This window comes from Micromonospora sp. NPDC049139 (genome assembly GCF_055586845.1).
Map to the genome: position 1 here is coordinate 166,101 of NZ_JBVJHK010000001.1, position 57,671 is coordinate 223,771.

Annotated in this window: 46 protein-coding genes (2 of these 46 cut by a window edge); 20 read left to right on the forward strand and 26 right to left on the reverse strand. The window is 75.7% G+C overall.

Annotation, left to right across the window (positions count from 1 at the left end; genetic code table 11):
- Positions 1-259, forward strand: partial view of a hypothetical protein gene (locus ACZ6Q9_RS00855; RefSeq protein WP_393263881.1) — the 3' portion only. 161 nt of this gene lie to the left of the window's left edge; only the last 259 of its 420 coding nucleotides appear in the window; the start codon falls outside the window, past its left edge; its stop codon occupies positions 257-259.
- 38 nt (positions 260-297) lie between these two features.
- Here the strand turns inward: ACZ6Q9_RS00855 and ACZ6Q9_RS00860 are convergent, their stop codons facing one another.
- From ACZ6Q9_RS00860 to ACZ6Q9_RS00885, 6 genes are all read right to left on the reverse strand, one after another.
- Positions 298-1,602 carry an MFS transporter gene (locus ACZ6Q9_RS00860; RefSeq protein ID WP_393263883.1) on the reverse strand — a complete coding sequence of 435 codons (1,305 nt, stop codon included), beginning with the start codon at positions 1,600-1,602 and terminating at the stop codon, positions 298-300.
- Complete coding sequence (locus ACZ6Q9_RS00865) at positions 1,599-2,261, reverse strand: GntR family transcriptional regulator (protein WP_393263885.1); 663 nt, start codon at positions 2,259-2,261, stop codon at positions 1,599-1,601. The genes ACZ6Q9_RS00860 and ACZ6Q9_RS00865 overlap by 4 nt, the downstream gene beginning before the upstream one ends.
- A gap of 157 nt (positions 2,262-2,418) precedes the next feature.
- On the reverse strand, positions 2,419-3,525 hold the full coding sequence (locus tag ACZ6Q9_RS00870; protein ID WP_396826973.1) for a CapA family protein: 1,107 nt from the start codon (positions 3,523-3,525) through the stop codon (positions 2,419-2,421).
- A gap of 153 nt (positions 3,526-3,678) precedes the next feature.
- A complete protein-coding gene (locus ACZ6Q9_RS00875) occupies positions 3,679-4,671 on the reverse strand; it encodes an alpha/beta fold hydrolase (protein WP_396826971.1) in 993 nt (330 codons plus the stop codon).
- A complete protein-coding gene (locus tag ACZ6Q9_RS00880; RefSeq protein ID WP_396826970.1) occupies positions 4,668-5,594 on the reverse strand; it encodes an SDR family NAD(P)-dependent oxidoreductase in 927 nt (308 codons plus the stop codon). The genes ACZ6Q9_RS00875 and ACZ6Q9_RS00880 overlap by 4 nt, the downstream gene beginning before the upstream one ends.
- Positions 5,587-7,071 carry a flavin-containing monooxygenase gene (locus tag ACZ6Q9_RS00885; RefSeq protein WP_393263893.1) on the reverse strand — a complete coding sequence of 495 codons (1,485 nt, stop codon included), beginning with the start codon at positions 7,069-7,071 and terminating at the stop codon, positions 5,587-5,589. The genes ACZ6Q9_RS00880 and ACZ6Q9_RS00885 overlap by 8 nt, the downstream gene beginning before the upstream one ends.
- A gap of 114 nt (positions 7,072-7,185) precedes the next feature.
- Between ACZ6Q9_RS00885 and ACZ6Q9_RS00890 the strand changes: the two genes are divergently transcribed.
- Both ACZ6Q9_RS00890 and ACZ6Q9_RS00895 read left to right on the forward strand, forming a co-directional pair.
- Positions 7,186-7,848 carry a TetR/AcrR family transcriptional regulator gene (locus ACZ6Q9_RS00890; protein ID WP_393263895.1) on the forward strand — a complete coding sequence of 221 codons (663 nt, stop codon included), beginning with the start codon at positions 7,186-7,188 and terminating at the stop codon, positions 7,846-7,848.
- A 129-nt stretch (positions 7,849-7,977) separates the two neighbouring features.
- Positions 7,978-8,616 carry a flavin reductase family protein gene (locus tag ACZ6Q9_RS00895; RefSeq protein WP_393263897.1) on the forward strand — a complete coding sequence of 213 codons (639 nt, stop codon included), beginning with the start codon at positions 7,978-7,980 and terminating at the stop codon, positions 8,614-8,616.
- Between the two features lie 12 nt (positions 8,617-8,628).
- Here the strand turns inward: ACZ6Q9_RS00895 and ACZ6Q9_RS00900 are convergent, their stop codons facing one another.
- A complete protein-coding gene (locus ACZ6Q9_RS00900; RefSeq protein ID WP_393454367.1) occupies positions 8,629-9,090 on the reverse strand; it encodes a hypothetical protein in 462 nt (153 codons plus the stop codon).
- Positions 9,090-9,569 carry a hypothetical protein gene (locus ACZ6Q9_RS00905; protein ID WP_396826968.1) on the reverse strand — a complete coding sequence of 160 codons (480 nt, stop codon included), beginning with the start codon at positions 9,567-9,569 and terminating at the stop codon, positions 9,090-9,092. The genes ACZ6Q9_RS00900 and ACZ6Q9_RS00905 overlap by 1 nt, the downstream gene beginning before the upstream one ends.
- 44 nt (positions 9,570-9,613) lie before the next feature.
- On the opposite strand from ACZ6Q9_RS00905, the gene ACZ6Q9_RS00910 reads away from it, so the two are divergent.
- From ACZ6Q9_RS00910 to ACZ6Q9_RS00960, 11 genes are all read left to right on the forward strand, one after another.
- Positions 9,614-10,621 carry a helix-turn-helix transcriptional regulator gene (locus ACZ6Q9_RS00910; protein ID WP_396826966.1) on the forward strand — a complete coding sequence of 336 codons (1,008 nt, stop codon included), beginning with the start codon at positions 9,614-9,616 and terminating at the stop codon, positions 10,619-10,621.
- 185 nt (positions 10,622-10,806) lie between these two features.
- On the forward strand, positions 10,807-11,091 hold the full coding sequence (locus ACZ6Q9_RS00915) for a hypothetical protein (RefSeq protein ID WP_396826965.1): 285 nt from the start codon (positions 10,807-10,809) through the stop codon (positions 11,089-11,091).
- Position 11,092: 1 nt separating this feature from the next.
- Positions 11,093-12,832 carry a M14 family zinc carboxypeptidase gene (locus tag ACZ6Q9_RS00920; RefSeq protein ID WP_396826963.1) on the forward strand — a complete coding sequence of 580 codons (1,740 nt, stop codon included), beginning with the start codon at positions 11,093-11,095 and terminating at the stop codon, positions 12,830-12,832.
- On the forward strand, positions 12,832-16,149 hold the full coding sequence (locus ACZ6Q9_RS00925) for a DUF6603 domain-containing protein (protein ID WP_396826961.1): 3,318 nt from the start codon (positions 12,832-12,834) through the stop codon (positions 16,147-16,149). Before ACZ6Q9_RS00920 ends, ACZ6Q9_RS00925 begins: the two co-directional genes overlap by 1 nt.
- Before the next feature lie 13 nt (positions 16,150-16,162).
- Positions 16,163-18,799, forward strand: a complete 2,637-nt coding sequence (locus ACZ6Q9_RS00930; protein WP_396826959.1) for a hypothetical protein — start codon at positions 16,163-16,165, stop codon at positions 18,797-18,799.
- Positions 18,799-22,653, forward strand: a complete 3,855-nt coding sequence (locus tag ACZ6Q9_RS00935; RefSeq protein WP_396826957.1) for a hypothetical protein — start codon at positions 18,799-18,801, stop codon at positions 22,651-22,653. Before ACZ6Q9_RS00930 ends, ACZ6Q9_RS00935 begins: the two co-directional genes overlap by 1 nt.
- A 7-nt stretch (positions 22,654-22,660) precedes the next feature.
- Entirely contained in the window at positions 22,661-24,187 is a 1,527-nt protein-coding gene (locus ACZ6Q9_RS00940) for a hypothetical protein (RefSeq protein WP_396826955.1), read from the forward strand.
- A 92-nt stretch (positions 24,188-24,279) separates the two neighbouring features.
- Complete coding sequence (locus ACZ6Q9_RS00945) at positions 24,280-24,888, forward strand: ATP-binding cassette domain-containing protein (RefSeq protein ID WP_393454349.1); 609 nt, start codon at positions 24,280-24,282, stop codon at positions 24,886-24,888.
- Positions 24,885-26,165 (forward strand): extracellular solute-binding protein, encoded by a 1,281-nt coding sequence (locus ACZ6Q9_RS00950; protein ID WP_396826953.1) that lies wholly within the window; start codon positions 24,885-24,887, stop codon positions 26,163-26,165. The genes ACZ6Q9_RS00945 and ACZ6Q9_RS00950 overlap by 4 nt, the downstream gene beginning before the upstream one ends.
- Positions 26,162-27,925 (forward strand): ABC transporter permease, encoded by a 1,764-nt coding sequence (locus ACZ6Q9_RS00955; RefSeq protein ID WP_396826951.1) that lies wholly within the window; start codon positions 26,162-26,164, stop codon positions 27,923-27,925. Before ACZ6Q9_RS00950 ends, ACZ6Q9_RS00955 begins: the two co-directional genes overlap by 4 nt.
- Complete coding sequence (locus ACZ6Q9_RS00960; RefSeq protein WP_393454343.1) at positions 27,922-30,309, forward strand: tetratricopeptide repeat protein; 2,388 nt, start codon at positions 27,922-27,924, stop codon at positions 30,307-30,309. Before ACZ6Q9_RS00955 ends, ACZ6Q9_RS00960 begins: the two co-directional genes overlap by 4 nt.
- Positions 30,310-30,355: 46 nt before the next feature.
- Here the strand turns inward: ACZ6Q9_RS00960 and ACZ6Q9_RS00965 are convergent, their stop codons facing one another.
- The gene (locus tag ACZ6Q9_RS00965; protein WP_396826949.1) at positions 30,356-31,390 is read right to left on the reverse strand and encodes an extracellular catalytic domain type 2 short-chain-length polyhydroxyalkanoate depolymerase; all 1,035 of its coding nucleotides are present in this window, start codon (positions 31,388-31,390) and stop codon (positions 30,356-30,358) included.
- Between the two features lie 256 nt (positions 31,391-31,646).
- Positions 31,647-31,970 carry a hypothetical protein gene (locus tag ACZ6Q9_RS00970; protein WP_393263924.1) on the reverse strand — a complete coding sequence of 108 codons (324 nt, stop codon included), beginning with the start codon at positions 31,968-31,970 and terminating at the stop codon, positions 31,647-31,649.
- 211 nt (positions 31,971-32,181) lie between these two features.
- Between ACZ6Q9_RS00970 and ACZ6Q9_RS00975 the strand changes: the two genes are divergently transcribed.
- Both ACZ6Q9_RS00975 and ACZ6Q9_RS00980 read left to right on the forward strand, forming a co-directional pair.
- Positions 32,182-32,997, forward strand: coding sequence for a G5 domain-containing protein (locus ACZ6Q9_RS00975; RefSeq protein ID WP_393454337.1), 816 nt, complete (start codon positions 32,182-32,184; stop codon positions 32,995-32,997).
- 124 nt (positions 32,998-33,121) lie between these two features.
- Positions 33,122-33,271: a hypothetical protein gene (locus ACZ6Q9_RS00980; protein ID WP_393454334.1), complete on the forward strand. Its 150-nt coding sequence runs from the start codon at positions 33,122-33,124 to the stop codon at positions 33,269-33,271.
- A gap of 101 nt (positions 33,272-33,372) precedes the next feature.
- Here ACZ6Q9_RS00980 and ACZ6Q9_RS00985 read toward each other — a convergent pair whose 3' ends face one another.
- Positions 33,373-34,602 (reverse strand): low temperature requirement protein A, encoded by a 1,230-nt coding sequence (locus ACZ6Q9_RS00985; RefSeq protein WP_393454331.1) that lies wholly within the window; start codon positions 34,600-34,602, stop codon positions 33,373-33,375.
- 275 nt (positions 34,603-34,877) lie between these two features.
- Positions 34,878-36,362, reverse strand: coding sequence for a MocR-like pyridoxine biosynthesis transcription factor PdxR (pdxR, locus tag ACZ6Q9_RS00990; RefSeq protein ID WP_393454328.1), 1,485 nt, complete (start codon positions 36,360-36,362; stop codon positions 34,878-34,880).
- Between the two features lie 64 nt (positions 36,363-36,426).
- Here pdxR and ACZ6Q9_RS00995 point away from each other — a divergent pair, with 64 nt between their 5' ends.
- Entirely contained in the window at positions 36,427-37,038 is a 612-nt protein-coding gene (locus tag ACZ6Q9_RS00995) for a LysE family translocator (protein WP_396826945.1), read from the forward strand.
- Positions 37,039-37,068: 30 nt separating this feature from the next.
- On the opposite strand, the gene ygiD is transcribed toward ACZ6Q9_RS00995, so the two are convergent.
- The 6 genes from ygiD to ACZ6Q9_RS01025 all read right to left on the reverse strand — a co-directional run bounded on the left by ygiD (position 37,069) and on the right by ACZ6Q9_RS01025 (position 43,448).
- Entirely contained in the window at positions 37,069-37,938 is an 870-nt protein-coding gene (ygiD, locus tag ACZ6Q9_RS01000) for a 4,5-DOPA-extradiol-dioxygenase (RefSeq protein ID WP_396826943.1), read from the reverse strand.
- 144 nt (positions 37,939-38,082) lie between these two features.
- On the reverse strand, positions 38,083-38,301 hold the full coding sequence (locus ACZ6Q9_RS01005; protein WP_350708282.1) for a hypothetical protein: 219 nt from the start codon (positions 38,299-38,301) through the stop codon (positions 38,083-38,085).
- A gap of 122 nt (positions 38,302-38,423) precedes the next feature.
- The gene (locus ACZ6Q9_RS01010; protein WP_357461432.1) at positions 38,424-39,026 is read right to left on the reverse strand and encodes an MBL fold metallo-hydrolase; all 603 of its coding nucleotides are present in this window, start codon (positions 39,024-39,026) and stop codon (positions 38,424-38,426) included.
- A gap of 31 nt (positions 39,027-39,057) precedes the next feature.
- Positions 39,058-39,435: a hypothetical protein gene (locus ACZ6Q9_RS01015; protein ID WP_393454318.1), complete on the reverse strand. Its 378-nt coding sequence runs from the start codon at positions 39,433-39,435 to the stop codon at positions 39,058-39,060.
- Positions 39,436-39,466: 31 nt separating this feature from the next.
- On the reverse strand, positions 39,467-41,002 hold the full coding sequence (locus tag ACZ6Q9_RS01020) for a multicopper oxidase family protein (RefSeq protein WP_396826940.1): 1,536 nt from the start codon (positions 41,000-41,002) through the stop codon (positions 39,467-39,469).
- Positions 41,003-41,207: 205 nt separating this feature from the next.
- The gene (locus ACZ6Q9_RS01025; RefSeq protein WP_393454312.1) at positions 41,208-43,448 is read right to left on the reverse strand and encodes a hypothetical protein; all 2,241 of its coding nucleotides are present in this window, start codon (positions 43,446-43,448) and stop codon (positions 41,208-41,210) included.
- A gap of 207 nt (positions 43,449-43,655) precedes the next feature.
- Between ACZ6Q9_RS01025 and ACZ6Q9_RS01030 the strand changes: the two genes are divergently transcribed.
- Positions 43,656-45,578: an NHL repeat-containing protein gene (locus tag ACZ6Q9_RS01030; protein ID WP_393263944.1), complete on the forward strand. Its 1,923-nt coding sequence runs from the start codon at positions 43,656-43,658 to the stop codon at positions 45,576-45,578.
- Between the two features lie 67 nt (positions 45,579-45,645).
- Here ACZ6Q9_RS01030 and ACZ6Q9_RS01035 read toward each other — a convergent pair whose 3' ends face one another.
- A complete protein-coding gene (locus ACZ6Q9_RS01035) occupies positions 45,646-47,682 on the reverse strand; it encodes a hypothetical protein (RefSeq protein ID WP_396826938.1) in 2,037 nt (678 codons plus the stop codon).
- 371 nt (positions 47,683-48,053) lie between these two features.
- On the opposite strand from ACZ6Q9_RS01035, the gene ACZ6Q9_RS01040 reads away from it, so the two are divergent.
- Entirely contained in the window at positions 48,054-49,625 is a 1,572-nt protein-coding gene (locus ACZ6Q9_RS01040; protein WP_396826936.1) for an LLM class flavin-dependent oxidoreductase, read from the forward strand.
- Positions 49,626-49,707: 82 nt separating this feature from the next.
- On the forward strand, positions 49,708-50,136 hold the full coding sequence (locus ACZ6Q9_RS01045; RefSeq protein ID WP_396826934.1) for an archease: 429 nt from the start codon (positions 49,708-49,710) through the stop codon (positions 50,134-50,136).
- 9 nt (positions 50,137-50,145) lie between these two features.
- On the opposite strand, the gene ACZ6Q9_RS01050 is transcribed toward ACZ6Q9_RS01045, so the two are convergent.
- From ACZ6Q9_RS01050 to ACZ6Q9_RS01080, 7 genes are all read right to left on the reverse strand, one after another.
- Positions 50,146-51,564, reverse strand: a complete 1,419-nt coding sequence (locus ACZ6Q9_RS01050; RefSeq protein ID WP_396826932.1) for an RtcB family protein — start codon at positions 51,562-51,564, stop codon at positions 50,146-50,148.
- A gap of 28 nt (positions 51,565-51,592) precedes the next feature.
- Complete coding sequence (locus tag ACZ6Q9_RS01055; protein ID WP_396827121.1) at positions 51,593-52,219, reverse strand: GNAT family N-acetyltransferase; 627 nt, start codon at positions 52,217-52,219, stop codon at positions 51,593-51,595.
- 100 nt (positions 52,220-52,319) lie between these two features.
- Positions 52,320-53,189, reverse strand: coding sequence for a carbohydrate ABC transporter permease (locus ACZ6Q9_RS01060; RefSeq protein WP_396827119.1), 870 nt, complete (start codon positions 53,187-53,189; stop codon positions 52,320-52,322).
- 38 nt (positions 53,190-53,227) lie between these two features.
- Positions 53,228-54,265, reverse strand: coding sequence for an ABC transporter ATP-binding protein (locus tag ACZ6Q9_RS01065; RefSeq protein WP_396826930.1), 1,038 nt, complete (start codon positions 54,263-54,265; stop codon positions 53,228-53,230).
- Positions 54,262-55,584, reverse strand: a complete 1,323-nt coding sequence (locus ACZ6Q9_RS01070; protein ID WP_396826928.1) for an ABC transporter substrate-binding protein — start codon at positions 55,582-55,584, stop codon at positions 54,262-54,264. The genes ACZ6Q9_RS01065 and ACZ6Q9_RS01070 overlap by 4 nt, the downstream gene beginning before the upstream one ends.
- Positions 55,585-55,610: 26 nt before the next feature.
- Positions 55,611-56,465 carry a carbohydrate ABC transporter permease gene (locus ACZ6Q9_RS01075; RefSeq protein WP_393263960.1) on the reverse strand — a complete coding sequence of 285 codons (855 nt, stop codon included), beginning with the start codon at positions 56,463-56,465 and terminating at the stop codon, positions 55,611-55,613.
- A 26-nt stretch (positions 56,466-56,491) separates the two neighbouring features.
- Positions 56,492-57,671, reverse strand: partial view of an exo-alpha-sialidase gene (locus ACZ6Q9_RS01080; RefSeq protein ID WP_396826927.1) — the final stretch only. 1,613 nt of this gene lie beyond the right edge of the window; only the last 1,180 of its 2,793 coding nucleotides appear in the window; its start codon lies beyond the right edge, outside the window — the gene reads right to left on this strand; its stop codon occupies positions 56,492-56,494.

Consider the following 57,671-nt stretch of genomic DNA (forward strand, 5'->3'; position numbering starts at 1 on the left):
CCGGCTGCTCTCCCGGGCCGAGGTCGCCCTGGGCGCGGCGCTGCTCGCGCCGTTCGTCCCGTCGGCGCTCGCGGGGCTGGGGCTGGCCGCGTTCGGCGCGGGTCTGGTGCAGCTCTACCTCAGGACGCCGGGGATGCGCGAGCCCGGCAGCCTGAAGCCCACCCAGCAGGGCATCGGCCTGGCCAAGGACGTCTGGCTGCTCGGGGCCGGCCTGACCCTGGTGCTCGACGACCTGACCCTCCGCCGCCGGCTCCGCTGACCGTGAGGCGGGCCGGGCCGGGCCCGCCCGCGCCGGGCTCAGGGCGCGGCCGGGGTACGCGCCCGCGCGGCGGCCTCCCGACGGGCGGCGTTGCGGTAGCGCAGGACCTGCACCGCGCCGAGCGCCCAGAGGGCGTACTGCACGGCGAAGGCCCAGCGGAAGGCGGCCAGGTCCGGGGCGGCCCGACCGGCCGGCGTGGCCAGGTCGAGCACCACGCCGACGGCCAGCACCAGCACGATGGAGGCGAGGAAGCCCCCGACGTTGACCACGCCGCTGGCGCTGCCGATCCGGTTGACCGGGTTGGCGGTGCGCGCGTAGTCGAAGCCGATCATGGAGCCGGGACCGTTGACCGCCAGCACCAGCACCAGCGTGACCAGCAGCCAGCCCGGCGCGCGTCCCGGCCAGGCCAGCACGACGGCCCAGACCGCGGCGGTGGCGCCGGTGATCACGAAGACCAGCACCGACCGGTGGAACGGGTGGCGGGCGCACAGGTGCGCGATCACCGGCCCGGTCAGGAACATGGCGACGGTCATCAGGGTGAGCAGCGACGCGGCGGCCGTCGGGCTGAGCCCCTGCCCCTGCACCAGGAACGGGTATCCCCAGAGCAGGGCGAACACGGAGCCGGAGAACTGGGTGACGAAGTGCGTCCAGAGGCCCAGCCGGGTGCCCGGCTCGGCCCAGGCGGCCCGCAGCTTCCGGCGCACGGCGGCGAGGTCGGGTGCCGGGCCGGGGGCGGTCTCCCCGTGCGGGGTGTCCCGGACGGCAACCACGATCATCAGGAGCACCGTCGCCCCCACCGCCGCGACGGCGAGGAAGGCGGGAGTCCAGCCGGCCCGGTGCAGCAGCGCCACCAGCGGTACGGCGCCGAGGATCGCCCCGAGCTGCCCGAGCGTCCCGGTGAGCTGGGTCATCATCGGGTTACGTCGCCCCGGGAACCAGAACGCCACGATCCGCAGCACGCTGATGAAGGTCATCGCGTCGCCGAGCCCGACCAGGACGCGGGCGGCCACGGCGAGGCGCACGTCGGTGGCGAGGGCGAAGCAGACCTGGCCGGCGACCATCAGCGCGCCGCCGGCGATGAGCAGCCGCCGGGAGCCGAACCGGTCGAGCAGCACGCCGACCGGTACCTGCATCAGCGCGTACACGGCGAGCTGGGCGACGGAGAAGGTGGCCAGCACCGAGGAGTTGATCTCGAAGCGGTGTGCCGCGTCGACCCCGGTGACGCCCAGCGAGCTGCGGTGGAACACCGCGGCCACGTACGCGCTCACCGCCACGCCCCAGACCAGCGCGGCGGCACGGCGCGGCGCGACCGGCGCGGGCGCCGGGGTGGTCAGGACGGTCACGGCAGCGCCCGCAGCACGTCCGCGGCCTTGTCGATGTGCGCGGCGACGGCGGCGAGCCAGGGCCCGGGGTCGTCGGAGTCGAGCGCGGCGAGCTGGGCGGCGTGCTCGGCCAGTGCCGTCTCGGCCCAGCCGGGCGAGAGCCGGAAGCTGGCCTCCCCCATCCGCAGCTGCCGGTCGCGCAGGCGCTGGTACAGCTCGGCGAGGATCTCGTTGCCGGCCGCGTCGACGACGATGGCGTGGAAGGCGCGGTCGGCCTCCATCAGCGCGGTCACGTCGCCGGCGGCGTGCGCGGCGCGCATCTCGGCCAGCCGGGCGGCGAGCCCCTCCCGCAGCGCCGCCCGGCGGGGCCAGATCCGCTCGGCGGCGTGCAGCTCGACCAGTCGCCGCGCCTCGATCACGTCGGTGATCTCCCGGGCCGAGACCGGGCGGATCAGCGCGCCCCGCTTCGGGTAGAGCTTGACCAGCCCCTCGGCCTCCAGGCGCAGCAGCGCCTCCCGGACCGGAGTGCGGGACACGCCGGCGGCCTCGGCGATCTCCCCCTCGCTGACCAGCGAACCGCCCGGGTGGATCTGCTCCAGGATCGCCCGCTTGAGGTGGCGGTAGGCGCGTTCGGCGGCCGACGGCGCGGCGACCCGACGGGACGGGGAGGGATGCGTCATGTATCTATGATGCGCCCCTGGCGTCGACGCGACCGATCGCCCCGTCCTCGGGGTGGCGCACGCCACGGTCGGCGCGGGCCACGGCCAGGACGGCGACCGTCGACGCGGGGAGACCGCCAGGCCGGGCGGTCGGCGCGGGTCCCCGTCGGGTGGGTCGTCAGCGCGGCTGGAGGGCCAGCAGCCCGTCGGGCTCCACGTCGAACCCGGAGGCGAACGGCGGGCCGAAGCCGCCCAGCAGGTCCGCGAGCCAGCGGGCGTCCCCGGGCGCGGCCCGCTCCAACCGCATCCGGCGCATCCGCACCGGGGCCGCCCGCAGCCGCCGCAGCGCCCCGGTCGCCGCGTCGAGGGTGGGCAGCCAGAGCAGCCGCAGCTCCGGCCGGTACGCCTCCTGCCCGCCGATCCCCTCGTAGTCGTCGACCAGGTCGCCGCAGCCGTAGAGGACCAGCCGGTCGCGGTACACCTCGACCGGGCGCGGGTGGTGCGACGAGTGGCCGTGCACCACGTCCACCCCCGCGTCGACCAGCCGGTGGGCGAAGTCGACGTGCTCGGGCGGCACGTCGTACCCCCAGTTGGAGCCCCAGTGCACGGAGACCAGCACCCGGTCCCCCGGCCCCGCCACGGCGGCGATCCGGCCGGCCAGCGCGGCGGCCGACGCGGCGGAGACCTCGGGCAGGTACGCCACCCCGGGCGCGTCGGCGGTGGCCGCCCAGGGCGGGGGCACGCCGCTGGACGGGGCGGCCACCGACCAGACCAGCAGGCGGCGGCCCGCGGCGAGCGGCACCCGGGCGGGCGCCCAGGCCGACGCCTCGTCCCGGCCGGCGCCGGCGGTGGCGATGCCCGTGCCGGCCAGCGCGTCGAGGGTGTCGGTGAGGCCGACCGCGCCGAAGTCGAGGATGTGGTTGTTGGCCAGCGCGCAGACGTCGAGCCGGGCCGCGGTCAGGCAGGGCAGGTTCGCCGGGTGCATCCGGTAGTGGATCGTCTTGGCCGGGGCGTGTGCGCCCCGGCCCGTCACCGCCGTCTCCAGGTTGACCACCCGCACGTCCGGCCGCAGCGCGTCGAGCAGGTCGAGCGCCTCGCCCCACGGCCAGGCCGGCGGCGCCGGGCGCGGGACCGGGCCGGCGGCGGCCTCGGCCAGGCCGACGTAGTCGCGGGCGTCCCGGACGGCGGGTTCGCGCAGCTCGGGCGGGCCCGGTGCGGGCAGGATCGCGTCCACGCCTCGGCCGGTCATCACGTCGCCGCCGAGGAGGAGGGTCACGTCGGACATCCCACCCGCTTTCCCCGCCGGGCCCTCCGCTCACCCCGCCGGCCCGGCGCGCTCGACGAACCCACCTCGCGGCCGAGCGCGGGGACGCCCGGTCGGGGGTCGGCCTCGGCCCGGGAGCGCACCGATGCCGGACGGGACGGGACCGGTTGGACGTCAGCCTGCCTCCGCGACCACCGGTCGATCCACGGCGGGCGGGGCGACGCCCCCGGGCGGCGCGCCGCCGCCGGACGGAGCAGCGTCGGGCGGAGCAGCGTCGTCGGGCGGGACGGCGCCGGCGGGCGCCGGGGCGGCGTCCGTTCCCGCCGTGGACCAGAAGTCGACGAGCAGGCGGTGGAACTCCTCGGCGCACTCGATCTGCGGCATGTGCCCGCAGTTCCGGAACAGGTGGGTGCGGGCTCCGGGCAGCCGCGCCCGGGCGGCGTCGAGGTGCGACGCCGGGAGGATCAGGTCCCGGTCGCCCCAGACGACGAAGGTGGGGATGTCCAGCCGCTCCACCTCCGACAGCAGTTCCTCCCGCCACTGCGCGCTCACGCCCCGGAACGTGCCGAGGTGGTGGGCGGTCTCCAGCATCACCCGGGCCGCGTACGGCAGGCGGGCGACCTCCAGGGCGTACGCGACGCGTTCGGCGGTGGCGAAGGCCGGGTCGTGGAACAGGGACAGCTCGGCGCGGCGGGCGGCCCACCGACTGGGCCGCAGCAGCAGCCGGCCCAGCGGGCGCAGCGCGAGCAGGCGCAGCGCGATGGTCACCTCCCGACCGAAGCCGGCGCTGTTCACCAGCGTCAGGCTGGCCACCCTGGCCGGCTCGGACGCCGCGAGGCGCATGGCGATCGCACCGCCCAGGGAGTTGCCGACCACGTGCGCGGGCCGGTCGACGCCGACGGCGTCGAGGTAGCGGCCGACGAACCCGGCGAGCGCCGGCAGGGTGCAGGGCTGGGCCATCGGCAGCGAGCCGCCGCAGCCGGGCAGGTCGACGCTGTGCACCCGGAACCGGTCGGCGAGCAGCTCGTGCAGCTCGGTGAAGTCGCGCAGGGTGCGGCCGATGCCGTGCAGCAGCACCACCGGGGGCCCGTCGCCGTCGACGCGGTGGCACACCCGCCGGCCGTCGACGGTGACGTGCCGGGGCCGGCGCGCGGCCGGGGCGGTCACGCCGGCTCCCCGGCCGGGTCGGCCGCGGGGGCCGACTCGGGTCGCCGTGGCGCCGGGACGGACGGCGTGGTCGTGGCGCGGCGTGCGGGACCGGCCGCCACCCGGTCGAGCCCGAACGCCAGGACCCGGTGGTACGACGCCGGCGCCACCCGGGCCAGCAGGTCGGGCAGCTTCGCCGACCAGCCGATCAGCACCCGGCCCCGGCGGCGTTCCACCCCGCGCAGGACCACCTCGGCGGCCTTGGCGGGGTCGATGGTGAGCAGCCGCTCGAACTGCCGGCGGCCCGTCTCGAACTCCTCGGCGGAGACGCCGCTGCCCACCCGGGCGTTCTGCGCGATCCGGGTGCGGATGCCGCCCGGGTGCACGGAGGTCACCCCGATCCCGTCGTCGGCCAGCTCGTGGCGCAGCGCCTCGGTGAAGCCGCGGACGGCGAACTTGCTGGCCGAGTAGGCGGCCTGCCCGGCCGGGGCGATGACCCCGAAGATGCTGGAGACGTTGACCAGGTGCGCGCCGGGCTCCGCCCGCAGCGTGGGCAGCAGGGCGTGGGTCAGCTGCACCACGGCCCGGAAGTTGACGTCGACGACCCAGCCGAACTCGTCGAGGGTCACCTGGTCGAACCGGCCGCCCAGCGCCACCCCGGCGTTGTTGACCAGCAGCCGGATCGCCGGATGCCGCTGCCGGACCTCCTCGGCCACCCGCGCCGTCGCGGCGGCGTCCGCCAGGTCGACCAGGTAGGTGGTGACCTGCCGGTCGGGGTGCGCGGCGCGGACGGCCGCGGCCACGGCGTCGAGCCGCCCGGCGTCGCGGTCGAGCAGCACCAGGTCGCTGCCCCGGCGGGCCAGCCCGTGGGCGAGGGCCTCGCCGATCCCGCTGGCGGCGCCCGTGACGACTGCCGTGCCGCCCGTGAAGACGAACCTACGCACGGACGGTCCTCCTTTCCGGTGTGCCGGCGGGGGAGAACCGCACGCCGGAGTCGGTGAGTCGGCCGTGCCGCATCAGCAGCACGTCCCGGGGGTAGTTCTGGTACAGCCGCCACGGCGCCCGGTCGCCCTGCTTCGGCAGGGCGTCGACGCTGCGCAGCACGTACCCGGCCGTCAGGTCGATTATGGGCCGCAACTCGCCGTCGGGGGGCGGCAGCGGGGTGACGACCTGCTGGCCGGTGCGGTCCAGGTGCCGCAGCAGCCGGCAGACGTAGGCGGCCACCAGGTCGGCCTTGAGCGTCCACGAGGCGTTGGTGTAGCCGATGGTCATCGCGAAGTTCGGCACCCCGGAGAGCATCATGCCCTTGTAGGCGACGGTGCCGGCCAGGTCGACCTCGGCGCCGTCCACGGTCAGGGTCATGCCGCCGAGGGCGAGCAGGTTGAGCCCGGTGGCGGTGACCACGACGTCGGCCGCCAACTCCTCGCCGGAGGAGAGCCGGACGCCCCGCTCGGTGAAGGTGTCGACGGTGTCGGTGACCACCGACGCCCGGCCCCTCTTCACCGCGGTGAACAGGTCGCCGTCGGGCACCACGCACAGCCGCTGGTCCCACGGGTCGTAGCGGGGCGAGAAGTGCCGGTCGACGTCGAAGCCGGCCGGCAGCCGGCCCCGCGCGGCCCGCAGCAGCAGCTTCCTCACCAGGGCGGGGGCGCGCCGGCTGAGCTGGAAGTTGGCGGTGGCGAGCAGGACGTTCTTCCAGCGCACCACCGGATACGCGGCCTTCGCCGGCAGCCAGCGCCGCAGGGCGTCGGCGACGACGTCGCGCGAGGGCAGCGCCATGACGTACGTGGGTGAGCGCTGGAGCATGGTCACGTGGGCGGCGCGCTCGGCCAGCGCGGGCACCAGGGTCACCGCCGTGGCGCCGCTGCCGATCACCACCACCCGCTTGCCGGCGTGGTCGAGGTCCTCGGGCCAGTGCTGCGGGTGCACGATCCGCCCCGCGTACCGCTCGGTGCCGGGGAACCGCGGGGTGTAGCCGGCGTCGTAGCGGTAGTAGCCCGCGCAGGTGAACAGGAACGAGCAGGTCAGCTCGACCGTCTCGGCGGTGTCGTCGCGGTGGGCGTGCACCGTCCAGCGGGCCCGCCCGCTGTCCCACTCGGCGCGCACGACGCGGTGCCGGAAGCGGATGTGGTCGGTGACGCCGTACTCCTGGGCGGTCCGGCGGACGTAGTCGCGGATGGCGTCGCCGTCGGCGATCGCCTTCGGGTCCGTCCACGGCTTGAACGAGTAGCCGAGGGTGAACATGTCGGAGTCGGAGCGGACGCCGGGGTAGCGGAACAGGTCCCAGGTGCCGCCGATCGCGTCGCGGGCCTCCAGCACCGCGTACGTCTTCTCCGGACAGTGGCGGCGCAGGTGGCAGGCGGCGCCGACGCCGGACAGGCCGGCACCGACGACGAGCACGTCGACGTGGTCGGTGGCCATCTCGGTCTCCCGTCCGCGGAGGTGACACCGGACACTAGTCACGGCCGTCGACGCCAGTCAACACCCTGTCGAGTCCCGTCGACACCGTGTCGATCCGGTGTAGAGTCAGCGACCATGACGCCCGCCCGTACGGCAGCCGGGAGCGCCACCGCGCGCGGACGCCGCGGGGCGCGGTCGGCGGGGGACGAACGCGAGTCGGCCATCCTGGCCACCGCCGAGCGGCTGCTGCGGCAGCGGGCCGTCGCCGACGTCTCCGTCGACGACCTGGCGCGGGGCGCGGGCATCTCCCGGCCCACCTTCTACTTCTACTTCCCCTCCAAGGACGCGGTGCTGCTGACGCTGCTGGACCGGGTCACCGAGGAGGCCGACGCCGCGGCCGGCGACGTGCTGGAGCGGCTGGCCGAGGATCCGCGGGCGCGCTGGCGGGAGCTGATCGACCGGTTCCACGAGACGTTCGGCGCCCACCGGGCGGTGGTGCTGGCCTGCGCCCAGGTGCGCGGCACCAACGCCGAGGTGCGCCGGCAGTGGGCGAGCGTGCTGGAACGCTGGGTGCAGGCGATCGAGACCGCGATCGAGGCCGAGCGCCGCCGCGGCGCGGCCCCCGACGGCGTGCCGGCCCGCGACCTGGCCATCGCGCTCAACTCGATGAACGAGCGCGTCTGGTACGCCACGTTCGCCGGCGACGGCCCGGCCGTGGCCGAGCGGGACGTGGTCGACGTGCTGCTCGACGTCTGGCTGGCCGCGATCTACCGCGGCACCGCTCCCCCGCCGACCTGACCCCGCCGCGCGGCTTCTGCGCAGGTGGTCGAGCGCTACGTCCGATTGCCGCCAGCATCGGCTGGGATGGCGGGCGCAGAGTCGTGGGCGGGGCCGCCGTGGCCCCGAACGACGGTGGAAGGCGGACGTGTGCACGTGGTTCCCGGCCTGAAGGTGCTCTACTTCGGAACCCCCGTGGTCCTGGTCAGCTCGCGCAACCCGGACGGCACGGCGAATCTCGCGCCGATGTCGTCGGCGTGGTGGCTGGGGCAGCACGCCATGCTCGGGCTCGGCGACAGTGGCCGGACCACCGCCAACCTGCTGCGCGAACGCGAGTGCGTGCTCAACCTGCCGTCCTCGGCGATGGTCGACGCGGTCGACCGGATCGCGCTCACCACGGGCCGGCCGGACGTGCCAGCGCACAAGCTGCGCCAGGGCTACCGGTACGAGCCGGACAAGTTCACCCTGGCCGGGCTGACCGCACAGCCCTCGGAGCTGGTCCGGGCACCCCGGGTCGCGGAGTGCCCGGTCCAGTTGGAGTGCCGGGTGATCGCGGCCCACCCCTTCGCCGGGGCCGACGTGCAAGCCACCGCCTTCCAGGTCGAGGTGCTGCGCGCGTACGTGGAGGAGGAGCTGGTCATCCCCGGGACGAGCCACGTGGACCCGCTGCGCTGGGACCCGCTGATCATGAAGTTCTGCGAGTTCTTCGGCGGCGGGCAGAACGTGCACCCGTCCCGGCTCGCGGAGGGCTGGGAGATGCCTCACCGGCTCGGCGTCGCCGCCGGCTGAGCCTCCGCGCGGTCAGCCGGCCGGCCTCCGGGTGAAGTCCATCGTCCAGTTGGTCTCCCAGGTGCGCCCGCCGTCGGTGGAGAACGCCTGCTCCCAGCGGCAGGAGGTCGCGGTGACGCCCGACCAGACGAACCGGCACCGGATCGGCCGACCCTCGTCGACGTCGTCGGCGAGGAACGTGCCGACGCCGTCGGTGAACCGGCCCACCACCGGCGGCAGCTCCAGCACCCCGTGCCGGCTGTTCATCCAGTAGATCGACCAGGTGCCGGCGGCCGGGTCGAGGATCCGCACGGTGGCGCCGGAGAAGCCCCGGGTGGGGAAGGTGATCTCGTCGAAGCTGCCGGCGCCGCCGAAGAAGCTCCGGGCCACGGAGACGCCGGGAAACTCGTCCCAGTCGTCGCTGCCGACGTGCCGCTCGCGCAGGCGCCGGTTGGCCACGTCCCAGGTGCCGACGAGGAAGTCGAAATCGCCCATCAGCGGCCCACCGGCCCCTCGGCGCGGGTGTCGGCGAGCCAGCCGGCGAGGTCCGGGCGCTCCGGCGCCAGCACGTGCCGGGCCCAGGCGGCCCGCTCGTGTTCCAGCACGCCCAGCTCCCAGACGCAGCCCGCCCACGGGCGGGTCAGGTCGACGAAGCGGGTCGGGTCGTCGTCCGGGCAGTCCAGGGCGGGCTGGCCGGCCGCCGCGATGCGCACCTCGACCACGTTGTCCCAGACCCAGCTGTACGCCAGCAGGTAGGCCCCCGTGTCGGCGCCCCGGTGCAGCACCACCCAGCCCGCCGACGGGGTGTCGTCGCCGTCGCGGGCCGGCAGCAGGCGGGGCAGCACCGCGTACGCGGCCCGCTCCACCTCCGGCTCGATCCGCCGTTCCGGCTGGTCGACGTGGTAGCGCTTGAGTTGACGGCCGGCGACCGTGAGAGGTCCCGGCACCCGCAGTTCCTTGTCGCGAAATGCCATGCCGGGACGGTACGAACACTTCACTGACAGCTAGTGTCAGCGGAGTGCGGGCCAGTCGACTCCTCTCCCTGCTGATGCTGCTCCAGGCCCACGGGCGGATGACCGCGGCGCAGCTCGCCGCGCGGCTGGAGGTGTCCACCCGCACCGTCTACCGGGACGTCGAGTCGCTGCACGCGGCCGGCATCCCGCTCTACGGCGAGGCGGGGCACGCCGGCGGCTACCAGCTCGTCGAGGGCTGGCGTACGCGGCTGACCGGGCTGACCGCGCAGGAGGCGGAGCGGCTCTTCCTCGCCGGCCTGCCCGGGCCCGCCGCGGAGCTGGGTTACGGGGCGGCGGTGGCCGCGCTCCAGCTCAAGCTGCACGCCGCGCTCCCGCCCGAGCTGGCCGACCGGGCCGCGCGGATCCAGGAACGGTTCCACCTGGACACCCCCAACTGGTACGCCGACGGCGACGCCTCGCCGCACCTGCCCGAGGTGGCCGAGGCGGTCTGGCGGCAGCGGCGGATCGCGGTGCGATACCGCAGCTGGGCCGGGGAGGTCGACCGGGTGCTGGAGCCCTACGGGCTGGTCCTCAAGGGCGGCCGGTGGTACGCGGTCGCCGCCCGACGCGGCCGGGACGAGCCGGCGGCCTACCGGGTCAACCAGGTCCTGTCGCTGACCACGCTGGACGAGGGGTTCGCCCGGCCGGCCGGGTTCGACCTGCCCGCCTGGTGGCGGGCGCACGTGGTGCGGTTCCGGGCCCACCTGCACCGCGACGACGCCACGGTCCGGCTCTCCCCTCGGGGCCGGGAGCGGCTCCGGGAGATCGGGAGCGAGCTGGTGGTGGCGTCCGTCGGCGCCACCGCCGGGCCGCCCGACGAGGCCGGCTGGGTGACGGCCGTCATCCCGATCGAGTCGCTCACCCACGCGCACGGCGACCTGCTGCGGCTCGGCGCGGACGTGGAGGTGCTGGCTCCGGCCGCGCTGCGCGAGCGGCTCGCCGCCACCGCCGCCGACCTCGCCGCCCTCTACGCCCCGCGCCCCGCTCCCGAGGTGTCGTCGCCACTCTCCTGACCTCCCGACCGCGTGCGGGGCGGCCCGACAACGGCGCGGCGGGGGCCCGACGGGTCCGCCGCGACGACAATCCGACACCCTGCGGCAATCCTTCGACCACTCGGCGTATTGCCTGCCGGTCGGTGGAGTCGTTGAGTGGGCAGGGGAAGGCTTCGACCGCCGCGTCAGCAGGCCGGGAGGCGATCGTGGGGCTCATCCAGATCGAGGGCACGGCAGAGGTGCTGCGCGGGCTGCGCGGCATGGCGGGGCTCGACCTGATCGACCCGAGCGCCGCGTCATTGGGCGCGGACCGCTACCGCATCTCGGCGTACGCCTCAGAGGAGCTGATCCCCGAGCTGGAGGCGCGCGGCGCCCAGGTGCGGGTGATGATGTCGACCGGCCAGTTCGACGCCTTCCACGCCGAGGTCGCGCAGCACCTCGCCCCACCACCGGAGGCGTCGGCCCCGCCGGAGAGCACCGGGGAGCGCTGAGGTGCCCCCGCCGTACCCGGACATCACCGCGCCGCTGCGGGCGCAGGAGATCGAGGACGCGCTCGCCGACCTCGCCGCCAGCTTTCCCGCGCTGTGCACCCGGACGGTCTTCCCGACGAAGACGGCCAGGGATCGGACGCACAGCTACGTCAAAATCGCCAACGGCAGCGGCCCGAACCGGCCGGCGGCCCTGGTCGTCGGCGGGGTGCACGCCCGCGAGTGGGCGCCGCCCGACGCGCTGGTCACCCTCGCCCGCAACCTGCTGGTGTCGTTCACGTCGGGCACCGACATCGTCTTCCCGGCGATGACCGTCACCCCGCTGGTCGGCGCCCCGGTCCGCTACCGCGCCTGGCGGATCCCGGCGGCCGACGTCAACGACATCGTCACGAAGCTCGACCTCTACATCCTGCCGCTGCTCAACCCCGACGGGCGGGAGCACGACCTGACCCACCTCAGCGAGCCGGGCTGGCGCAAGAACCGCAGCCCGCAGGCGGGCGGTGAAATCGGCGTCGACCTGAACCGCAACTTCGACATCATCTGGCGTTTCGAGGACTACTACGACGTGGCGCTCTACCGCGCCCGGTACGGCTCCGACCCGGCCTCCACGTCGCCGGCCGACGACACCTACCGCGGCCCGTCGGCGCATTCCGAGGTGGAGACCCGCCACCTGGAGTCCCTGCTGGACACCCTGCCGATCCACTACTACGCGGACGTGCACATGTTCGGCCGCAACATCCTCTACTCCTGGGGGCTGGAGGAGGACGGCGACGACCCGGCGATGCACTGGCGGGCGCCCGCCTTCGCCGGGACCCGGGACGGACTGATCGCCGGGGACCCGGCGCTGCCACCGGGCCGGACCGACTACAAGGAATACCTCCCCGACGTCCCGCCGCACCGGATCCGCTCGCGGGCGCGGATGATCGCCACGGCGATGCACGACGAGATCCTCCGCTCGGCCGGGGTCGATCCCGCCGCGCCCGCCTCGACGACCCAGCGTGCCCACTCCGAGTACACGGTCGGGCAGAGCGCGTTCCTCTACCTCCCCGTCGGCGGCGGGCCGAACTCCGGGTGCAGCGACGACTACGCGTGCAGCCGGCAGTTCGCGCTGTCGAACCGGCAGCCGATCTTCGCGTACACCCTGGAGTCGGGGCACGCCGAGGAGCAGGGCTTCCACTGCAACTACGCCGACCCGCCCGGCCACTTCCGCAAGATCAACCGGGAGATCCACGCGGCGGTGACGGCACTGCTCAAGGTGGCCGCCGCATCCCCGCTGCCCGCCGCCGGCGGGGGTGGCGGCGGGCCGTGCCTGATCGCCACGGCCACGCTGGGCCGGCCCGATCATCCGGACGTGCGCTACCTGCGGCACCTGCGCGACGAGCGGCTGCGGGCCACGCCGCGCGGCGCGCGGGCCGCCGACGCGCTGGACCGGGTCTACTACAGCTTCAGCCCGGCCGTGGCCCGGCTGCTGCGGCGGCACCGCCGGGCGCGCACGGCCGTGCGGGTCGGGCTGATCCGACCGCTCGTCGCCGCCCTGCGCCTGTTCCTCGGGCCGGAGCGGGCGCCGGTCCCGCGCCGGACCGCATCCGCCGCCAGCCCACCGCCGGGGCGGACCACGTCCGTGGACGGCGCACCGCCGGGGCGGACCACGTCCGTGGACGGCGCACCGCCGGGGCGGACCACGCCCGTAGGCCGGCCGCCGGGCGGGCGGCACGGCGGCACCGGTCCGGGGGGTGGGCGCTGATGGCCGGGACCGCCGAGCGGCTCGCCGTCGAACTGGCCCGGCTGCTCGACCCGGTCACCGAGCGGCTGGCCGCCGGGCAACTGGTCGACCTCTTCGCCGAGCTGGGCCTGCCGCTGCCCGGCCCGGTCGCGGGCGCGCCCGCGGTGGCCGCCGCCGCCGGCACCGCCGGCACCGCCCTCGCCGCCCTCCCGCCGGCGGTCACCGCGCTGGTCGACGCGATCGCCGACGACGACAGCACCGCGATCGCCGCCGCCCTGGGCGACCTGCTGCCGCTGATCGTCGAGGCCGTCGACGCCGTCCGGGCCCTGGCCGGCGCGGTGCGGTCCGCGTACGCCGGGGGCGGTGCGGTCAGCGCGCCGCTGGCCGCGATCCTCGCCGACCTGCCGCAACGCCTGGTCGACTGGACCGCCGCCAGCTACCTGCTGGACCGTCGGCCGGCGCTCGGCCGCGCCCTCGCCCTGTTCGGGCTCGTCGACAACGTCGCCGTGCCCGCCGACGGGGACCGGCCCGCCTACCTGCGGCGCGGGCTCCGGCTGGACCGGCTCGGGGTGCTGCTCGACGACCCGGCCGCCGCGCTACGCCAGGTGTACGGCTGGGGCGAGCCCACCCTGGACGCCGCGCTGCTGCTCGCCCGGCTACGCGACTGGCTGACCGCCGTCGGCGTGCCGGCGGTGGTGCTCGACGGGCCCGGCGGCCGGCCCGAGCTGGCCGCGTTCCTGTTCCGGCTGCACGCCGTGGCGGGACTGCCCCCGGGCACGCCCACCCCGCTGGAGCTGACCCTCGACGTGTTCGACTTCGGCGGGCTGGACATCCCCCTGCCGATCGGCGACACCTGGGCGGTACGCCTGCGTGGCCAGGGCAGTCTCGACCTCGGCGCCGCCCTGCGCGTCGAACCGCCCGCCACGCTGCGCCCGCAGGCCCCCGCGCCCGGGGTCGCCGGGGAGCTGACCGTGTCGGTGGAGCGGCTGCCCGCCGGGCCTGGGCCGATGGTGCTCTTCGGCGAGGCCGACGGCACCCGGCTCACGGCCACCGCCGTCCGGGCCGCCGTCGGCGCCGCGTTCACCGCCGACGGGGGCGGGGTGAGCGCCCGGCTGATCGTCGACGCCGAGGTCGCCGCGGGCCGCCTGGTGATCGCCTTCGGCGGCGCCGACGGCTTCCTGTCCAGCGTGCTGCCGGCCACCCTGGAGGTCGACTTCGACCTCGGGCTGCACTGGGACCCGGTGGACGGGCTGACCCTGCGCGGCGGCGCCGGCCTGGTGCTCGCCGTACCGCTGGCGGTGAGCCTGGGCCCGCTGCGCCTGGACCGGCTCGACCTGGCCCTGCGCCCCGGCGCGGCCGGCATCACCCTGGAGGTCCGCCTCACCGGCGGCATCGACCTCGGGCCGTTCGCGGCGAGCGTGGCCGGCATCGGCGTCGGCGCCGACCTGGCCGTCCGCGACGGCAACCTCGGCCCGGTCGACCTGACCTTCCGCTTCCTCCCGCCCACCGGGCTCGGCATGGTCGTGGACGCCGGGCCGGTCACCGGCGGCGGCTTCATCGGCTTCGACGAGCCGGCCGGCCGTTACTCGGGCGTCCTCGCGCTCAAGCTCGGCGTGGTCGGGGTGGAGGCGGTCGGCCTGCTCGACACCCGGCTGCCCGGCGGCGCGCCCGGCTACGCGCTGCTGATCCTGCTGCGGGCCAGCTTCCCGCCGATCCAGCTCGGCTTCGGCTTCGCGCTCTCCTCCGTCGGCGGGCTGCTCGCGCTGAACCGGCAGACCGACGTGGACGCGCTGCGTGCCCGGATGGCCTCCGGCACCGTCGGGCGGATCCTGGCCCCGGAGGACCCGGTCCGCAACGCCCCGGTGCTCCTGGCCGACCTGGCCGCGGTCTTCCCGCCCACGCCCGGCGTGATCGTGGTCGGGCCGACGCTGCAACTGTCCTGGGCGGAGCTGGTCCGCTTCGACGTCGGCGTGTTCATCGAGCTGCCCGGCCCGCGCAAGATCGTGATCCTCGGCTCGGCGCGCGCGGGCATCGAGAACCCGTCCGGCGGCCGGCCCTACCTCCAGATCCGGCTGGACATCCTGGGCGTGGTCGACTTCGCGCAGCAACTGGTCGCCTTCGACGCGGTCCTGATCGACAGCCACCTGCTGGAGATCCTCGAACTGACCGGCGGCGCGGCGTTCCGGCTCAGCTACGGCGCCGAGCCGTACGTGGTGCTGACCGTCGGCGGCTTCCACCCGGCGTACAACCCGGCGCCCCTGGTCTTCCCCGCCAGCCTGACCCGGATCGCCATGACCCGCGGGGAGCCCGACGACCTGCTCTACTTCCGCTTCGAGGGCTACTTCGCGGTCACCACGAACACGCTGCAGTTCGGCGCGGCCGTCGAGGTCATCGTCAACCTGGGGCCGTTCAACATCCGGGGCTTCCTCGGCTTCGACGCGCTGATCCGGTTCCAGCCGTTCCACTTCGACTTCGCCATCCACGCCTCGGTGCGGGTGCGCTGGCGCAGCCGCACGCTGGCCGGGCTGGACCTCACGGGCAGCATCTCCGGCCCCGGCCCGGTGGTCTTCCACGGCAGGGTCACCCTGGAGATCCTGTTCTTCGAGATCACCTTCGAGGAGACCATCACCCTCGGCTCGTCCACGCCACCGGCCGTCACGCCGGTCGCCTCGGCCGTGGCCGAGCTCGCCGGGGAACTCGCCGACCCGGCCAACCTGCGCAGCACCGGCGCGACCGACGCCGCCGTGGTCGTCGAGCCGGCCCGCACCGCCGCGCTGCCCGTGGTCTCGCCGCTGGGCCAGGCCGTCTGGACCCAGGAACGCGCCCCGCTGGACCTGCTGCTGCAACGCTTCGAGGGCGCGCCGCTGACCCGGCCGGAGACGGTCACCGCCACCGGCCCGCAGGTCACCGGTACCGAGGTCGACTGGTTCGCGCCGGGTGGCTTCGCCGACCTCTCCGACGCCGACGCGCTGAACCGGCGCGCCTTCGAACGGCTCACCGCCGGCGTCCGCCTGGGCGGCGAGGGCGCCGACGCCGGGCCGTCCACGCTGCTCACCGTCACCGTCAAGCAGATCCGGCTGCCGGCGCCGCCGGTGCTGCTCACCGCCACCGCGCTGCCCCGGTGGCTGCTCGCCGCGGCGGCCGGCCGCACCGGTCGGCCCGAACGCGACCCGGTCACCCCGGCGGTGGGCGTGCGGGACGAGACCTGGGCCGTGCACGGCGCCGGGGGCGCGGTGACCACCGGGCTGTCCCAGGCGCAGGCGCACCAGCTGGCCACCGTGGGCGGCGTCGGGGCCGCCGTCGCGGCGACCGACCCCGTGCCGGCGATGAGCTTCTAGAGGGGCGGCGAGGATGGCCGACGAACAGCTCACCTTCCACGGATGGTCACGGGAGCGGATCGCCGCGCTGGCCACCGGCGTGCAGGACGGGCGGCCCCGGGTCGAGACGGCCGTCACCCTCACCGGCACCGACGCCGCCGGCGCGACCACCACGGCCGCCACCGGCACCGTACGCTTCCTGCTCGCCGGCCCGGCCGACGTGGTCCGCCTCGCCCCCGGGGCGATAACCCGCCGCTACCCGACGCCCGGCGCCGTCGACCACGAGTCGGACCGCTGCCCGCACGTGGAGTTCGCCGACGCCACCCTGCCGTGGCGGTACACCCCGGCGCCCCGCCCGGCCGCCGGCACCGGCGCGCAGCACCCCTGGCTGGTGCTGGTCGTCGGGCTGGACGGCGACGAGCTGACCCTTGCCGGGGACCAGGTGACGCTCAGCCCGGCCGTGCAGGCGCTGCACCCGCTGGGCACCGGCGCGACGGCGTACCGGTGGGCGCACCTGCAGGTGGACACCGCCGGGAGGCGGATCGCCCGGCTGCTCTCCGGGCGGCCCCTCGCCCCGGGCACCGACTACGTCGCGGCGCTGGTGCCGGCGTACGACCCGGCGGGGCAGCCGCGGTGGACGGGCACCGGTCCGGCCACCGTGCCCTGCTACGACACCTGGCGGTTCCGCACCGCCACCCCGGCGGGCAGCTTCGAGGACCTGGCCGCCGCGCTGCGCCCCGGCGCCGCCGAGCCGGAGACCGGCCGGGCACCGCTGGACTACCCTCGGGTGCCCACCGCCGGCGACCTGGCGGTACGCGGCGCGCTCGCTCCGCTCGGCGGCACCGACGCGACGCTGCCCGGCGAGGTCCACGACGACCTGGACGCGCTGCGCACCCCGGCGCGGGACGACCGGGGCCGGCCGATCGTCGGGCTGCCCCGCTACGGCGAGGCGTGGCGGGCCGGTGCCCCGGAGGAGACCACCTGGGGCGGCAGCCTGAACACCGACCCCCGGGACCGGGGGGTGGCCGGGCTCGGGCTGGAGCTGGGCATCCGCCTCCAGGAGGAACTGGCCGCCGAGGCCCGCGCCCACCAGGGCGCGCTCGCCGAGGCACGGCAGCGGATCCGGGACCTGGTGCTCGGCCTGCACGCCGCGGGCGGGCTGTGGCGGCGGCGGACGCCCGCCGACGCGTACGAGCGGCTCTGGCTGCTCGGGCCGGCGCTGGGCCGCGTGGTCACCCCGGACGGGACGGTGGCCGCGCTCGCCACCGCCGCGGACCGGCCGCTGCCGGCGGGGCTGTTCTCCGGCGCGGCCCGGCGGATCCTGCGCGCCGGGCCGGCGCGCACCGCGCTGACCGCCGCCGGCGCGGTGCCGCCGGGCGAGGTGCTCAAGGCCGCCAACCGGTGCCCGCGCCCGCCGCGCCCCAGCGCCGACGGGCTCCCGCTGGACGATCTCGGCATCGACCTCGACGACCTGGAGGAACGTCGACGTCGGGCGGCGGAGACCGGGGAGGTGGACCTGCCCGCCGCCGCCGGCCGGGCGAAGGAGCTGGCCGAGGGCGCCCACCCGAAGCTGCGCGACCTGGCGCACGCGGTGGCGGAGCGGCTGGACCGGGCGGCCTACGGCGGCTCGCCGGCGCCGTGGGCCGAGGCCCTCGCCCTGCTGGCCGCCGCCGCGACCGTCGACGACCGCGCCGAGCGAGAGCTGGAGCGACTCGCCGCCGCCCTGCGGGAGCTGCTGGAACGCTGGCCGAAGCCGGCCGGCGAGGACGACCTGCCGGTGCTGCTGGACGGGCTGGCCGAGCCGGAGCCGGTGGAGCCGCCGTGCCGCCCGGTCGACCTGGACGCGCTGGCCGCCGGGGTGGCCGCCGCGTTCGACCCGACCGGCCCCGACGCCGCCGCCCGGGTACGGGTGCTGTCCACCATCGACGGTCTGGACCCGGCGCAGCCGCTCGCCCCGCCGGAGGTCTGCGTCGGGCTGGACCGACCGGTCTGGGCCGACCTGCGCGACGCCTTCGACGAGTGGCTGCTGCCCGGGGTGGGCGCGCTGCCGGAGAACTCGGTGATCGCGGTGGAGACCAACCCCCGCTTCGTCGACGCCCTGCTGACCGGGCTGAACACCCAACTCCTCGGCGAGCTGCGGTGGCGCAACATCCCGGTGGCCACCGGCTGCACCCCGCTGCGGGTGTTCTGGAGCCGGGCCGACACCGGCACCGGCGCCCGCGTCGACGACATCACCGGCATCGGGAACTGGCCGGACGGCAGCGGCCTGGGGACCTCGGCGCACCGCCCGGCCGGCGCCTCGGGCCGGGACCTGGTCGTGGTGATCAGGGGGCGGCTGTTCCTCCGCTATCCGGCCACCGTGGTGTACCTGGTCACCGCCGAGCACGCTGGCACGGTCGACTTCGGGCAGGACCCGCCGGCCGGGGCGGTCCGGGTGCTGCCCAGCTTCCAGGGGCGGATCGGCACCGACGTGACCTTCTTCGGCTTCCAGGGGTTCGACCCGGCGGACGTGCTGCGGCACTGGCTGGTCTTCGAGGAACCCCCGGCCGGCTACCGCTTCGCCAACGACGCCTCGACCTCCCCGGTGCCGGAGACCTGGGCGCGGAGCAGCTTCGCCCGCCCGGTGCGGGTGCTCATCCGCGGCGACCACCTCGACCCGGAAGGACCGTGATGGCGGAACCAGTCGTCGGCGTGCTGCTGCCGGTGCGGATCGAGACCCGGTTCTCCCCCGGCCTGCTGCGCCTGCTGGTGGTGCCGGACGAGCCCTGGTTCGCCCGGCACGACCCGCGGGTGTCGCCGGGCGAGGTCGACGCGGTGCGGCGTTATCTCGACGCCGGCGGCGGCGAGGTGGCCTGGCGCGAGCTGACCGTCCACGTCGGCGGGGCACGGGCGGTCTGGCTGGTCCGGACGCTGGTCGTCACCGCCCCCGACGGCACCACCGCGCTGCGGCCGGTCGGCGCGGGCGAGCTGCGCACCGAGCCGGCCTTCCCCCGGATCGAGGAGTTCCCGGACACGCTGCACGTCTGGCTGGCCCGCGGCGGCGGCCCGCCGGCGCAGGTGTTGACCCTCGCCGTCGACCGGGGCCGGCTCGCGGTCGACTTCCCCGACCCGGACGCGCCGGCGGACCGGCGGTGGTGGGAGAACTGGGACGAGGCCGTCGAGGCGGGCCTGGCCGGGAAGGTGCCGCTGGACGGCGACCCGTCCGACATCGACGCGCTCTACGTCACCGGTCTCGGCGACGGCGACCCGGGCGCGCTGTTCGGCAGCCACCGCGACGAGGGACGGCTGTCCCTGCTGGCCCCCGGCTCGGCGACGAACACGGTGGACGGCGCGCCCGCCGCGCCCGTCACCGGGGACCCGGCGGCCTGGTGGGGGGTGCTCACCGGTACGCCCACCGACACCGACCGGCTGGTCTCCGCCACGCTCACCGGCGACCCGGGGCTGCTCGGCGCCCTGCCCGGCACGTCGGAGCCGCACCGGCGCTGGGCGGGCGCGGCGGTGGCCGGGCTCTGGCCGGCGCTGTGGGGTTTCGCCGGGGCGGACGTGTGGGCGCTGCCGACCGGCGCCGCCGCCGAGTGGGCGCCCGGCGCGTTGCTGCCCGAGGGGCCGTTCCCGACGCTGCGCGTCGGCCCCCAGCCCTACGGGCTGCTGCCGGCCACGGTGCTGCGCCGGTGGGTGCCCGAGCCGAAGGACCCGCCGGTCGAGGCGGGCCTGGTCGAGCCGCTGTCCCACCTGCGCGCCGAGTACGCCGCCGCCGCCGAGCAGCGGGGCACAGTGGTCGGGGCGTCCACCGAGGAGCTGCTCGACCTGATCGCTCAGGTGCCGACCTCGCCGCTGTTCCGGCACCGCCGGGCCTGGCCGCTGGAGCTGTGGTGGCTGGTGCTGCTCCTGCTCGGCTACGGCGCGTCCTGGTCCGACCTGGACGCCGCCTGGCGGCACCGGCACCCCGACGCCGAGCGGCTGGGCCTGGCGCCGCACCGCCGCTACGGGGCCACGGGCGCGCCCCGCCGGCTGGAGATCCCGCTCGTGACGCCGGACGGCCTGCCCGCCGGCACCGGCGTCGCCGACGTGCTGAAGCGGCTGCTGGAGGTCGCGGAGGAGCAGCCGTGGGCGTACGCGAACCGCGCGATCCTGGAGAAGGAACTGCTCAGGGAGTACCCGCTGGACAGCCTGCTGCTGCGGCTCGCCGTCCGGTCGTTGCAGGTGGCGATCGGCGACGTGGGGCGGGCGCTGGCCGGCGAGGCCCCGCCCGGCCCGGAGCCGGTGGCCCGGGACGCCGCCACCGGCGGCCGGCTCCAGGGCTGGATCGCCAACACCCCCGCCGCCGCGCTGCACGGGCCCACCCCGCAGGCCCGCGCGTACGAGCGGGTGGTCGACGGGCTGCTCGCGCTCGGCGAGATCGAGCCGCCCCGGTTGGAGCGGCTGCTGCGCGCCACCGTGGACACCGCCGCGTACCGGGTCGACCCCTGGTTGCTGGGGCCGCCCACCCGGCGGCTGCACGACCTGGTGGAACAGCAGGCGGCCAAGCCTCGGCTCGGGGCGTACGGCTGGGTGGACCGGCCCCGGCCGGGCGCCCCCGGGCCGACGGCCGCCGGTCTGATCCACGCGCCGTCGGCCGGGCAGGGTCTCGCCGCCACGGTGCTGCGGGACCGGGCGGTCAGCGACCCGTCGCCCCGCTGGGACCTGGACCTCACGTCCCGGTCGGTCCGCGACGCCGACCGGATCGCCGAGCACGTCCGGGTCGGCGCGCACCTGGCCGAGGCGCTCGGCCGCGAGGTGGAGCGGGTGGTGGGCACGCCGGCCGACGTGGAGCGGCTGCGCCGGGACTTCCCCGTCCGCACCGAGCACGCCGGGCGGCGGGTCTGCGACGGGCTGGCCGTGCTGGCCGCCCCGCCGGGCGACCTCGGGCTGGACCCGGACCGCCTGGCCGGCCTGGACCGGCTGCGCGTCGCCATGGACGCCTACGGGGACCTGCTGGTCGCCGAGGCCGTGCACCACGTCACCGAGGGCCGGGCCGAGGTGGCCGGGGCGGCGCTCGACGCCGCCGCCGGGTTGACCCGCCCGCCTCGGCTGGGGCTGCTGCGCACGCCCCGCCAGGGGCGGGCGGTGGGCACCGGCGTGGTCGTCGTCCTGCCGCACGTCGCCGACGCGGCACTGCCGGCCGACCCGACCGACCGGGCCACCCTCGCCCCGGCGGCCCTGGCCGACCCGGCGACCGCCGCGTTCCTGGCCGCTCAGGTCGGCGCCGACTGGACGTTCGAGGTCGCCGCCGGTGGGCTGGTCGCCACCGTCACCCTCGACGCGTTGGGGCTCGGGCCGGCGGACGCGCTGGCCCTGGCGCGCACCGACCTGGAGCGCCTCGCCGTCGCCGCCGGTGCCGCCGCGCTCGGCGCGGAGCCGGCCGCGGCCACGCTGACCGGCGGCGACGGTGTCGCCCGCTACGAGGCCGCCGCGCGGCTGGTCGCCCTGATCGGGCGCCGCCCGGCCGACCCGGACGCGACGGCCGAGCGGCCGGACTCCGCCGCCCCGCCCGCCGCCGCGCACGCCGACCTGCTGGCCCGCTACGCCCGGGTCCGGGACACGGCGGCGGCCCTGGCCGCCCGGCTCGCCGCCGAGCTGGCGCTGACCGCGGACGACGGGGGCATCGGCGGCGCCGACCCGGCGGTGCTGGCCCGCCTGGTCACCGCCGCCCGCGCCTGGGGCCTCGCCCCCGACCCGGTGCCGACGGAGGCGGCGTCGGGCGCGGAGGCCGCGCAGCGGCGGCTGGTGGCGCAGGCCGTCCGGGTGCGGGAGCTGCTCGACGCGCGGCTCGACGCCGCCGCCGACACCGCGCCGGCCGGCCCGGGGTCGCCCTCCCCGGCGGCGGAGCTGACGCGCGACGACCTGGTCGGGCAGCTCGCCGCGCTGGTCAGCCCGACCGGCCAGCTCGCGGTGACCGCCCGGCTGCCCCGCTCGGCGTTGCCCGCGCTGACCGGCGACGGGACGCTCGACGCGGACTGGTTGCCGGTGGTCGCCGCCGTCCGGGAGCCGCTCGCCAGGCTGGAGGCGCACCAGCTCGCCGACGGCACGCCCGCCGCCGCCGGGCCGGCCCTGACCGGCTGGAGCAACAAGCCCGGCGACCCGTGGCAGAGCGGCGGCCCCGACGGGCGACGGCTGGTCGTCGCGTACGCCGACCCGACGCTGGACCTCACCGCCACGCCGCCGGGGGCTCCGGTCGCGGTGGCCGTGCTCGACCGGTTCACCGAGGTGGTCCCGGAGGCGGCGCAGGCCACGGCGGCGACCTTCGGCTTCGACGCCCCGGCCGCCCGGGCACCGCAGGCAATCCTGCTCGCCGTGCCGCCGGACCTGTCGCGGCCACTCGACCCCGAGACCCTGGTGGAACTCCTCGCCGACGTCCGCGAACTGGCCCGGGCCCGGGTCGCCCGGCCGGCCGACCTCACCCCCGGCCTGCGCGGGCTGCTGCCGGCCGGGTTGCTGCCCGCCGACGGACCCACGGGGGTCCCGCTCGACGCGACCCGGAGGTGAACCGGCGATGGCACTGGTCTTCGACACGGTACGACGGTTGGAGGCGGACCAGGCCGGGTCGGACCTGACCCGTGGCTTCGCCGCCGAGGTCGCCGACCCGGCCTGGCTGCTCGGCCGGCAGTGGCAGCTCGGCGAGCACCAGGGCGAGGACGCCTCCTCCCCGGTGCGGGTCAGCTACCGGGCCCGGCTCACTCCCGTCGACCCGCTGGGCGGGCAGCCACACCTGGACCCGCGCACCACCCCCGCCGAGGCGATCGTCGAGTCCGAGCCGGGTGACTGGTGGACGCCCGGCCGGCGGATCGCGGCGGGCCGGTCGGTCGCGGCGGCGGCCGGGGCGGCCGGGACTCCCCTGCCGGCCGACCCGGCCCTGCTGCTCGCGGCGCTGCCGGTGCCGTACGACGTGCTGGACGGCACCGGCGTGGACGGCCGCGAGCTGTGGCGGCGGCGCAGCGAGCTGGGCCTGCCCGAGGCGTGGTTCGCCGGGCTGCGCCCGCCGGAGCCGGAGCCGGTGGACCTGTGGGATCCGGCGGAGCTGGCCTACGACGCCGACTTCACCGCCGACGGGGTGACTCTGGCGCTGCGCCGACACGACGGCGGCGACCTCGACTGGTACGCGGTGGACGCCGACCGCCCGCTGCCCGACCCGCCCGTGCCGGTCGACGCGGCGACCACCGTGCCCCGGCGGGTCCGCTACCCGGGTGCGCCGCTGCCCCGATGGTGGCAGATCGAGGACGCCGCGGTGGACGTCGCCGGCTACCCGCCGGACCGATCCCACCTGGCGACGCTGCTGCTGATCGACCTGATCGTCAACCACTCCGACGACTGGTTCGCCTTCGCGGTGCCCGGTCTGGCCGGGCACGTGGTCACCCTGGACGAGGTGGTGGTGCACGACTCGTTCGGCGAGGACTGGCCGGTGACGCCGCCCGCCGACTGGAGCCTCTTCGCCACCGACGGGCTGGACAGCCGTTCCCTGGTGGTCTGGGCCACGGCGGCCACCCCGCTGGTCGGCCCGGTGCTCGACGAGGTGGTGATCGGCACCGACGAGGACGCCAACCTGGTCTGGGCGGTGGAGCAGCGGCTGCGCGGGCGCGGGGTGCTCGGCGACGAGGAGGCCCCGGCCGAGCCCCCGGCCCACCTGGACGCCTCGGGCCGGCCCGGGTTCGCGTACCGGCCGATGACGAGGGTGCCCCGGCACTGGCACCCGTACGTGGTGGAGGAGGTCGCCGGCCGGCGCCGGTACGTGCAGGGGCGCGGGGTGGACCTGTCCGGTCCCACGGCGGTGCTGCTGCCGGAGGCGGAGAGTGACCTGCTGGTCGACCCGGCCGCCGGCGGGACGCATCCCACCCACCAGCTCGAACCGGCGGCGGTGCCGGCCGACGGCGTACGGGTGGAGCGGCGGGCGGTGCTGGCCCGGGCCACCGACGGCAGGCCGGTGCTGTGGACCCAGCGGCGACGGCAGCCGCTGCTCACCCCGCCGTCCCTGGGGCTGCGCTTCGACGCGCTGGAGCCGGTGCCGCCGGAGGTGGTGGCATGACCCCACCGTAACTCCACAGGGGAGGGTGGCGGGGCACCGCGGGTCGCCGGTTTGTGCCACCCTGGGGGTGACTGCCCGGGTCACCGGAGGTGATGGCCACGTTACGACTGCGCGAACTCGTCGCCGTGCCCGACGCCGCGCCGGTGACCCTCGACGTCGCCGCGGGCGCCTCGGCCGCGCTGGTGGCCGACCCGCCGGTCGGCACCGCCGTCGCCCGGGTGGTGGCCGGGCTGGCCGCGCCGGTCGCCGGTCAGGTCCTGGTCGGCGGTCGGGACGTCACCGGGATGCCGCCGCCGCGCCGCCGGATCGCCTACGTCCCGGCCGGCGGCGCGCTGCTGCCCCACCTGACCGTGCGCCGCAACATCGCCTACGGCCAGCGCCGGCGGGAGCGGGTGCGGGAGGTCGCCGACGACTGGACGGCGACGGTGGTCGACCGGCTGGAGCTGGCGCCGACCCTGGAGCTGCGGCCACACCTGCTGTCGGAGGCGCAACGGTTCCGGGTGGCGCTGGCCCGGGCGGTGGCCTGTCTGCCCGAGGTGCTGGTGATCGACCTGCCGACCGGGCCGGCCGGCGGCGGGCGGCTCACCGACCTGGTCGGGCGGCTGTCCCCGCCGGGCACCCCCGGGGCGGCCGTGCTGGTGTGCACCCGCGAGCCGGGCGCGCTGCCCGACGTGCCGGTCGCCGCCGAGGTGGTCGCGTGACCGCATCGGGGCGGCTGCGCCGCCGTGCCCTGCTGCGGGCCGCCGCGGCGGCGGGCGCGACCGCCGTCGCCGGCTGCTCCCGGGCGGAGCCGTCGGTCCAGGTCGCGGTGGTGTGGAGCGGCGGGGAGCTGGCCCGGTTCCGCGAGGTGGTGGCCGGCTACGACGCCGGCGTGCAGGTGATCAGCGCCGGCAACGACATCGACGCGTTCCTGCGCGCCCGCCAGCTCGCCGGCACCAGCCCCGACGTGGCGATCCTGCCCAGGTCGGGGCTGGTCGTGGAGTACGCCCGGCGCGGGTGGCTGCGCGAGCTCACCCCGGCCGCCAGCTACGCCCTCCCGCCCGGCATGGCCGACCTGCTCTCCGCCGACGGGCGGCGTTACGGCGTCTGGGTGAAGGCGGCCCACAAGTCGCTGTTCTGGTACCTCCCGTCGATGCTCCCCGAGCCGCCACGCACGTGGGACCAGCTCGTGACGCTCACCCGGCGGCTCGGCGCGCGCGCCCGGGCCGGCGACGGCCCCGCCCCGCTGGCCGTCGGCGCGGCCGACGGCTGGGTGCTCACCGACTGGTTCGAGAACGTCCTCGCCGACGTGGCTCCGCCCGGCTTCTACGAGGCGCTGGCCCACGGTGAGGCCGACTGGCGCGCCCGGCCGGTGCAGGTCGCGCTGGACCGGCTCGCCGAGCTGTGGCGCGTCGACGGCGCGTTCCCCGGCGGCGGGCGCCGCGCCCTGCTCACCCAGTACGAGGAGTCGGTGATCCAGGTGGTCTACCACCGGCGGGCCACGATGCTCTTCGAGGCCGACTTCGTCGACGACGTCGCCAGCCGGTTCCGCCGTGGCCCGGAGCGGCCGGAGACGTTCCGGTTCCCCGGCGCCCGGCTGGCCGACAAGCCGCTGATCGTCGGCGGCGACGCGGCGGTGGCCTTCGCCGGCTCGGCCCGCGGCGCGGAGCTGGTGCGCTGGCTCAGCGGCGGGACGGCGTTCGAGCCGTGGCTGCGTGCCGGCGGCTACCTCTCCCCCAACGTGTCCGTGCCGCTGGCGGAATACCACGACGCCGTGCGCCGCCGCCTCGCCGCCGAGCTGCGCACGGCCGAGGTGGTGCGCTTCGACCTCTCCGACCGGCTGCCCGGCCCGTTCACCGGCTCCGACGGGGTGGGCATCTGGCGGATCATGCAGGACTTCTTCGCCGACGTCACCGACGGGGTCGCCGTCGGCGAGGCGGTCCGGCGGGCCACCGGTCAACTGGCCACGGCGGCCCGCTCCGCGGGGAGGGGCCGATGAGCCGGGTGCTCGGCGAGCCGGCGGTCCTCGACGACGTCGGCCCGCCCCGGCGCGGGCGGGCCTACCCTGCGGCGGGGGCCACCTCGACGCTGCTGCTGCCCGCCCTGCTGCTGCTCGGCGGGCTGGTGGCGTGGCCGGTGCTGCGTACGCTGCACGCCAGCGTCACCACCGACGGCCGGTGGGTCGGCGCGGAGCACTACCGCACCGCGCTGGCCGCGCCCGGCACCGGCGCGGTGGTGGGTCGCACGGTGCTCTGGGCGCTGGTCGTGCCGGCCGTGGTGACCGTCCTGGGCTACCTGCTCGCCGCCGCCTCCCGCCGCTCCCAGGAGGGCGGGCTGGTCCGGCTGATCCTGGTGGTGCCGACCGCGCTGCCGCTGGTGGTCACCGGGGTCACGTTCCGGCTCATGTACGACCCGGACCCGGAGCGCGGGCTGGCCACCCTGGTCGCCGCGAAGCTGACCGGCCGGTCGGCGGCGGACGCGCCGCACCTGCTCGGCCCCGGCCTGGTCACGGTGGCGCTGATGTCGGCGTTCGTGTGGGCCTGGGTCGGGCTGGCCGTGCTGGTGTTCCGGACCGCCCTCGACGCGGTGCCGTCGAGCCTCGCCGACGCGGTCCGCGCGTACGGCGGCAACCGCCGCGACGTGCTCTGGGACGCGCAGTGGCGACCGCTGCTGCTGCGTACGGTCGCGGTGGTCTTCACCCTGGTGGCGCTCGGCACCACCCGCACGTTCGACCTGATCCTGGTGCTGGCGCCCGGCTCGGTGCGCGACGAGGCGTCGGTGCTGGCGCTGCGGGTCTGGCAGACCTCCAACGGCGCCACCACCGGCGAGGGCGCCGCGCTCGGCGTCGTCTGGCTGGTGGCGGTGGCCGCCGGGGTGCTGGTCGCGGCGCTGTTCGTGCGGCAGGCCTGGCCTCCGCCCCGGGACCCGGCGCCCGTCGGGCCCGACCCGGCGGCGCCGGCACCACGCCGGTCGACCCGGCTGCTGGTCGCGGGCGCGGCGGTCGCCTGGCTGGTGCCGCTCGGGGTGCTGCTCGCCACGTCGCTGCACGGAACGGTGGACGCCGCGGGTGAGGGCTGGTGGTCGAGACCGCCGAGCCTCGCCTCCTACCGGGAGTTGCTCACCGGCGTCGAGCTGTGGCGCACGCTGGGCTTCACGCTGGTGCTGGCGACGGTGGTGACCGCCGCGGTGCTGGGCGTCGCGCTGCTCGCCGCGTACCCCCTCGCCTGGCTGACGGGGCCGGCCGCCCAGGGCACGGGCCTGCTGCTGATGGCCGCCAGCATCGTGCCGGTGCAGGTGATCGCGGGGCCCGTCAACGAGGTGCTCGGGGTGGCGCTGTCCTCGGGCACGGCGCGCGGCCTGGCGCTGGTGCACGTCGCGCTGGGCGTGCCGTTCGCCGTGCTGGTGCTGCGCAACGCCTTCGCCGACCTGCCCGCCGAGCAGGTGCGGGCGGCCCGGGTGGGCGGGCGGCACTGGTGGGGCACGCTGCGGCTGCTCGCCCGGCACAACCGCCCGGCCGTCGTCGCCGTCGCCGTGCTGGAGTTCGTGCAGGTGTGGAACGACCTGGTGGTGGGCCTGCTGTTCAGCGGCCCGGGCGCGGTGCCGCTGGGGCTGTTCCTCGCCGGCCAGACCCGCGGCTTCGTCGCCAACAGCGGCGCGCTCGCCGCCGGCTCGGTGATCGCCTCGATCCTGCCGGTGCTGCTGGTGGTGTTGGCCCGCCGCCAGCTCGTCGCCGGCCTGGTCGCCGGGGGCGTCCGGTGAGCGGGCAGGGGCCTGCCGGCCGCTCCCGCCGGGCGCGGCGGCTGAGCCTGCTGCTGGCGATCGGTGGCGTGGTCGGCGGGACGGTCAGCGCGGTGCTCGGCAACGTCACGGGCAACCTGCTCTCCGAGCTGTCGGTCGCCCAGCTCGGTTCCGCGAGCGCCGGGGTGATCGTGCTCGGCCTCGCCGCCGCCGTGATCGTGGAGTGGCGGCGCCAGCGCCAGCAGGCCGCGACGCAGGAGGGCCCCGACGCCCCGCCCGCCGTCGGTGCGCCCACCCTGCCCTGGCCGGCGGGTTTCACCGGGCGGGCCGGGCACGTCGACGCGATCATCGACCTGCTGACGAAGGAGCACGCGGTCGCGGTGGTCGGCCGGCGGGCCGTCGGCACCTCGTCCTGCGCGATCCAGGCCGCCAACCTGTGCCGGGAGGACTTCCCCGACGGCCAGTACTACCTGGACCTGCGGCGGGGCGGCCGGCCGCACGGCGCGCGGCAGGTGCTCACCGCGCTGGCCCGGATCCTGGGCACCCGGCCGCCGGCGTCGGGCCACGCCGACGACCTCGCCGACGCCGCCGACGAGCTGAGCGGGCAGCTCGACGGCCGACAGATCCTGGTCGTGCTGGACAACGTGGACGACCCCGGCCAGGTCCGGCCGCTGCTGCCGCCGACCGCGCGGGCCTGCCGGCTGCTGCTGGTCGGCACGCCCGCGCTCGACGCCCTGGAGGGGGTGGTGGCGCACGGCCTCGCCGAGCCGGACGCCGACGACGCGGTCGAGCTCTTCGCCGCCGCGGGCGCCGCCGCGCCCGTCGTCCGGCCGCACCGCCCGGATCCGCGCACCGACCCGGCGGTACGCGCCCTCGTCGACCTGTGCGGCCGACAGCCCCGCACGGTGGCGGAGCTGGGTCGGCGTACGGCACAGCACGGCTGGCGGCACGCCGACGTGCTCGACGCGCTGCGCCGCGCCGTCGACACGCCCCCGCACCAGCACGTCGCCGCGTCCCCGGCGACCCTGCTGGTGACCGGGCGGGACACCGCTTACCACGCGCTGGGCGGCGAGGCGCGGCGGTTGTGGCGGCTGATGTCCCTCAGCCCGGTGCCGCTGGACCGGCCGACGATCGCGGCGCTCACCGGCCGCCGCCCGGACCGGGTGGCCGCGCTGCTGCACGAGCTGGCCACCGGCGGGTTCGTGACCGGCGCGCCCGGCGACCGCTACGAGGTGCGCCCGCTGCTGGCCCCGTACGCCCGGATGCACCTGCGCCACGCGGAGCCGGCGCGGCGGCGGGTGGCCGCGCAGGCGCGGCTCACCCGGCACCTGGCCCGCTGCGCCGAGCGGCACGCCGCGAGCCTCGCGGTGGCCGGCTCGCCGCCGGACCGGGAGCCCACGCTGGCCCTCGACGACGACCCGTACGGCTGGTTCGACCTGCACCAGGAGCTGCTGCTGGCGGTGGTGAAGGTGCCGGCGGGCGCGGCGGAGACGCTGCCGCGGCGGGTGCGTCGCTGGTGGTTCCGGCTGGCGGTGGCGCTGTGCGGATGGCTCGCCCACGCGGAGCGGCTCGGCGAGTGGGAGGAGGTGTGCCGCACGGTGCTGGCCACGCCCACCGCCGACGACCGGCCGGAGATCGCCGGCTGGGCCCACAACGAGCTGGGGGTGCTGCGCCGCCGCCGGGGCGACCCGCAGGGGGCGGCGACGGCACTCAGCCTGGCGGTGGCGGAGCGGGGCCGGCGCGGCACCGCGCAGGCGCGGATGAACCTCGGCCTGGTGCTGCTGGACCTGGGGCAGCTCGACGACGCCGTGGAGCACCTGGAGCTGTCCCGGCGGCACCGCTCCGGCGCGGACCGGGCCGGGCACGCGCTGACCGACCTCGGAATGGGTGCCGCCCGGCTGGCGCGGGGCGAGCTGGAGACCGCGCACCACCACCTGGTGCGGGCGGCGAACGCCTTCCGCGCGCTCGGCGACGCCCGGGGCTACGCGGCGGCGCTGACCAACCTGGTGCTCGTGCACGCCGGGCTCGGCGAGCACCTCGACGCGGCGCAGTCGTGGCGGGCGGCGCTGCGCGAGTACGAGTCCGTGGCCGACCCGACCAACCGGGCCGCCGCGCTGCTCAACGCGGGGGCGGCGCTGCTGGCCTCCGCGCCCGGCCAGGCACGGCAGGCGTACGAGCTGCTGGCGGAGAGCCGGCGGCTACGCGACGGGCGGCCGACGGCGGGGCTGGGGCGGACGCTGCTGCACCTGGGCGACGCGGCGGCGGCCCTCGGCGACGCCGCCGAGGCGCGGCGGCACTGGGTGGACGCCGCCACGGTGTGCGAGGAGGCGCGGGACGCCGACGGCCAGGCCGCCGCGGACGCGCGCCTGGTGGGCAGCGACGCACCCGCCGACGAGCCGGCCTGAGCGGGAGCCCGGTGCGAGGCTCCCGCTCAGGCGTGTGCGGGGCGGCTCAGCCGTCCAGCCGGCGGACCATGTTCATGATGGTCTCCACCTGGGCGCCGCCCTTGATCGGATAGTTGGTCGCGCCGAGGTAGCCCCACCAGTCCCAGCACCCGTTCGGGTTGGTGCCGGCGGTGGCCCGCGCCTGCGGGTAGAGCACGATCAGGTTGTTGGTGTCGGCGTACTGGTTGAGGTTCGCCCGGTCGACGAAGGCGGTGCCGACCGCGCCGTAGCCCTGGAGGCAGCCGTGCAGGGCGACCAGCAGCCGGCACGACTGCCCGGCGGCGCAGGACGCCGGGACGTAGGCGAACCCGTTGGCGTCCATGCTCAGGCCGTTGGCCCAACCGTTGACCGCGTGGGTGTTCTGGCTGAACCGGATGAGCGTGCCACCGAGCGGGCCCGTGTTCGGCGCCTGCACGCTGCCGAGCAGCTTGCGCAGCAGGGCGTTCTGGGGGTCGGTGCCGCAGTCGTTCAGGAAGGGCGAGGCGGTGGCGGTGCACCCCAGCGTCCCGTACGGGGTGACCCAGGCGTGGCCGGCCGACGAGGCGCTGTCGTACTGCACGTTGGCGCCGAAGTGCTGGTAGTAGCGGACCAGGTCGTCGGTGACGGACTTCTTGACGACGCCGTCGTTGTTGCCGTGGAAGACGTACACGGGATCGCCGGAGAGGTTGCCGACCGGGTCGACCCAGCCGTAGGTGGCCCACGTCCGGGTGTAGGTCTGCAGGGCGGTCACGTTCGTCGGGTACAGGTTGTCGCCGCAGCCGTTGAGCGCCTGGACGACGTTGTTCTGCGCGCAGTAGTACGGCCCGGCGGCGAAGATAGCGGCACCCCGGATCCGCGACGAGTAGGCGACGTGGAGCTGGGTGGCCATGTAGCCACCGGAGGAGACACCCGCGACGTACACGCCGGAGACGTTGTAGGCGCGCAGCGACCCGGAGACGGGCGTCTTGGTGTACGGGGTGGCGGCCTGGGCGGGGGCCGCCGCGGTGAGGACGAGCAACAGCGCGGTGACGAGGGCGGTGGCGGCCTTGAGCGGTGTGGGCATGGCGCTCTCCTGTCCGGGAGCGGTGGCGGTGGTGTCGGCGTGCGCAGACGCTAGCGTGACACCGACCACATCGGACATGAGCGGCGTCGACACCTCGGGCGGCGCCGGGGTGTCGGCCGTCCACAGCTCGCACCCGCACCTCCCACCCACCCCGACCGACGGCACCGCCACCGACGTGGGGTCGCCATCGCCGACCCCGTGGAGGCGGATCGGCTCACCGCCGGGGTTGTCGTACAGCCGGATGCCGTCGCCGCCGTCATTGCGAGCCCGGGGAACCGGGCCAGTTCGGTTCCCGAGGTGCTCCGGCCTCGGCCCAGCAGAGTCCGCCCCTGGCCGCCACGCCCGGTAGTCCGTCGACCAGCCGGCCGATGTCCACCACCGACGCCAGCGACACCGCGACGTCGGCACGCAGCTCCGCCGCTGCCGCGTCGAGGTCGTCCTCCTCCGCCGACCAGTCGATGTCCGCCGCCCGCAGCTCGGCCACCGCGTGTTCGGTGAGCACTCGCGGGTCGGTCACGGCAACCGTGAGCCGGCAGTACACGTGGAGCGTGAGCGGTTCCGGGGCGTTCGCGTCGGCCATGCCGTCAGGATGACGCACGACGTCGGGCACCGGTACCGGCGCCCGCCCACGTCGAACCAACCGGGTCGGCCCTCCTCCGGTCACCTGACGGGCACGTGCACGGCCAGCCCCTCATCGACGACCTACCGTCGTGACGATCCGTCCGGCGCCGATACGGACATTGGCCGCTTGGCCGGCGGCAATTGTTGATGATGCAAGCACACTTTAGAGCGTGACATATCAGCCACCGCAGGACCCCTGGCAGAGCCGGGTGCCGCCACCCCCACCCTTCGAGCCCCCGACCGCCGCGTACGCCCGAGTCCCTCCTCCCCCGACGGCTCAGTTCGCGCAGCAGGACCGACGGTCGTGGTGGCGCAGGTTGCCCGGCAGGGCGCAGATCGCGCTCGCGGCCACCGGCCTACTGGTGCTGTGCTGCTGCGGGGGCGTCGCGATCGGAGCGACGACCGATCCGCCTCCGGGCACGGAGCGGCCGGGGGCCGTCGCCACCCAGGAACAGCCGAAGACACCGGGTGCGGACGCCTCCACGGCAGGAGCGGCAGACATCACCGCCCCGGCAGGGCCGACGCCGACGGAGGCAACACCGGCAGAGCCGACGCCCACGGTGGAGGCGTCGCCGGTCGTCGAAATCCGCACCGTCACGCAGACCCAGAAGATTCCTTATCAGACCAGGACGGTCAAGGACTCCAGCATCCCGGAGGGCACCCGGAAGGTGCGGACTCGCGGTGTCGCGGGAATCAGGACCCTCACCTACGAGGTGACCGTGACCGACGGCGTCCAGACCGACCGGAAGCTGGTGCGGTCCGCTGTCACCAGAGCGCCGGTCACGCAGGTCGTCGCCGTGGGAACGAAGAAGACGCAACGGTGCGACCCCAACTACGCAGGCGCCTGTGTACCCGTCGCCAGCGATGTCGACTGCGCCGGCGGTAGCGGAAACGGGCCCGCGTACGTCGAGGGACCGGTGTGGGTGGTCGGCAGCGACATCTACGACCTGGACCGGGACGGCGACGGCGTCGGCTGCGACGAATGACGGTCCGGTGGCCCCTCCCGCTCACCGACGGGAGGGCCCCACCGGCGCCGGACCACGATCTTGACCTCACACCCCCCCTTGAGGTCCTACGGTCGCGGCATGGATCAAGGAGTACCCGCAGGACGTGCTCGCCGCCCAGACCACCGGGTACTGGAGCGGCGCTGCCAACGAGATCATCGTCGGCAGGCTCCGCGCCGCCCTCGCCGAGGAGGACCTCAACCCCAAGGTCCACGAGCGGATGCACGACGGCATCGACGCCGCGTCGCGGCCCTGAACGTCCTGCGCCCGATGGTCGCCAACCTCGGCGGCGACAGTGACCTTGCGTAGCGGCGCGGGACGCCCATCGCGCTCCCGCCACACGGTCGGGTGGCCGGTTCACTGCGCCGGGCACTCCTCTTCCTCCGACAGCGCCGCGCGGAGCCGCCGCCGCTCGGGACGGGACAGGATGAACTCGATCACCGCCGTGACGACGCAGATCACGCTCAGCCACGCCAGCGCCGCGAGTGCCGACCGTCGGGCAACGACCGGGATCAGCGCCACCAGCAGGATCGCCGCGAAGACCCGCGGCCACACGAGGCCGCGGACGGCGCGGCTCAGTCGCCACTGGAACGCGGCGTGCGCGAGCATGAACAGCGCCACCCCGCCGTACATGGCGTAGAGACCCAGACTGTCGAGAGGGTCACCCCGCCGGTAGGCGTGGGCGTCGCCGACCAGCGACGGCACGTGCTTCAGCCCGAGCGCGAGCAGGATGATCCCGGCGATCATCGGCAGGTGCAGGAAGGTGTAGCCGTCTCTGGCGAGGACCACCCGGCGGGCCTGGTCCGCGTCCCGCAGCGCACGTTCGCCGATGAGGGCGGACAGGTCGAAGTAGATCCATTCGAGGGCGCCGGCGACCACCACGGCGAGCGCGGAGGCGGTGAGCAGACCCGGTGAGCCCGGTACGCTGCCGCCGGCGATGCCGACCGACACCAGCACCTCGCCGAGCGCCACGATCATGATCAGGTTGTGCCGCTCGGCCCAGTGCCGGGCGGAGAAGATCTGGCGTTCGGGGACCCGGAGCGCCTGCCCTGCCCCGTAGTCGACGATGACCGCCAGCAGCCAGAGGACGACCTGCCCAGCCTTTGCCTGGTCGGAGCCGAGAGCCGATCGGGGAAGCAGCGCCGCAGCCAGCAGCAGGGTGACCGCGACGACCATCGGCACGGTGAGCGCGGCGAGGTCGACGCGGCGCAGTCCGGGGGTCGCGTAGATCCGCAGCGCCAGGTAGAGCACCCGCACGGCGGCGAAGCAGACCACGAACGCCAGCGACGTGTCCGTGCCGCCGGGAACGTCGGTGAAGGCCTCGCTGATCGTCACCGTCAGCACGAACATGATCGGTGTGACGGAGAGGATCACCAGCCGAGACATGCCGTAGCTCGCCTGGGCCCGGTTGCCGAGCCAGGCGAACAATGACCAGGACCACCACAGGATGGTGAGAACGAGCAGGCCGTGCAGCACGCCGAGCTCGCCCGCCTCCGCCGTCATCAGGGTGGTCACCTGGATGAACGCGAAGACGAACACCACGTCGAGGAAGAGCTCCTCCGTGGCGACCCGGGACTGCTCGGTCACCGAACGGAGACGCCGCGCTCCCTTCACCCGTCGGGCGGACACGGCGACGTCATGACCCGCGTGGGCCGGAAACGGCGTCGAGGCCGGCTGAGGAACGCACGCCTACTCCTCCTCGCGCGTGGCGGTGGCAGGGACGTGTCCCCGCGCGGGCACCGAACAAACTCCCTGCGGCCACCGCGTCAGGGCCCACGGCGGTGCGGGTCCGCACACGGCGGGTCTTCTCCGGTCGGCGGGCGGCCGCCCTGCCGGGCACGTCCGCTCGCTGCCGGTGTCGGTCAGTTCCGGCCGGCACCCAGGGCCGCGGCGATCATCCCGACCCCCTCCCCGATGGCCGAGGCCGTGTTGGCCGCGTACCCGAGGACCAGCCCCGGCGGGTGGGGACGCTGGCAGTGCCACGACAGCGGCTGCACCTTCACCCCACGCTCCAACGCGGCCGACGCCACCTCTGTGTCGGCCACCGCGCCGGGCAGCGTGACCGTCAGGTGCAGCCCGGCCGCCGCCCCGTGCACCGTCGCGCCCGGCAGGTGCCGGGCGACGGCGGCCACCATCGCGTCGCGCCGCCGGACGTGCCGTCGACGCAGCAGCCGCAGCTGCCGCTCCAGCGCACCCGAGGTCATCAGCTCGGCCAGCACCAGTTGCGGCAGCACCGCGTTGCCCAGGTCGGCGTTGCGCTTGGCGTCGACCACCGCGTCCCGGTGGCGCGGCGGCACCAGCAGCCAGCCGATCCGCAGGGCGGGCGCGAGCAGCTTCGACACGCTGCCGGCGTAGCAGACGTGGTCGGGCAGCACGGCGCGCAGGGCGGGCACCGGCGGCCGGTCGTAGCGGTGCTCGGCGTCGTAGTCGTCCTCGACGACCAGGCCGCCGGCCCGGGCCCACGCCGCGAGCTGGCGGCGGCGGTCGCCGCCGAGCACCACGCCGGTCGGGAACTGGTGGGCCGGGGTGATCATCACCGCCGGAGCGCCGCTGGCGGCCAGCTCGTCGACCCGCAGTCCGGCGGCGTCGACCGCGACCGGCGGGGTGGCGACCCGCCAGTTGTTCAGGTGTTGCCGCACGCCGAGCGAGCCCGGGTCCTCGACGGCGACGGTGTCGATCCCGTCGGGGCGCAGCGCCTGGGCGAGCAGCCCCAGCGCCTGGGAGACGCCCGTCGTGACGATCACCTCGGCGGGGTCGACGGCGATGCCCCGGCTGCGGGCGAGCCAGACGGCGACGGCCCGCCGCAGTGCGGGTGCGCCGCGCGGGTCGCCGTAGCCGAAGTCCGACGCCGCCAGGTGCCGCAACACGGCCCGTTCGGCGCGCAGCCAGTCCGCCCGCGGAAACGCCGCCAGATCGGGTACGCCGGGCGTCAGGTCGATCCGCGCGGGCGCCGTGCGTACGGCGTCGAAGATGTCGGTGCCCGGGGCGGGAGGGAAGAGGGTGGCCGGTGTCTGCGCGGCGGCCGGGGCCGGCGGCGCGGGTGGGGCGGCCGGGGCGGCGACGACCACGGTGCCGGCCCGCCCGCGCCCGGCGACGTGGCCGTCCTCCACCATCCGCTGGTACGCCTCCACGACGACGCCCCGCGAGACGCCGAGGTCGGCGGCGAGCACCCGGGTGGCGGGAAGTCGACCGCCGACGGGGAGGCGCCCGTCGGCGATGGCCCGCCGGAGCTGCTCGGCGAGCCAGTCGGCGCGACGGCCGGGCGGCGCGGCGGCGATGTCGAGGTGCAGGAAGTCCGACCCTGCCGTTATGGACCCCTCGGACGGGCGTGATTTGGCCCTGCTCATCGGACCATCCTGGCAGCAGAGTGGAGGACGTCACCACCCCGCCCACTGCTCGGAAAGGACGACGATGACCCTCGCGTTCCTGCTCACCTCGCTCGTGGTGGTCGCCACCCCCGGCACCGGGGCGCTCTACACGCTCGCCGCCGGGCTGACCCGCGGCCCTCGCGCGGGACTGCTCGCCGCCGCCGGTTGCACCCTGGGCGTCGCCCCGCACCTCGCGGCGGCGGTCACCGGCCTGGCCGCGCTGCTGCACTCCAGCGCCGCGGCGTTCCAGGTGCTCAAGTACGTCGGGGTGGCCTATCTCCTCTACCTGGCCTGGGCGACGTGGCGGGACCGCAGCGGGTTCACGGTCGCGGCGGCGGAGCCCGCGCCGTCGCCCGCCCGGGTGGTCGGGGTGGCGGTCCTGTCGAACCTGCTCAACCCGAAGTTGACCATCTTCTTCGTCGCGTTCCTGCCGCAGTTCGTCCGCCCCGACGAGCCGGACCAGGTGGCCCGGATGCTGGGGCTGGGGGCGGTGTTCATGCTGCTCACCTTCGTGGTGTTCGGCGTGTACGGGGTGCTCGCCGGCGCCGTGCGCGACCGGGTGCTGGCCCGGCCGGCGGTGACCCGCTGGCTGCGCCGGGGCTTCGCCGGCTCGTTCGTGGCGCTCGGGCTGCTGCTGGCCCGCGCCGAGTCCTGAGGGAGGACCCGACCGACTGAGGCCGGGTGGTCAGATGTTCGAGGAGTCGGGGGGCACGTCGGCCGGGAGCAGTGGCGCTCCGGCCGCCGGGCCCGGCCCCCGGCAGGCCAGCCCGACGGTGTACGCGGTCATCGACAGCGACCCGTACGCGTACCCGTCCACCAGCACCTCCGAGCCGTTGCCGGCGGCCCCGGCCAGGCCGGCCAGGTAGAGCAGCGGGATGAAGTGGTCCGGCGTCGGCACGGCCAGGCCGAAGTCGCGGTGGGCGTCGAGCGCGGGCGCCTCGGTCGGCTCGCCGAGCATGACCTCCCTCGCCGCCTCGTCGAACCGGTGCGCCCAGTCGAAGCCCTCGTCGACCATTCGCGGATCCACCCCGCCGAGGTTGTGCACCACGTTGCCGCTGGCCACGACGAGTACGCCGCGCTCGCGCAGCGGCGCCAACCTCGCACCCAGATCCAGGTGGTAGTCCAGGCCCTTGAACGCGTTGATGCTCAACTGGACGACGGGGATGTCGGCGTCGGGAAAGGCGTGGGTGAGCACCGACCAGGTGCCGTGGTCGATGCCCCAGGAGTCGACGTCCGCGCCGACCCAGGTGGGGTGGACGACGTCGCTGATCTCCTCGGCCAGCTCGGGCAGGCCCGGCGCCGGGTAGCGGACGTCGAACAGCTCCTGCGGGAAGCCGTAGAAGTCGTGGATCGTCTTCGGTCGGGGCATCGCCGTGACGGCGGTGGCGCCGATGTACCAGTGGGCCGACACCACCAGGATCGCGCGGGGTCGCGGCACCGACCGGCCGAAGGCGCGCCACGCGGACGTGTACCGGTTCAGCTCCAAGGCGTTCATCGGGCTGCCGTGCCCGAAGAACGCCGCCGGCATCACCGTGGGGACCGTCTGGCTGCTCATGCTGCTCCCCCGACCTCGACGACGACCCGAGCGTAACCAGCCGCCGGCGGGAGTGGGCGGGTCAACGCCCACTCCCGACCGGGTGGCGTCACAACGGGTCGACCCTCGCCGACGTCGACCTCGGCCCCGACCGGGTCGGCGCCGTCAGGCGGACACCTCACGCCAGGCGGGATGGTTGCCCCGCCAGGCGCCGGCGAGGATGACCGCCGAGGCCCGGCCCGGGCATTCCTGCACCCGGGACCGGCCGGAGGCGCCGCCGATCTGCACCTGCACGTCCCAGCGCTGCCCGTCCGTGCGGATGTACACGTCGCGGCGCCCGCGCTGGGACGTGTCGCCGTTCCACCAGTGCTCTTCGATCCTCACCTCGCGACCGTATAGCAATCGGTCGGTGGACGGCACGGGGGCACCGGGGCGACTCGGCCGACCACCGGACAGGGCGCCCGTTCCCGGGCCGAGGACGGCAGGCAGGCGATGGAGACGGCCGCTCAGGCGGACTCCCCCGGCGCCAGGTGGCGGTAGCCGGGCACGGTCTCGGCGAACCAGCCGTTCACGCTGGCCAGCCCCCGGTCGTTGAGCTGGGCGTCGTGGATCGGGAACACCCGCTCCGCCCCGGCGGCGCGGGCGAAGTCGATCGCCTCGGTCAGCTTCAGCCAGGACGCCTGCGCCGGGACGAGCAGGGTCCGGACGGGCCGGTCCGGCGGGTGCAGCGAGTCGCCCGGGTGGTAGACGTCGTCGCCGACGAGGTAGCCCAGGTTGGCGCAGTCGGGCTGACCGCCGTGGATGGCGGCGTGCCGGCCGCCGAGCGCGGTCACGGTGAGGCCGGCGGCGGTGAACCGCTGCCCGGCGCCCACCCGGGTCACGGGCAGCGGGACCGGGCCGGGCAGCGCCGCGCCTTCCGGCGCGAAGACCGGCACGCCGAGGCCGGCCAGCCGGAGCACGTCGACGTGGTCGGTGTGCTCGTGGGTGACCAGCACGGCGTCCGCGCCGGCCAGGGCGCGCGGCTCGCTCCACGTGCCCGGGTCGATGACCAGCACGCCACCGTCGTGTTCCAGCCGGACGCAGGCGTGGGTGAACTTGGTGATCCGCACCCGCCGACCGTACGCCGCCGGCCCGCGACCGTCAGCCCTGCCGGCCCTCCCCCACGATCCGGTCGAACTCGGCGGGGCCGATCTCGCCCTCGCGCAGCCGCCGGGCGTTCGCGGCGAACCGGCCGATCGCCCGGCCCCTCGCCGCCGTGGCCGCGTCCGGCACGCCGTCCGGGTCGAGGCCGGCGCACTCGTCGGCCACCTGCCGGGGGTCGTCGGGATCCGGGGACTCGCCGTGCAGCCGCCGCAGCGCCGCGCGCAGGTGCGCGTCGGCGGCCTCGCTCGTGCCCCAGGCCCGGGCCAGCTCGACCGTGCGCCCCAGGGTGTCCTCGCCGGCCTTCTCCTCGCGCAGGGTGGCCCGCATCAGCCGGAGGAACCGTACGGTGGTGGCGTCCGCGTCGTCCATGATCATGCCGGCAGGGTAACGAGCGGGTGCGACAGACTCAGTCGTGCCCGGCGTGGGTGCCGGGCCGGGGTGGGGTGCCGGCGCGCTGGCCCGGTTCCACCACCACGAACTGGCCCATCATGCCGGCGTCCTCGTGGTAGAGCAGGTGGCAGTGGAACATGTACGGCACGTCGGGGTCACTGTGGCCGGTGAAGCGCAGGACCAGCCGGACGGGCCGCGGCGGCGCGAGGTAGACGGTGTCCTTCCAGCCGCCCAGCGCGGGCGGCGGGGCCTGACCGCCGACCGACAGCACCTGGAACTGCACGTCGTGCACGTGGAAGTTGTGCGGGGCGCCGTCCTGGTTGACCACCTCCCAGACCTCGGTGGCGTCCTTCGTGGCGACGAAGTCGATCCGGTCCATCTGCATCGAGCGGCCGTTGATGCTGCGGCCGGTGAGGGTGAACCGCCGGGTCTCGCCGGCGGACGCCGGGTCCAGCCGGTCGACCGGGACCAGCGCGTCGGGCACCGACGGCGACGCCGCGAGGGTGCCGGCGGCGCGCAGTTGCAGCACGTCGAAGCGGTCCGCGCCGCCGGCGAACCGGTCGGCCAGCGCGCCGGCGCCGAGGTCGGGCGGGGTGCTGCGCAGGGTCACCCGCTCCCCCGGGCGGACGTCCACCACGATCTCGGCGCGCTCGCCCGGGGAGAGCTGCACCCGGTTCACCCGGGCGGTGCGCGGCAGCAGCCCGCCGTCGCTGCCGATCAGCGCGAACGGCCGGTCGTCGGCCAGGCCGAAGTCGTACGTGCGGGCGGTGGAGCCGTTGAGCAGGCGCAGCCGGACGCGCTCGGTGGTCACGTCCAGGTACGGCCCGACGGTGCCGTTGACCAGCAGGGTGTCGCCGAGCACCCCGATGCCCGCGATCGAGTTGCGGGTCTTCCTGAACTCGCCGCTGCGGGAGAAGTTGCGGTCCTGCACGATCACCGGGACGTCGTCCACGCCGTAGCGGCGGGGCAGCGGCAGGGCCGCCTCCCGGTCGTCGTCGAGGATGAACATGCCGGCGAGCCCGCGGTAGACGTGCTCCTCGGTCGCGCCGTGCGGGTGCGGGTGGTACCAGAGGGTGGCGGCCGGCTGGTCGACCGTCCACGTCGGCGACCAGGTGGCGCCGGGCCGGATCGGCTGGTGCGGGCCGCCGTCCATCCGGGCCGGCAGGTGCATGCCGTGCCAGTGCACGCTGGTCTCCTCGGCGAGCCGGTTCACCACGTTCACCACCACCCGCTCGCCGCGCCTGGCGCGCAGGGTCGGCCCGAGGAAGTCGCCGTCGAAACCGGCGGTGCGGGTCAACCGGCCGTCACCGCGGAAGTCACGCCGGCCGGCGCGGGCGAGCAGGTCGAACACCCGCCGCCCCTGGCCGTCGACCCGCGAGGTCGCCAGCGGCGGTACGGCCAGCGGGCGGACGAAGTCGACCTGCCCGACCGTGTCGGTGCCGCCGCGCGCCAGGACCCAGCCGCCCACGGCCGCCCCGCCGCAGCAGAGCACGAGCACCACGGCGAGCACGCCGATGAGGACGCGGCCCAGGGATCGTCGTCGGGTCGGCACGGCGGCACCTCCAGTAGGTTGGGTACCTGTAGCGTGCCTTCCTATCGGGGTGCCGGCCAGCGGCTACGGCGGATCTCCGGGGCGGCTCCGGGACTTCCCCGACCGCCACGGCGGGGCGCGCGGCGGCGCGTCGGGGTCGAGCACGGCGGGGCCCGGACGGCGTACACCGCCCGGGCCCTCGCCCACGGCGAGCCGCGCCGACCGCCTAGCGGCCGACGGGGGAGGCGGCGGCGGCGGCCACGATGGCGTCCTGTTCGGCGTCGTCCAGCACGCCGGACCCCACGAGCCCGTCGGTGACCGAGGCGACGTGCGCGACGAACGCGCCGTGGTTGCCCCAGTCGGCCTCGTCGCGGATCAGGTCGTTGACCGTGCACCCGCCGTCGGCGTACCGGTTCGACACGGCGGTGGCGTCGCCCGCGTACACCTGACGGCGCAGGTCGGAGCGCGGGCAGGGGTCCGCCTCGGGCACGTACCGCAGCAGGTGCGAGCCGTACTGGACCGCCCGGTTGGGCGCCTTGACCCCGTTGCGGAACCACAGGTTGCCCTGGCCGTCCTGGGTCAGCCGGTAGGTCTCCGCGTCCCGGATCACCCGCACCGCCTTCGACAGCGGGTCGATCTTCAGCAGGTAGCCGTCGAGCGAGGCGTAGACGTGCTCGTCGGCAGCGCTGACGACCAGTTCGTCGGCCACCCCGGAGTAGTCGCCGGGCACGTCGACGCGGTGCGTCACCGCGCCGGTCGCCGGGTCGAGCACGAACACCTCGCCGTCGGCGAGGCCCCAGATCATGCCGTCCGGCCCGGCGACGACCGAGGTGATCGCGTCGGCGCCCGGCACCGGGGTGTACTCGGCCGTCTTCTCGCCGGTCACCAGGTCGGCGGTGAACAGCTTCGCCTCGGTGGCGCGCGGCACGGTGCCCCCGCCGCCGCTGACCGTCGTGCCGGCCCAGAGCCGGTCGCCCACCACGGCCAGGCTGATCACGCCCTGCTCGGCGACGATGTCCCGGCGGGTGGTGCGGGCGCCGGTCGCGGTGTCGTACACGGTCAGCGCGCCGCCCCAGAGGCCGTAGTCGGGCGTGCTGCCGACGTAGACCCGGCTGCCGGCCGAGGCGAAGGCGATCGGGCGGTTCTGGCCCTCGGGTTGCAGCCGGAACAGCTCGCGCGGATTGGTGCCGAGGCGGTACGGCTGGGTCGGGTCGTAGACGAGCACCCCGCCGTACGGGTAGACGCCCTGGTACATCTTCCCGTCGTGCCAGCCGAAGCCGTCGGCCTGCCCGAGCCGGCCCACGTTCGTCGCGGTGCCGGCGGCCGGGTCGAGCACGGCGAGGTTGCCGTTGATGTAGAGGTTCGTCCAGATCCGGCCGTCCGGGCCGGCGGTGATGTTGTTGATGTCCAGCGCCTGCGGCGGGAACGGCAGCCGGTAGCGCTCGCTGGCGCCGGTCGCCGGGTCGTACCGCAGCGCCTGCCCGGCGTAGTTGCCGACGACGGCGTAGAGCTGGCCGTCGAGGAAGCCGAAGCCGATGCCCGCCCCGTCGCTGCGCACCGGCGCGCCCGCGGCGTCGCGCACCGGCCCGGCGGTGTCGGTCGGCAGGTCGTAGCGCCACAGGTCGGTGCCGGAGGTGAAGTAGACCGACCGGCCGTCGGGGGCGAGCGGCGAGGTGCCCCGGGAGCCCATGGTGAAGCCGTCGGCCAGGACGGCGCCGGTGTCCGGGTCGAGGACGAGCGCCTGGAGCTTGCTGCGCTTGACGAAGAGCTTCCCGCCGACCAGGTTGATGTCGTACGGGTGGTTCGGGTCGCCGCGCAGCGCCTCCGGCCAGATGTCCCGCTTCTCCCCCGTGGTCAGGTCGAGGCGGATCAGGTGCCCACCCGTGCCGACCGCCGCCCACAGCACGTTCCGCGCGGCGTCGACCGCGACGTCGATCACGTACTGCTCGCCGGGGTGCATCCGGCCGTGGTCGCGGAACCCCTCGCCCGGAGCGTAGGAGAAGACGTGCGCCCCGGGGTAGGTGCCGCCGTAGACCCGGCCGTCGGCGCCGGGGCGCAGGCCGTAGAGGACGGTCTGCCCCGGCACGGGTGCGCCGAGGTCGACGGTGGCCCGGGTGTCCGGGTCGTACGAGTAGAGGTGGGCGTTGGGGTAGCTGCCCGCGTAGACGGTGCCGTCGCCGGCCTGGGTGATGCCCCAGGCGCCGGAGGAGTCGGGCAGGTAGGCGGTGTCGAGCAGTTCCCGGGTCACCGGGTCGGCCACGCTGAGCACCCCGGGCGAGCCCATCTGGACCCCGTAGACGACGGGCCGGCCGGCAGCGCCGGTGCCGTAGTGGCCCTCGAAGACGGTGAGGGCGGTCTGCTGGACCCCGAAGTCGGTGACCGCGCCGGGCGTGGGGGCGGCCGGCACGGCCGTGGCGGGGGCGGCGGGCAGCAGGGCGGCGGCGAGCGCCAGGGCGACGGCGGGCACAAGGGGACGACGTAACGGCGACACGGCGCGACCTCCACGTTCGACGATGCCGGCACCCTATTACGGTGGCGTCCGGAACTCCAGAGGTACCGATGAATGCCTGCGCCCAACCGGTGCGGATTCCGCGCCGAGGGCTCGACACGGCGCGATCAGCGTGGTGGGCTGTGACGGTTAGAGCCCGGACCGAAACCTGAGACTCTGGAGGTCGTGTTGCGACGTACCGCGCTCACCGCGGCCCTGCTGCTGGCCGCCGCCACCCTGGCGGTCCCGGCGGGGCCCGCCCACGCCGAGGCGCCCCCGCCCGGCGCCGTCACCGACCTCGGGCCCGCCTCCGAGGTCACCTCGGTCAACGGCTCCGAGCTGATCGACGGGACGATCTACACCGCGACCGGCGGCGTGAACCCGGTCGTGGTGGGCGGCTACGACCTGGCCGCGCAGACGGTCGACCAGCGCTACGAGCTGCCGACCGGCGGCGGCGCCTGGGCCACCACCTCGGTCGGCACCGACCTGTACGTCGGCACCTACGAGCCGGGCGACCTGTACCGGGTGGACACCACCGGCACCGGGGTCACCAAGGTCGCCGACGTCTCCCCCGACCGGTACATCTGGGCCCTGGACACCGCGCCCGATGGCGTCGTCTACGGCGGCACCTACCCCGGCGGGCGGGTCTTCTCCTACGACCCCGCCACCGGCGCCACCCGTGACTACGGCGTTGCGGTGCCCGGCGAGCAGTACGTGCGCAGCATCGCCGTCGACGCGACCACCATCTACGCCGGCGTCGGGGCGCACGCCCACCTGATCGCGATCGACCGGGCCACCGGCGCGAAGCGGGAGATCCTGCCGCCCGAGTTCGCCGACCGCACCTTCGTCGGCACCCTCGCCCTGGAGAACGGCCTCCTCGCCGCGGCCCTCTCCCCCACCGGCACCATGCTGCTGATCGACACCGCGAACCCGTCGAGGTACGAGGTGGTGCAGACGCCGGACAGCTTCATCACCGCCATCGCCGTCGACCCGGCGCGCAACGACGTCTACCTCGGCACCCGCCCCTCCGGCACCCTGCGCAGGTACGACCGGGACACCGGGCAGCTCAGCACCCTCGCCGTGCCCTACGACGGCGCCTCCTTCGGCCGGATCTTCGTCACCGGCGACCAGTTGCGCGGCGTCGTCACCAACACGGTGGTCACCTACGACCTGAACACCGGCGAGCTGACCGGCGTCGACCTCACCCAGGCCGGAATGCCGCCGGCGCCTGAACTGGCCATGGCGATCGCCACCGACGGCCCCCGGGTGTACGTCTCCGGCAAGGCCGGCGTGCAGGTGCACGACCTGGCGGCGGGCACCTCCACCCGGCGGTTCCTGCCCGGCGAGGCCAAGGCCATGACCCCGGTCGCCGGCGAGATCTGGATGTCGGTCTACACGCTGGCGTACCTGTTCCGGATGGCGTCCGACGGCGACCCGCGCCGGGTCGCCGCGATCGGCGCGGAGCAGACCCGGCCGCTCGACGCGACCTGGTCCCCCGCCGACGGACTGCTGGTCGTCGGCACCGAACCGGACTACGGCCGGTACGGCGGCGCGGTCAGCCTCTACGATCCCCGCACCGGGGCCCTGCACGTGCACCGTGACGTCATCGCCGACCAGTCGATCCGGTCGGTGGCGGTGAAGCACGGCACCGCCTTCCTCGGCAGCAGCGTCAACGGCGGCTTCGGCACCACCCCGCGCGCCACCGAGGCCCGGCTCGCCGGCTTCGACCTCGCCAGCCGGACGAAAACCTGGGAGATCACCCCGGTCCCCGGCGCGAAGCAGATCGTCGACCTCGTGGCCACCGGCGACCGCGTCATCGGCCTCACCGAGACCGGCGTGCTCTTCGCCGTCGACCGGCGCACCCGCCAGGTCGTGTCGACCGCCGCCGTCGCCCCGGGTCAGAGCACCCTGGTGCAGGTCGGCGCGACGATCTACGGCACCAACGGCAGGGACGTGTGGCGGCTCGACCCGGCGACGATGACGGTCACCCCGTTCGTCACCGGCCTGAACGCGCAGTGGTACGGCGGCGGGGCGCTGCTCACCGCCGCCCCGGACGGCTCGGCGCTCTACGCGCTGCGCGGCCGCAACCTGGTCCGCATCCAGCTCTAGGCCCCGGCACGACCGACGGCGGGCCGGCGCTCGGAGGAGATCGCCGGCCCGCCGTCCGCGTCGGGGGTCAGCCCGTCACGGTGACCCGGTGCAGGTGCTCGCCGGCCCCGACGAAGAGCCGCCCGTCGGGGTGCACGGCGAGGAACTCCGCCGGCTGGTCCAGCAGTTGCCGCGTCGCGCCGGTGCCGAGGTCCACCTGGACCAGCAGCCGCCCGCGGACCAGCGCGTACAGCAGGTGGCGGGATGCGTCGTAGCCGAGCTTGGCGCGGCTGTCGGCGACCCCCGGGGCGAGCTGGACGCGCTGGGTGACCGAGCGGGTGGCCAGGTCGACGGCGAAGAGCTGACCGCCGGCCAGCCCCCAGAGCAGGCCGGAGCGGTCCACCGCCAGGGCCGGGATCGCCGTCGCGCCCGGCACCGGGACGAACTGGAACGCCTCGCTGTCGGTGGCGACGTCCCAGCCGAAGAGCCGCGCCTCGGTCTGGGTGGGCCGGGGCACGCTGTACCCGCCGGAGATCGAGGTGCCGCCGACGATCAGGCCGTTGACGTGGGTGAGGCTGACGATCGACTGGTCGGTCACCACCGGCCGGTGCACGCGCGCCGCGCCGGTGGCCTTGTCGACGACGGCCAGCGCCCCGCCGAGGGTGGTGTTGGGCATCGTGCCGTAGGCGACGCTGTCCCCGGCGTCGGTCAGCGCCCGCGCCCGCACCTGGTCGGCGGCCTTCAGGTCGAGCAGCTTCACCGGGTTGTCCGCGCTGCCCGGCAGGCCCGGCGAGTACTCGGGGCTGCTCCACGGCTTCGCCGGGTCGTACCGGTAGAGCCGCGAGTCCGGGTACGCCCCCAGCCAGACCTGGCCGCCGGTCTCCAGCACGCTCTCCACCTGGGCGAAGCGCTGGAACGTCGACACCCCGGTGTCGGGGTCGACGCGGGCGAGGCCGCCGTTGAGGTATCCGCCGACCCAGACCGCGCCGGAGGCGCCGACGTGCAGCGCGGCGATCGGGATGGGCGCGCCGGGCACGTCCGTCCGCACCACGTCGGCGCGGCCGGTGACCGGGTTCCAGCGGAACATGTCGCCCCGCCAGAGCAGCCCGACCAGCGTGCGGCCCGGCCAGTCCGGGTCGGCGAGGGTGACCCAGCCGATGCCCCGGTTGTTGACCACCCGCCCCGGGAAGGCCAGCGGCGTGTCGCTGAAGCTTCCGGTGCCCGCGTGGTAGCCGGTGAGCCGGCCGGCGCGGGTGAGGTAGACCAGGCCGCCGGGGCCGGGCGCGGAGACGTCCAGCCCGGCGACGTCGTCGATCAGGTCGGTCCACCGCCGCCCCACGGTGTCGTACACGCCGAGCCGGCCGTTGATGGCGGAGCCGAACCGCGCGTACACCCGCCCGTCGTGGGCGTTCAGGTCGTACACCGTCTGGCCCGTGCCCGCGCCGAGCCCGTCGGGCAGGGGCAGCTCCCGGATCTCGCCGCTGACCTTGTCGATCTCGAAGAGGTGGGCGTCCGGCTGGGTGCCGGCGTAGACCTTGTCGGCGGTGACGGCGAGGCTGCGGACGTACTGCGCGCCGGGAAGGACCTGGCCGTAGTCCCGGGTCGTTCCGGTGGCGGGGTCGTGGGCGAAGACCCGGGCGCCGGGGAAGGTGCCGCCGTGCACGACGCCCGCGTCGTCCACGGCGATCCGCCAGATGTACGTCTCGGAGGGCAGCGGCCGGCCGAGGTTCTCGACGGGACTGTCCGGGCCGGGCCGGCGGCGGTACAGGTCGCCGGTGCTGTACGCGCCGACGTAGACGGTGCCGTCGGGCGCGGCGGCCACCGCGTACGAGCCGGGTGCGCCGGTGAGCTCCTGGTCGGAGACCGTCCGGCCGGTCGCCGGGTCGATGGCGGCGAGCCGGGCCGGCTCGCCGGAGACGGCGGACCAGAGCACCGGCCTGCCGTCCGGGCCGGGTGCGACGGTCCCGCCGATGAGCAGGACGTCGCGCAGCGGGATGCCGAAGGGGTCGACGGTCACCCCGGCGGCCGGCTCGGCCGACGCGGGCGACGCGGGCCAGGCGGCGGGGACGGCCGGTGCCACCGCGAGGGCGGCGGCGTAGCGGATCAACGTGCGGCGGTTCGTCATGAGCGCCTGCTCCTCTTCCCGCGACCGCCGGAGGCGCCGGCGGTCGAGCCGTAACGGTCGGATCCGGAATTGCAGCGGGAGCACCCGGGCGATTGACTTCCTCCCCCGGACGCCGGGACCGACCCGTCGCGCGACGAGCACCCGGCTCGGGGAGGGGCACATAACGGTCCGGTCCGTAAGGACCCTAGGGGGCCTATCTACCGACGTCAACGCCCCCGCCGCGGGGCGGCCCTCCGCCGGGTCACCGGGGCCCCTGCCCGACCGCCGCCCCGCCCCTCGGGATCGTCGGTCGGGGGCGGCCGACGTCCGCGCCCGGCATACCATCTGCCGTGCGGCTCGGGCGCAGCCGCGGGACAGGGAGAGAGGCCGACATGGGCGACTACGGGCACCCGTTGACCTTCGGGTCGTTCCTGACGCCCGGAAACGCCGACCCGAGCCGGGTGGTGGGGCTCGCCGTGCTGGCCGAGCAGGTCGGGTTCGACCTGGTCACCTTCCAGGACCACCCGTACCAGCCGGCGTTCCTGGACACCTGGACGCTGATGAGCTTCGTGGCGGCCCGGACCCGCACCGTCCGACTGGCCGCGAACGTGACGAACCTGCCGCTGCGCCCGCCGGCCGTCCTGGCCCGCAGCGTGGCGAGCCTCGACCTGCTCTCCGGCGGCCGGGTCGAGCTGGGCCTGGGCGCCGGCGCGTTCTGGGAGGCCATCGAGGCCATGGGTGGGCGTCGGCTCTCCCCGGGGCAGGGCGTGCGGGCCCTGGCGGAGGCGATCGAGGTCATCCGCCAGGTCTGGGACGCCGACGCGCGCGGCGGCGTCCGGGTCGACGGCGAGTTCCACCGGGTGGTCGGCGCGAAGCGGGGCCCCGCGCCCGCCCACGACGTGGGCATCTGGCTCGGCGCGTACAAGCCGCGCATGCTGGCCCTGACCGGGCGCCGGGCCGACGGGTGGCTGCCGTCGCTGGGCTACCTCCAGCCCGGCGACCTCGCCCGGGGCAACGCCGCCATCGACGAGGCGGCCCGGGAGGCGGGCCGGTCCCCCGGCGACGTCCGCCGGCTGCTCAACGTGACCGGCCGCTTCACCCCGGTCGGCCGCGGCCTGTTGCAGGGCCCGCCCGAGCAGTGGGCGGAGGAACTCGCCGACCTCGCGCTCGGCGACGGGATCAGCACCTTCATCCTGGGCAGCGACGACCCCGAGGACCTGCGGCGCTTCGCCGCCGAGGTCGCCCCCGCCGTACGCGACCTCGTGGCCGCCGAGCGCACCGCCGCCACCGCGCCCGCCGCGCCGGGACCGGTGCCGGTGACCGCCCCGGCGGAGCCGCCGGTCGAACACCCGCCCGCCGGGGCGGGAGCCTTCGCGGTCGTGCCGACGCCCGACGACGGCGTCCGCCGCAGCGCGATCCGGGTCTGGGACGAGACCACCCGGCCGACCGGCCCCGCACCGGACCCCGCCCGCACCTACACCCCGCACGACCAGGCCGGCGCCCAGCACCTCGTCGACGTGCACGACGGGCTGCGGGCCGAACTCGCCCGCCTCCACGACCTCGTCGAGCAGGTGGGCGCCGGGCTGCTCGACGCGGGCACGGCCCGCTCGCACATCAACACGATGACGATCCGGCAGAACAAGTGGACGCTGGGCACCTACTGCGAGTCGTACTGCCGGGTGGTCACCACCCACCACACCCTCGAGGACCGGGGGATCTTCCCACACCTGCGCGCCGGCGACCCCCGCCTCGCACCGGTCATCGACCGGCTGGAGCAGGAGCACCACGCCATCCACGACGTCCTGGAGCGGGTCGACCGCGCCCTCGTCGCGTTCGTCTCCGTCTCCGACGGGATGGCCGAACTCCGCGCGGCCGTCGACCTGCTCAGCGACACGCTGCTGTCCCACCTCGCCTACGAGGAGCGCGAACTCGTCGAGCCCATCGCCCGCCTCGGCCTGCGCTGAGCCCGCCTCGGCCTGCGCTCAGCCCGGCCCGGCCTGCGTCGACCGGCCCGCGCGCGGCGGCCCGGTGACGGATGATCGAAGCGTGGAGCGACGACCCGAGCGCGGGCACCGCTGCGTGCCGCACACCGCCGACGTCCGCATCGAGGCGTGGGCGCCGACCCGGGAGGAGTGCGTGGCCGAGGCGGTCGCCGCGCAGGTCGGGACGTTCGTCGACCCCGCCGGGGCGGCACCGGACCGCGAGCGGGAGTTCCGCGTGCCGGCCGGCGACGACGAGGACCTGCTGGTGGCCGTACTCGACGAGGTGATCTTCCGGATGGAGACGGAGGATGAGCTGCCGCTGGACACCGAGGTGGCCGACGACGGCGCCGGCGGCCTGACGGTGCGCTGGCGCACGGCGGGCACCGACGCCGTCGAGCTGGTCGGCGCGGTGCCGAAGGCCGTCTCCCTGCACGAGCTGCGCTTCGGCCGCGACGGCGAGGGCTGGTCCTGCGCGGTGACCCTCGACGTATGAGCCGCCGGCTCAGCCCTTCACCACGCCGAGCGGCACCAGCCGGGCCACCTTCCGGCACAGCCCGGCACCCTCGGCCGCCGCCACCACCGCCGAGATGTCCTTGTACGCCGACGGCATCTCCTCGGCCAGGCCGCGCCGGGACGCGCCGCGCACCGCGATGTCCTGCGCCTCCAACTGGCCGCGCGGGTCCTGACCGCGCTCGGCCTTCACGGCCTGCTTGCGGCTCTGCACCCGCCCGGCCCCGTGGCAGGTGGAGGCGAACGCGGGCGCCCCCGGCACGCCGGTGAGCACGTACGAGCCGGTGCCCATCGAACCGGGGATCAGCACCGGCTGGCCGACGTCGCGCAGGTCGTCGGGCAGGTCGGCGTGGCCCGGGGGCAGCGCGCGGGTGGCGCCCTTGCGGTGCACGCAGAGCGCGCGCCGCTCGCCGTCGACGTCGTGGTCCTCGATCTTGGCGAGGTTGTGCGAGATGTCGTAGACCAGGTCCAGCCGGCTGCCGGTCACCCGGGCGAAGACCTTCCGGGCGGCGTCGGCCAGCAGTTGCCGGTTCGCGCGGGCGTAGTTGGCGGCGGCGGCCATCGCGCCCAGGTAAGCGCGGCCCTCGTGGGAGGAGACCGGGGCGCAGGCGAGCTGCCGGTCCGGCACGTGGATGTTGTGCCGGGCCATCACCTTCTCCATCGCGCGGACGTAGTCGGTGCAGATCTGGTGGCCCAGCCCCCGCGACCCGCAGTGGATCATCACGCAGACCTGGCCGGGGCGCAGCCCGAAGGCGGTGGCAACGGTGTCGTCGTACACCTCCTCGACGGCCTGCACCTCGAGGAAGTGGTTGCCGGAGCCGAGGCTGCCGACCTGGCGCGCCCCGCGCTCGATCGCCCGCTCGCTGACCTCGGCCGGGTTGGCGTCGCCGACGGCGCCGTAGTCCTCGCAGCGGTGCAGGTCCCGCTCGACGCCGAAGCCGCGCTCGACCGCGTACCGGGAGCCGCCGCGCAGCACCGCGTCGAGTTCCGAGCGCGAGGACAGGTGCCACACCGCGCCCTTGCCCATCCCGCGCGGGGTGGCCTCGCCCAGCCCGTCCATCAGCGCGTCGAGCCGGGGCCGCAGCCCGTCGCGGTCCAGGTCGGCGGCAAGCAGCCGGACCCCGCAGGAGATGTCGAAGCCCACCCCGCCGGGCGAGACCACGCCGCCGTGCGCGACGTCGGTGGCGGCCACCCCGCCGATCGGGAACCCGTAGCCCCAGTGCACGTCGGGCATGGCGTACGAGGCGTCGACGATGCCGGGCAGCGTGGCGACGTTCGCGACCTGCTCCAGCGACTTGTCCGCCCCGGCGTCGGGCAGCAACGACCGGGACGCGAAGACCACACCCGGCACCCGCATCGGGTCGTGCCGGTCGATCCGGAAGCGGTACGGCGACTCCTCGACCAGCTCCATTCCCGGCGGCTACCCGGGCGAGCGCCCCTTACACCCGCGTCCCGGTGTCGGCCCGCCCGGCCGGCCGGCGCATCGCCCAGACGCGGGGACCGCCGTCGGGCACCTGGACCTGCCCGGTCACGGCGAAACCGAGCCGCTGGTAGAACCGCACGTTCGGCTCCGACGAGGTCTCCAGCACCGCCGGCAGGCCGGCACGGTCGGCCTCGGCCAGGCCGGGCCGCAGCACCCGGGCGCCCAGCCCCCGGCCCTGGTCGACCCGGCGCACGCCGACGGTGGCGAGCAGGAACGCCGGCTCGGCCGACCGCAGCGAGGCGCAGGCCGCGTCGGCGGCGAGCAGCGCCGCGTGCCGGTCGCCGGCCAACTCGGCGTTGCGCGCCGCGACGCCGGCCCAGACGTCGTCGGGGACCGGCCGGTCCGGGCGCAGCCAGACCGCCACCGCCGCGGGCCGGCCGGCGGGATCCACCGCCGCCCAGGCGTCGCCGTAGGGCAGCCCGACCGCGTCCACGGTGCCGGCGAACATCGCCTCCAGCCGCTCCCGGTGCCGGTCGGCCGCCACCGTCCAGGCCATCCAGGGATACCCGTCGAAGGCGTCGGCGAGCACGGCAGCCGCCCCGGCGGTCGACTCCGGCCCGATCCGGCGTACCTCGAACTCCATGCCGTCCTCCTCGCGCGCCGCCACCCGGTCGGCGCAGTGCGCGATCATGTCACGGCGTCCGGGGCCGGCGCCCGGGGATTTCGGGCTCGCGCCGGGCTCCTCACAGGCGGTAGAACGCGCGGTAGCGGCGGATGAGCCGCCACTGCACCAGCACCGCCGCCACGGTCAGCAGGATCATCACCAGGGTCGCGGCGGCCGCGTAGCCGTAGCGCAGGTACTCGAAGCCGGTGCGGTAGACGAACAGCGACAGGTAGGTGGTGGCGTACGGGGGCGGGCCGCCGTCGGTGACCACGAACGCCGGCACGAACGTGAAGTGCAGACTCTGGATGGCGTCGCGCACCGCCAGCAGCCCGAGCACCGGCGCCATCAGCGGCAGCGTGATCCGACGGAACACGTCCCAGCCGGTGGCGTCCTCGATCGCGGCCATCTCGTAGACGTCGCGGGGCAGCGCGCGGCGGGCCGCCAGCAGCACCACGAACGTCTCCCCCATGGTGAACAGGCTCATCAGGATGATCGCGGCCCGGGCGTCGGTCGGGTCGGTGAGCCACTGCGGCGGGGTGCGGCCCAGCGCGGTCAGGCCGTTCTCCCCGCCGGTGCGCAGCAGCTGGTTGATCGGGCCGTAGAGCGGATTGAGCAGCCACAGCCAGAGCAGCCCGTAGGCGATCTCCGGCACCGCCGTGGGCAGCACCGCCGCCGTGCGGGCGGAACCGACCCCGAGCGCCCGACGGTGCAGCAGCAGCGCCAGGCCGAGCGCGAAGAGCACCCGCAGCGGTACGGCCACCAGCGCGAAGACCAGCGAGTTGGTCAGCGCCACCCGGAACACCGGGTCGTCGACCAGCGCCGTGAGGTTGTCCAGCCCCACCCAGCGTGGCGGGCGCAGCAGGTCGTACTCGGTGAAGGCCAGCGCCAGGGTGACCGCGGCGGGCAGCAGCACCAGCCCGACCAGGCCCACCAGGTACGGCGCCAGCATCAGCGCCAACTGCCGGCGGGAGCGGCGGTCCGTGGTCGTCACGGGGCGTACCGGCGGCCGGAGTCGGCGTGGAAGACGTGCACGTCGGCCCAGCGCACGCCGACGCGTACCGCCGCACCGCGCTCGGGCCGGCGGGCCGCGGGCACCCGGGCGACGACCGGGTGCCCGCCGGCGAGGGTCAGGTACGCGTACGCGTCCTCGCCGACGACGTCGACCCGGTCGACGGTGGCGTCCGTGCCGTCGGCGGCGTCGAGGGTGACCGCCTCGGGCCGGAAGCCGATCTCCAGCTCCTCGGCGGCCCCGACGGGCGCGGTGCCCGACGGCACGAGCACCCCCGCGGCCGGGAGCAGGTTCATCGCCGGGGAGCCGACGAAGCGGGCGACGAAGGTGCTGGCCGGGGTGCGCCAGATCTCGTCAGGCGTGCCGACCTGCTCGATCCGCCCGGCGCGCAGCACGGCGATGCGGTCGGCGAGCACCAGGGCCTCGGTCTGGTCGTGGGTGACGTGGACCATCGTGGCGCCCAGCCGGTCGTGCAGGGCGCGCAGCTCGGCGCGCAGCTCCACCCGCAGCGCCAGGTCGAGGTTGGACAGTGGCTCGTCGAGCAGGAACACGTCGGGCTCCCGCACCAGGGCGCGGGCCAGCGCCACCCGCTGCCGCTCCCCGCCGGAGAGCTGCCCGGGCCGCCGGTGCAGCAGGGCGGCGCAGCCGACGGCCTCGGCGGCCGCGCGGGCCCGATCCCGGGCGACCGCGCGGGGGGTGTCGCGCACCTCGAGGCCGAAGGCGATGTTCTCGGCGACGGTCAGGTGCGGGAAGAGCGCGTACGACTGGAACACCATCGACACGTTGCGCCGGCCGGGACGGTCGGCGGTGACGTCCCGGCCGGCGATGCGGACCCGGCCGGCGGTGACCGGTTCCAGGCCGGCCACCACCCGCAGCACCGTCGACTTGCCGGCCCCCGACGGGCCGAGCACCACCAGCAGTTCCCCCCGGGCGACGGTCAGGTCCACCTCGTGCAGCACCGTCGACCCACGGTAGGCGGCGGAGACGCCCGCCAGGGCGAGGCCGGGGTCGCTCACCCGTGCTCGCCGCGGGCGAACAGGGGGCGGGTCTGCTGGTCGAGGTCGCGGATCACGTCGTCGAGCCGGTCACCCCGGTGCATGGCGTTCTCCAGGATGCCGTACGTCGCGTCCTCGATCTCGGGCCAGGTGGAGACGGTGGGCAGCGCCCGGACGGTGGGGATGGCGTCGAGGAAGACCTTCGCGCTGCGCGGCGGCTGGGCCGGGCCGAGGAACGCCGGCGACCGCGACACCCCGATGTGGGACGGGACGGTGCGGCCGGTGGCGGCGACGATGCGTTGGCCCTCCTCGGCGATGGCGAACTCCAGGAACCGCCACGCGGCGTCCTTGCGCTTCGCGCCCCGGGTCATGCAGTACGCGTCCGAGTGCAGCACCCCGACCTGCTCCTTGTATACGGGCAGCGGGGCGACGTCCCATTCGAAGCCGGTTATGGAGCGGAACGTGGTGGTGGAGCGGCGGGAGCTCATCAGCATGGCGAGCCGGCCGTTGGCGAACCGCGACTCGTCGTCCTCGGCCTCGACCTCCTCGTCGGTGGGCACCACCCCGTACGCCAGCCGCAGGTCGACCAGGTTCTTCAGCGCCTCCCGGGCGGGCGGGGTGTCCAGGGTCAGGCGGGTCGGCCTCGTCGGGTCGTCGACGAGCTGGCCGCCGTTGGACCAGACGAACGGGGCGAGCCGGATGATGGACGGCTCGACGCCGAGGCCGTGCACGGCGGGGCGCAGCGCCGCGCCCTCGCTCTCGGTGGCCTTGACGACCACGCCACGGGAGTCGCGGGTCATCGCGGACGCGGTGGTGAGCAGGTCGTTCCAGGTCCAGCCGGCCTTCGGCTCGGGCACGCCGTACTTCGCGAAGAGGGTGCGGTTGTAGTAGACGGCGAGGCTGGAGACGTTCTGCGGCAGGCAGAGCTGCCGGTCCTTCCACCGGAACGCGTTCCACGCCACCGGGTAGTAGTCGGCCGGGTCGACGGCGTCGGAGGCGGCGAGCCGGTCGTCCAGCGGCTCGATGACGTCCTTCGCCGCGAACTGGCCGTAGAAGCGGTAGTTCATCAGGAACAGGTCCGGCGGGGCGCCGCCGGCCACCGACGTGGCCAGCCGGGCCAGCAGGTCCTTGCGGTCGCTGGCCTCGACGAGCTGCACGTCGGCGCCGGGACGCGCCTTCTCGTACGCCTCGACGAGGGTGCGGTAGGCGGCGAGTTCCTCCGGCGCGCCGAAGACCAGCAGCCGCACCGGGCCGTCGTCGGACGACCCGGAGCCGGAACCGCAGCCGGTGGCGGCCAGCACGGCGGCGAGCAGCAGGGCGAGCAGCGCCTTCGGTCGCATCGTCGGTTCTCTCTCCGGTCGCATCGTCAGTCTCGTCCCGTCGGGTCGTCGTGGTGGAGGAAGCGCCGCTGGGCGAGCACGAAGACGGCCAGCGCCGGCACCGTGGCCAGCACCGCGCCGGCCAGGAACACCGGGAAGTTCGTCGGGTCCAGCACCGACAGGGAGCGCAGTGCCAGCGGCAGGGTGAACAGGTCGCGGTCGTAGACGTAGACCAGCGGGTCGAGGAAGTTCGACCAGGTGAGCACGAAGGTGAGCGCGGTGAGGCCGGCGGTGACGGGGCGGACCAGCGGGAGGGCGACCCGCCACCAGGTGCGCATCGGCGAGAGGTCCTCCACCAGGCAGGCGTCGTAGAGGTCCGCCGGCAGCGCCCGGAAGGCCAGGTAGTAGACCAGGACGTAGAGCGGCGAGGTGCCCAGCAACGCCGGGGCGACCAACGGCACCAGGGTGTCGGTCAGGCCGAGCAGCCGGAAGATCGCGAATCGGGGCACCAGCAGGGCCGTGGCCGGCACCATCAGCGCGACCAGGGAGGCCGCCACGACGACGCCGGTGGTGCGCGGGGCGAGCCGGGCCAGCGCGAAGCCGGCCAGGGCGGCGACGAGCACGCTCAGCGGCACCGCGACGACCGCGACCAGGACCGAGTTGAGCGAGGCACGCAGCAACCCGCCCAGCTCGACGGCCTGCTGGTAGCCGGCGGTGGAGACCGGCTCCGGCACCAGCCGCGGCGTGGGCGGCGGGGGCAGGCCGGGCTCGGTGAGCGAGCCGGAGAGCAGCAGCAGCAGCGGCGGGACGAAGACGAGCAGGACGAACGCCGCGCCGAGGGTGCGCCAGGCCCGGCCGGCCGCCTCGGGCAGCGGTGAGGGGCCGCTCGCGCGGCCCCTCACCCGGTCGTTGCCGATGGTCGACTTCCTCAGAGCGCGAGCTGCCAGGCGCCCAGGCCGTGCGAGGCGGCGTAGAGCACCCGCTTGCCGGGCACGACGGTCAGCCCGGCGACCTCGACGTTCGGCATGCCGCGGGCCGCCTTCACCCAGGTCGTGCTGCCCCTGGCCAGCCGCAGGACACCGAAGTCGGTGGCCGCGTAGAGGTCGCCGGTGACGTCGTCGCGGACCAGGTCGGTGATCGGCTGGTCGCCGAAGTCGTACGACCGGTCGGCCCAGGTCGCGCCGGTGCCGGCCAGCTTCACCTCGAACGCGTGGCCGAGGGTGGCCGGGGTGTTCGAGTTGAACCCGCTGTAGGAGACCCACGCCCGGGCCGGGTCGGCCGGGTCGACGTGGATGCTGGTGACGAAGCGGTTGGGCGTGGCGGCGGTGTCGATCCGCGTCCAGGTGACCGCGGCGGCCGGCTCGGCGTCGACGTTGCGGGACACGAACACCCGGCCGGTGCTGGTGGCCGCGTACGCGGTGGACGAGTCGGTGGCGACCCGCTCGACCACCGAGACCGCGCCGCCGGCCCGGTCGCCCCAGGCGGCGTCGGTCAGGTTGACCGTGCCCAGCGGCGCGAAGTCGCCGCACTGCGCCTCGAAGGTGCCGGTCCAGGTGTTGCAGATCCGGTCGGCCTCCGCCAGGCTCCGGTCGCCGAGGCCGAAGGTCTTGGTCCGGTAGACGGTACGGGACGTGCCGGCGAAGATCGTGCCGCTGACCTTCGGGTCGCTGACCACCGGGGCGTAGAACAGGGTGCCCGGGTGCCCGAAGATCGGGTCGGAGATCGAGATCCAGCTGCCCACGTCCCCGTTGTCGAAGTTCACCTCCGGCGAGGCGTCGTAGAAGGTGTGGAAGCGGAACTCCGGCTTGCCGACGTCGAAGCCCGACGCGCCGCCGTCACCGATCATCGTGTTGACCCAGCGGCTGCGCTGGCCCTTGTTCTCCCAGGTGCCGTTGTCCTGGGTGCCGCCCTGCAGCAGCGTGTGGTCGTGCGGGCTGGCCGACAGGCTGATGAACTGCAGCGTGTTCATGCCCTTGTTGATGCCGTCCAGCTTCGACGGGATCCGCGACAGCATCTGCTTGCAGCGGTCCTTCTGCGCCTGCGTGGCCAGGTTGCGGTCCGGGTTGTCGCACCAGGCCGACCGGTCCACGAACTCGCCGCTGGAGCGC

Coding starts and splice junctions, on each gene's coding strand:
- ACZ6Q9_RS00865 (WP_393263885.1), bottom strand. CDS start 2,261: ATGACGCATCCCTCCCCGTCCCGTCGGGTCGCCGCGCCGTCGGCCGCC.
- ACZ6Q9_RS00870 (WP_396826973.1), bottom strand. CDS start 3,525: ATGTCCGACGTGACCCTCCTCCTCGGCGGCGACGTGATGACCGGCCGA.
- ACZ6Q9_RS00885 (WP_393263893.1), bottom strand. CDS start 7,071: ATGGCCACCGACCACGTCGACGTGCTCGTCGTCGGTGCCGGCCTGTCC.
- ACZ6Q9_RS00890 (WP_393263895.1), top strand. CDS start 7,186: ATGACGCCCGCCCGTACGGCAGCCGGGAGCGCCACCGCGCGCGGACGC.
- ACZ6Q9_RS00900 (WP_393454367.1), bottom strand. CDS start 9,090: ATGGGCGATTTCGACTTCCTCGTCGGCACCTGGGACGTGGCCAACCGG.
- ACZ6Q9_RS00905 (WP_396826968.1), bottom strand. CDS start 9,569: ATGGCATTTCGCGACAAGGAACTGCGGGTGCCGGGACCTCTCACGGTC.
- ACZ6Q9_RS00925 (WP_396826961.1), top strand. CDS start 12,832: ATGGCCGGGACCGCCGAGCGGCTCGCCGTCGAACTGGCCCGGCTGCTC.
- ACZ6Q9_RS00930 (WP_396826959.1), top strand. CDS start 16,163: ATGGCCGACGAACAGCTCACCTTCCACGGATGGTCACGGGAGCGGATC.
- ACZ6Q9_RS00935 (WP_396826957.1), top strand. CDS start 18,799: ATGGCGGAACCAGTCGTCGGCGTGCTGCTGCCGGTGCGGATCGAGACC.
- ACZ6Q9_RS00940 (WP_396826955.1), top strand. CDS start 22,661: ATGGCACTGGTCTTCGACACGGTACGACGGTTGGAGGCGGACCAGGCC.
- ACZ6Q9_RS00945 (WP_393454349.1), top strand. CDS start 24,280: ATGGCCACGTTACGACTGCGCGAACTCGTCGCCGTGCCCGACGCCGCG.
- ACZ6Q9_RS00955 (WP_396826951.1), top strand. CDS start 26,162: ATGAGCCGGGTGCTCGGCGAGCCGGCGGTCCTCGACGACGTCGGCCCG.
- ACZ6Q9_RS00965 (WP_396826949.1), bottom strand. CDS start 31,390: ATGCCCACACCGCTCAAGGCCGCCACCGCCCTCGTCACCGCGCTGTTG.
- ACZ6Q9_RS00970 (WP_393263924.1), bottom strand. CDS start 31,970: ATGGCCGACGCGAACGCCCCGGAACCGCTCACGCTCCACGTGTACTGC.
- pdxR (WP_393454328.1), bottom strand. CDS start 36,362: ATGAGCAGGGCCAAATCACGCCCGTCCGAGGGGTCCATAACGGCAGGG.
- ACZ6Q9_RS00995 (WP_396826945.1), top strand. CDS start 36,427: ATGACCCTCGCGTTCCTGCTCACCTCGCTCGTGGTGGTCGCCACCCCC.
- ygiD (WP_396826943.1), bottom strand. CDS start 37,938: ATGAGCAGCCAGACGGTCCCCACGGTGATGCCGGCGGCGTTCTTCGGG.
- ACZ6Q9_RS01015 (WP_393454318.1), bottom strand. CDS start 39,435: ATGATCATGGACGACGCGGACGCCACCACCGTACGGTTCCTCCGGCTG.
- ACZ6Q9_RS01035 (WP_396826938.1), bottom strand. CDS start 47,682: ATGACGAACCGCCGCACGTTGATCCGCTACGCCGCCGCCCTCGCGGTG.
- ACZ6Q9_RS01040 (WP_396826936.1), top strand. CDS start 48,054: ATGGGCGACTACGGGCACCCGTTGACCTTCGGGTCGTTCCTGACGCCC.
- ACZ6Q9_RS01050 (WP_396826932.1), bottom strand. CDS start 51,564: ATGGAGCTGGTCGAGGAGTCGCCGTACCGCTTCCGGATCGACCGGCAC.
- ACZ6Q9_RS01055 (WP_396827121.1), bottom strand. CDS start 52,219: ATGGAGTTCGAGGTACGCCGGATCGGGCCGGAGTCGACCGCCGGGGCG.
- ACZ6Q9_RS01060 (WP_396827119.1), bottom strand. CDS start 53,189: ATGCTGGCGCCGTACCTGGTGGGCCTGGTCGGGCTGGTGCTGCTGCCC.
- ACZ6Q9_RS01070 (WP_396826928.1), bottom strand. CDS start 55,584: ATGCGACCGAAGGCGCTGCTCGCCCTGCTGCTCGCCGCCGTGCTGGCC.